53 protein-coding genes (1 of these 53 only partly in view) are annotated in these 55,404 nt (G+C 62.6%); 30 read left to right on the top strand and 23 right to left on the bottom strand.

Translation table 11 applies throughout. The features are described 5' to 3' along the window. Window positions 1–416, top strand: the 3' portion of a protein-coding gene (locus M3G19_RS06025; RefSeq protein WP_259901444.1) for a zf-HC2 domain-containing protein. It extends 181 nt beyond the left edge of the window; the window shows 416 of its 597 coding nt (coding positions 182–597); its start codon lies beyond the left edge, outside the window; the stop codon is at window positions 414–416. Here the strand turns inward: M3G19_RS06025 and M3G19_RS06020 are convergent, their stop codons facing one another. Next, window positions 417–1,964, bottom strand: coding sequence for a dolichyl-phosphate-mannose--protein mannosyltransferase (locus M3G19_RS06020; RefSeq protein ID WP_396121753.1), 1,548 nt, complete (start codon window positions 1,962–1,964; stop codon window positions 417–419). A gap of 40 nt (window positions 1,965–2,004) precedes the next feature. Here M3G19_RS06020 and rsmI point away from each other — a divergent pair, with 40 nt between their 5' ends. The 3 genes from rsmI to metG all read left to right on the top strand — a co-directional run bounded on the left by rsmI (window position 2,005) and on the right by metG (window position 6,578). Next, window positions 2,005–2,847 carry a 16S rRNA (cytidine(1402)-2'-O)-methyltransferase gene (rsmI, locus tag M3G19_RS06015; protein WP_259901443.1) on the top strand — a complete coding sequence of 281 codons (843 nt, stop codon included), beginning with the start codon at window positions 2,005–2,007 and terminating at the stop codon, window positions 2,845–2,847. A 62-nt stretch (window positions 2,848–2,909) separates the two neighbouring features. After that, window positions 2,910–4,706, top strand: a complete 1,797-nt coding sequence (locus tag M3G19_RS06010; protein WP_396121752.1) for a BCCT family transporter — start codon at window positions 2,910–2,912, stop codon at window positions 4,704–4,706. Window positions 4,707–4,724: 18 nt separating this feature from the next. After that, complete coding sequence (gene metG / locus M3G19_RS06005) at window positions 4,725–6,578, top strand: methionine--tRNA ligase (protein WP_259901440.1); 1,854 nt, start codon at window positions 4,725–4,727, stop codon at window positions 6,576–6,578. Between the two features lie 6 nt (window positions 6,579–6,584). Here the strand turns inward: metG and M3G19_RS06000 are convergent, their stop codons facing one another. Then, a complete protein-coding gene (locus M3G19_RS06000; protein ID WP_259901425.1) occupies window positions 6,585–7,943 on the bottom strand; it encodes an HNH endonuclease signature motif containing protein in 1,359 nt (452 codons plus the stop codon). Window positions 7,944–8,176: 233 nt separating this feature from the next. Beyond that, complete coding sequence (locus M3G19_RS05995) at window positions 8,177–8,569, bottom strand: DUF3806 domain-containing protein (RefSeq protein WP_259901424.1); 393 nt, start codon at window positions 8,567–8,569, stop codon at window positions 8,177–8,179. A gap of 24 nt (window positions 8,570–8,593) precedes the next feature. On the opposite strand from M3G19_RS05995, the gene M3G19_RS05990 reads away from it, so the two are divergent. The 11 genes from M3G19_RS05990 (at window position 8,594) to M3G19_RS05945 (ending at window position 19,534) form a co-directional block, all read left to right on the top strand. Then, window positions 8,594–9,430 carry a TatD family hydrolase gene (locus M3G19_RS05990; RefSeq protein ID WP_259901422.1) on the top strand — a complete coding sequence of 279 codons (837 nt, stop codon included), beginning with the start codon at window positions 8,594–8,596 and terminating at the stop codon, window positions 9,428–9,430. 178 nt (window positions 9,431–9,608) lie between these two features. Further along, window positions 9,609–10,727 carry a resuscitation-promoting factor gene (locus M3G19_RS05985; protein WP_259901421.1) on the top strand — a complete coding sequence of 373 codons (1,119 nt, stop codon included), beginning with the start codon at window positions 9,609–9,611 and terminating at the stop codon, window positions 10,725–10,727. An 11-nt stretch (window positions 10,728–10,738) separates the two neighbouring features. Next, window positions 10,739–11,596 (top strand): 16S rRNA (adenine(1518)-N(6)/adenine(1519)-N(6))-dimethyltransferase RsmA, encoded by an 858-nt coding sequence (rsmA, locus tag M3G19_RS05980; RefSeq protein ID WP_259901419.1) that lies wholly within the window; start codon window positions 10,739–10,741, stop codon window positions 11,594–11,596. Beyond that, a complete protein-coding gene (locus M3G19_RS05975; RefSeq protein ID WP_259901416.1) occupies window positions 11,593–12,582 on the top strand; it encodes a 4-(cytidine 5'-diphospho)-2-C-methyl-D-erythritol kinase in 990 nt (329 codons plus the stop codon). The genes rsmA and M3G19_RS05975 overlap by 4 nt, the downstream gene beginning before the upstream one ends. A gap of 36 nt (window positions 12,583–12,618) precedes the next feature. Next, entirely contained in the window at window positions 12,619–12,849 is a 231-nt protein-coding gene (locus tag M3G19_RS05970; protein WP_259901415.1) for a ribbon-helix-helix protein, CopG family, read from the top strand. 11 nt (window positions 12,850–12,860) lie between these two features. After that, window positions 12,861–13,199 (top strand): type II toxin-antitoxin system PemK/MazF family toxin, encoded by a 339-nt coding sequence (locus M3G19_RS11940; RefSeq protein WP_367117258.1) that lies wholly within the window; start codon window positions 12,861–12,863, stop codon window positions 13,197–13,199. 12 nt (window positions 13,200–13,211) lie between these two features. Beyond that, on the top strand, window positions 13,212–15,011 hold the full coding sequence (locus M3G19_RS05965) for an ABC-F family ATP-binding cassette domain-containing protein (protein WP_259901409.1): 1,800 nt from the start codon (window positions 13,212–13,214) through the stop codon (window positions 15,009–15,011). Between the two features lie 76 nt (window positions 15,012–15,087). Further along, window positions 15,088–17,115 carry a neutral/alkaline ceramidase gene (locus M3G19_RS05960; RefSeq protein ID WP_259901404.1) on the top strand — a complete coding sequence of 676 codons (2,028 nt, stop codon included), beginning with the start codon at window positions 15,088–15,090 and terminating at the stop codon, window positions 17,113–17,115. A 17-nt stretch (window positions 17,116–17,132) separates the two neighbouring features. Next, the gene (locus M3G19_RS05955; RefSeq protein WP_259901403.1) at window positions 17,133–17,453 is read left to right on the top strand and encodes a putative quinol monooxygenase; all 321 of its coding nucleotides are present in this window, start codon (window positions 17,133–17,135) and stop codon (window positions 17,451–17,453) included. An 81-nt stretch (window positions 17,454–17,534) separates the two neighbouring features. Next, window positions 17,535–18,764, top strand: a complete 1,230-nt coding sequence (locus tag M3G19_RS05950) for an NRAMP family divalent metal transporter (protein WP_259901401.1) — start codon at window positions 17,535–17,537, stop codon at window positions 18,762–18,764. Next, window positions 18,755–19,534, top strand: a complete 780-nt coding sequence (locus tag M3G19_RS05945; protein ID WP_259901393.1) for a putative hydro-lyase — start codon at window positions 18,755–18,757, stop codon at window positions 19,532–19,534. The genes M3G19_RS05950 and M3G19_RS05945 overlap by 10 nt, the downstream gene beginning before the upstream one ends. A gap of 21 nt (window positions 19,535–19,555) precedes the next feature. Here M3G19_RS05945 and M3G19_RS05940 read toward each other — a convergent pair whose 3' ends face one another. From M3G19_RS05940 to M3G19_RS05930, 3 genes are read right to left on the bottom strand one after another with little or no spacing between them, the layout of a single operon-like run. Continuing rightward, entirely contained in the window at window positions 19,556–21,298 is a 1,743-nt protein-coding gene (locus M3G19_RS05940; RefSeq protein ID WP_259901391.1) for a biotin carboxylase N-terminal domain-containing protein, read from the bottom strand. A 4-nt stretch (window positions 21,299–21,302) separates the two neighbouring features. Then, window positions 21,303–22,844 carry an urea amidolyase family protein gene (locus M3G19_RS05935; RefSeq protein ID WP_259901389.1) on the bottom strand — a complete coding sequence of 514 codons (1,542 nt, stop codon included), beginning with the start codon at window positions 22,842–22,844 and terminating at the stop codon, window positions 21,303–21,305. Next, window positions 22,841–23,602, bottom strand: coding sequence for a LamB/YcsF family protein (locus tag M3G19_RS05930; protein WP_259901598.1), 762 nt, complete (start codon window positions 23,600–23,602; stop codon window positions 22,841–22,843). The genes M3G19_RS05935 and M3G19_RS05930 overlap by 4 nt, the downstream gene beginning before the upstream one ends. 178 nt (window positions 23,603–23,780) lie before the next feature. Between M3G19_RS05930 and ppk2 the strand changes: the two genes are divergently transcribed. Then, entirely contained in the window at window positions 23,781–24,635 is an 855-nt protein-coding gene (ppk2, locus tag M3G19_RS05925) for a polyphosphate kinase 2 (protein ID WP_259901388.1), read from the top strand. A 134-nt stretch (window positions 24,636–24,769) separates the two neighbouring features. On the opposite strand, the gene M3G19_RS05920 is transcribed toward ppk2, so the two are convergent. The 3 genes from M3G19_RS05920 to M3G19_RS05910 form a co-directional block, all read right to left on the bottom strand. Further along, window positions 24,770–26,407 carry a histidine phosphatase family protein gene (locus M3G19_RS05920; RefSeq protein ID WP_259901383.1) on the bottom strand — a complete coding sequence of 546 codons (1,638 nt, stop codon included), beginning with the start codon at window positions 26,405–26,407 and terminating at the stop codon, window positions 24,770–24,772. Between the two features lie 265 nt (window positions 26,408–26,672). Then, window positions 26,673–27,233 (bottom strand): DNA-3-methyladenine glycosylase, encoded by a 561-nt coding sequence (locus M3G19_RS05915; protein ID WP_259901381.1) that lies wholly within the window; start codon window positions 27,231–27,233, stop codon window positions 26,673–26,675. After that, window positions 27,230–28,036: an HAD family hydrolase gene (locus tag M3G19_RS05910; protein ID WP_259901380.1), complete on the bottom strand. Its 807-nt coding sequence runs from the start codon at window positions 28,034–28,036 to the stop codon at window positions 27,230–27,232. The genes M3G19_RS05915 and M3G19_RS05910 overlap by 4 nt, the downstream gene beginning before the upstream one ends. 34 nt (window positions 28,037–28,070) lie before the next feature. Between M3G19_RS05910 and M3G19_RS05905 the strand changes: the two genes are divergently transcribed. From M3G19_RS05905 to manA, 3 genes are all read left to right on the top strand, one after another. Then, on the top strand, window positions 28,071–29,078 hold the full coding sequence (locus tag M3G19_RS05905; protein WP_259901378.1) for a 3-hydroxyisobutyryl-CoA hydrolase: 1,008 nt from the start codon (window positions 28,071–28,073) through the stop codon (window positions 29,076–29,078). A gap of 83 nt (window positions 29,079–29,161) precedes the next feature. Beyond that, the gene (locus M3G19_RS05900; protein ID WP_259901596.1) at window positions 29,162–30,601 is read left to right on the top strand and encodes a glyceraldehyde-3-phosphate dehydrogenase; all 1,440 of its coding nucleotides are present in this window, start codon (window positions 29,162–29,164) and stop codon (window positions 30,599–30,601) included. Between the two features lie 16 nt (window positions 30,602–30,617). Next, window positions 30,618–31,739 (top strand): mannose-6-phosphate isomerase, class I, encoded by a 1,122-nt coding sequence (gene manA / locus M3G19_RS05895; protein WP_259901376.1) that lies wholly within the window; start codon window positions 30,618–30,620, stop codon window positions 31,737–31,739. On the opposite strand, the gene M3G19_RS05890 is transcribed toward manA, so the two are convergent. Further along, window positions 31,697–32,845: a glycosyltransferase family 1 protein gene (locus tag M3G19_RS05890; RefSeq protein WP_259901375.1), complete on the bottom strand. Its 1,149-nt coding sequence runs from the start codon at window positions 32,843–32,845 to the stop codon at window positions 31,697–31,699. The two genes, manA and M3G19_RS05890, sit on opposite strands and share 43 nt — an antisense overlap. Window positions 32,846–32,847: 2 nt before the next feature. After that, window positions 32,848–34,038, bottom strand: a complete 1,191-nt coding sequence (locus M3G19_RS05885) for an NAD-dependent epimerase/dehydratase family protein (protein WP_259901373.1) — start codon at window positions 34,036–34,038, stop codon at window positions 32,848–32,850. A gap of 108 nt (window positions 34,039–34,146) precedes the next feature. On the opposite strand from M3G19_RS05885, the gene M3G19_RS05880 reads away from it, so the two are divergent. Then, entirely contained in the window at window positions 34,147–35,808 is a 1,662-nt protein-coding gene (locus M3G19_RS05880) for an FAD-binding dehydrogenase (RefSeq protein WP_259901360.1), read from the top strand. Here M3G19_RS05880 and M3G19_RS05875 read toward each other — a convergent pair whose 3' ends face one another. Continuing rightward, a complete protein-coding gene (locus tag M3G19_RS05875) occupies window positions 35,809–37,032 on the bottom strand; it encodes a D-serine ammonia-lyase (RefSeq protein WP_259901359.1) in 1,224 nt (407 codons plus the stop codon). Between the two features lie 73 nt (window positions 37,033–37,105). Between M3G19_RS05875 and M3G19_RS05870 the strand changes: the two genes are divergently transcribed. After that, window positions 37,106–38,305 (top strand): MFS transporter, encoded by a 1,200-nt coding sequence (locus M3G19_RS05870; protein WP_259901586.1) that lies wholly within the window; start codon window positions 37,106–37,108, stop codon window positions 38,303–38,305. Here M3G19_RS05870 and M3G19_RS05865 read toward each other — a convergent pair. After that, window positions 38,302–38,763 (bottom strand): hypothetical protein, encoded by a 462-nt coding sequence (locus tag M3G19_RS05865; protein ID WP_259901351.1) that lies wholly within the window; start codon window positions 38,761–38,763, stop codon window positions 38,302–38,304. The genes M3G19_RS05870 and M3G19_RS05865 overlap by 4 nt on opposite strands. Before the next feature lie 49 nt (window positions 38,764–38,812). Here M3G19_RS05865 and M3G19_RS05860 point away from each other — a divergent pair, with 49 nt between their 5' ends. From M3G19_RS05860 to M3G19_RS05845, 4 genes are all read left to right on the top strand, one after another. Continuing rightward, the gene (locus M3G19_RS05860; protein ID WP_259901350.1) at window positions 38,813–39,985 is read left to right on the top strand and encodes a YihY/virulence factor BrkB family protein; all 1,173 of its coding nucleotides are present in this window, start codon (window positions 38,813–38,815) and stop codon (window positions 39,983–39,985) included. Between the two features lie 11 nt (window positions 39,986–39,996). Continuing rightward, window positions 39,997–40,863 carry a patatin family protein gene (locus M3G19_RS05855; protein ID WP_259901348.1) on the top strand — a complete coding sequence of 289 codons (867 nt, stop codon included), beginning with the start codon at window positions 39,997–39,999 and terminating at the stop codon, window positions 40,861–40,863. Window positions 40,864–40,890: 27 nt separating this feature from the next. Continuing rightward, entirely contained in the window at window positions 40,891–41,757 is an 867-nt protein-coding gene (locus M3G19_RS05850; RefSeq protein WP_259901338.1) for a patatin family protein, read from the top strand. A 221-nt stretch (window positions 41,758–41,978) separates the two neighbouring features. Next, complete coding sequence (locus tag M3G19_RS05845; RefSeq protein ID WP_259901336.1) at window positions 41,979–42,521, top strand: LppP/LprE family lipoprotein; 543 nt, start codon at window positions 41,979–41,981, stop codon at window positions 42,519–42,521. Between the two features lie 64 nt (window positions 42,522–42,585). On the opposite strand, the gene M3G19_RS05840 is transcribed toward M3G19_RS05845, so the two are convergent. After that, entirely contained in the window at window positions 42,586–44,229 is a 1,644-nt protein-coding gene (locus tag M3G19_RS05840; protein ID WP_259901327.1) for a peptide chain release factor 3, read from the bottom strand. Window positions 44,230–44,288: 59 nt separating this feature from the next. Then, window positions 44,289–45,173, bottom strand: a complete 885-nt coding sequence (locus tag M3G19_RS05835) for an NAD(P)/FAD-dependent oxidoreductase (protein WP_259901325.1) — start codon at window positions 45,171–45,173, stop codon at window positions 44,289–44,291. A gap of 130 nt (window positions 45,174–45,303) precedes the next feature. Between M3G19_RS05835 and M3G19_RS05830 the strand changes: the two genes are divergently transcribed. Then, window positions 45,304–45,849 (top strand): NADPH-dependent FMN reductase, encoded by a 546-nt coding sequence (locus M3G19_RS05830; protein WP_259901323.1) that lies wholly within the window; start codon window positions 45,304–45,306, stop codon window positions 45,847–45,849. Here M3G19_RS05830 and M3G19_RS05825 read toward each other — a convergent pair. Both M3G19_RS05825 and M3G19_RS05820 read right to left on the bottom strand, forming a co-directional pair. Further along, a complete protein-coding gene (locus tag M3G19_RS05825) occupies window positions 45,846–46,208 on the bottom strand; it encodes a DUF2200 domain-containing protein (RefSeq protein WP_259901321.1) in 363 nt (120 codons plus the stop codon). The two genes, M3G19_RS05830 and M3G19_RS05825, sit on opposite strands and share 4 nt — an antisense overlap. 9 nt (window positions 46,209–46,217) lie before the next feature. Beyond that, entirely contained in the window at window positions 46,218–46,880 is a 663-nt protein-coding gene (locus M3G19_RS05820) for a hypothetical protein (RefSeq protein ID WP_259901320.1), read from the bottom strand. Between the two features lie 84 nt (window positions 46,881–46,964). Here M3G19_RS05820 and M3G19_RS05815 point away from each other — a divergent pair, with 84 nt between their 5' ends. Together M3G19_RS05815 and M3G19_RS05810 are read left to right on the top strand one after the other, a co-directional pair. After that, complete coding sequence (locus M3G19_RS05815) at window positions 46,965–47,702, top strand: hypothetical protein (protein ID WP_259901319.1); 738 nt, start codon at window positions 46,965–46,967, stop codon at window positions 47,700–47,702. Further along, window positions 47,699–48,475 (top strand): hypothetical protein, encoded by a 777-nt coding sequence (locus M3G19_RS05810; RefSeq protein WP_259901318.1) that lies wholly within the window; start codon window positions 47,699–47,701, stop codon window positions 48,473–48,475. Before M3G19_RS05815 ends, M3G19_RS05810 begins: the two co-directional genes overlap by 4 nt. Here M3G19_RS05810 and pth (M3G19_RS05805) read toward each other — a convergent pair. Further along, window positions 48,472–49,086 (bottom strand): aminoacyl-tRNA hydrolase, encoded by a 615-nt coding sequence (pth, locus tag M3G19_RS05805; RefSeq protein ID WP_259901317.1) that lies wholly within the window; start codon window positions 49,084–49,086, stop codon window positions 48,472–48,474. The genes M3G19_RS05810 and pth (M3G19_RS05805) overlap by 4 nt on opposite strands. Window positions 49,087–49,126: 40 nt before the next feature. Here pth (M3G19_RS05805) and M3G19_RS05800 point away from each other — a divergent pair, with 40 nt between their 5' ends. Beyond that, window positions 49,127–50,077 (top strand): nitronate monooxygenase family protein, encoded by a 951-nt coding sequence (locus tag M3G19_RS05800; RefSeq protein WP_259901316.1) that lies wholly within the window; start codon window positions 49,127–49,129, stop codon window positions 50,075–50,077. Here the strand turns inward: M3G19_RS05800 and M3G19_RS05795 are convergent. Genes M3G19_RS05795 through M3G19_RS05785 form a run of 3 tightly spaced genes read right to left on the bottom strand, consistent with a single transcriptional unit; the run spans window position 50,074 to window position 51,923 of the window. Further along, window positions 50,074–50,736, bottom strand: a complete 663-nt coding sequence (locus tag M3G19_RS05795; protein WP_259901315.1) for a hypothetical protein — start codon at window positions 50,734–50,736, stop codon at window positions 50,074–50,076. The two genes, M3G19_RS05800 and M3G19_RS05795, sit on opposite strands and share 4 nt — an antisense overlap. 8 nt (window positions 50,737–50,744) lie before the next feature. Then, window positions 50,745–51,308 carry an aminoacyl-tRNA hydrolase gene (gene pth, locus M3G19_RS05790; protein WP_259901314.1) on the bottom strand — a complete coding sequence of 188 codons (564 nt, stop codon included), beginning with the start codon at window positions 51,306–51,308 and terminating at the stop codon, window positions 50,745–50,747. A 39-nt stretch (window positions 51,309–51,347) separates the two neighbouring features. After that, window positions 51,348–51,923, bottom strand: coding sequence for a TetR/AcrR family transcriptional regulator (locus M3G19_RS05785; protein ID WP_259901313.1), 576 nt, complete (start codon window positions 51,921–51,923; stop codon window positions 51,348–51,350). A gap of 84 nt (window positions 51,924–52,007) precedes the next feature. Here M3G19_RS05785 and M3G19_RS05780 point away from each other — a divergent pair, with 84 nt between their 5' ends. Then, window positions 52,008–52,982 (top strand): ABC transporter permease, encoded by a 975-nt coding sequence (locus M3G19_RS05780; RefSeq protein WP_259901312.1) that lies wholly within the window; start codon window positions 52,008–52,010, stop codon window positions 52,980–52,982. A 75-nt stretch (window positions 52,983–53,057) separates the two neighbouring features. On the opposite strand, the gene M3G19_RS05775 is transcribed toward M3G19_RS05780, so the two are convergent. Then, window positions 53,058–53,711 carry a 50S ribosomal protein L25/general stress protein Ctc gene (locus M3G19_RS05775; protein WP_259901311.1) on the bottom strand — a complete coding sequence of 218 codons (654 nt, stop codon included), beginning with the start codon at window positions 53,709–53,711 and terminating at the stop codon, window positions 53,058–53,060. Window positions 53,712–53,924: 213 nt separating this feature from the next. Continuing rightward, window positions 53,925–55,304, bottom strand: coding sequence for an MFS transporter (locus M3G19_RS05770; RefSeq protein ID WP_259901310.1), 1,380 nt, complete (start codon window positions 55,302–55,304; stop codon window positions 53,925–53,927). Window positions 55,305–55,404 lie beyond the last annotated feature (100 nt).

The following is a 55,404-nucleotide window of genomic DNA, read 5'->3' as shown; positions in this document are numbered from 1 at the left end:
AAGATCTCACGGAACTCATTTACGCCGGCGTCGAACCTGAATTCCGCCGCGTTTCCGCGCGCCGCATCATGCTTCTGACGGTGTGCCGCGTCGTCCTTGCTCTGCTGGCGTTGGTCTACGTCGTGTGGGCGGGGCGCATCCTCGGCACCGATCTCGAGGGCGCGGCTGTGCGCGTCGGCATCGCCGTAGCATTGCTCTTCGTTTCCTGGAAGCCGTCTCAAATCCCCGGCGTCCTTCTCATCGTCGGAGCGATGTTCGGCTTCAGCCTCAGTTTCGCGGTGCTGGAAGCAATCACTGGGGGAGCCGCACCATGGGCGCAATTGCTGACATTGCTGTTCACCAGCGTGGTGCTGGTGGCCATGTGGGTCGTGGACTACGGCAATCCACTCAAGGTGCTCAACGCGAAGCCGGTGTAATTATTTCCAGCTCGGCAGCCACATGAGCTGCTCGTAGATGCCGTTCGGAATCCGGTACCCGTACAGGATCGGGGAGAAATACAAGAACATTCCGATCACGGTGGCGAGATACACAACGACCGCGAGCCGGCCCGACGTGATGGGGCCGATGTGCTTGCTCATCCAGTTGAGTTGTTTCCCACGCTTAGACAGCTCGCCCAGCGCGAGTGCGATGAGCACGATCGTGAACGGCACGAGGGGAGCGGCGTAGAAGAAGTACATCTGGCGATCGAATGCGGCCAGCCACGGAAGGAAACCGGCGCCGAACGCGACGAGGGGAATAATGACCCGACGGTCTTTTCGCGTGATCCATGCCCACGCCGCCCAGAGCAGAATCGGCACGGTCAGCCACCAGATGGCAGGCGTGCCGAACAGGTAGATCATGCGCCGGGAATCGTCGCTGCTGGTGGAGGAGTAGTACAGGATCGGGCGGGAGGCCACCAGCCACGACCACGGCTTGGAATCCCATGGGTGGGAGTGCCCTGAAGAGGAAGTCAGCTCAGAGTGAAACTTCAGCACCGAGAAGTGGTAATAGAACCACCCGGCAGCCGCCTCAGGCAGCTTGGTCAGCCAGGACCAGTCGGAGTCGGCGATCGTGCCGTCGGAAAGCGCGTGGCGGTAGACCGCTGTTTCGGACGCGAACCACGCGCGCCAGGACCACACGTAGAGCACCGCCGGAATCAGCACGATCGACGCGAGGGCGGAAGGAACATCTTTCAGCAGAGTTTCCCGCACCGGGTTCTTCACTCCGTAGCGGTGGCGCAACCACAGATCGTAAAACGACGACAGCAGGCCGAAAAATGCGATGTAGTACAGGCCCGACCACTTCACCGACAGTGCCAACCCGAGGAGCACGCCCGTGGCGAAACGCCACCAACGGAAGCCCAAGCGGGGATTCACGATGCCTTCCTCGTACGCGTCGTGGAAGCGCTGGTGGACCTGCCGCATGTCGCCGGCCAGCGTCCAGGCAGCCATGACGACGAAGAGCAGGATGAACACGTCGAGCATGCCGAAACGGCCGATGACCAGCAACACTCCGTCGCAAAGCGCGATGGTGCCCGCAAAAGCGGCGATGAGCCACGATTGAGACAAGCGTCGCGCGAGAAGCATCGTGAACACGACGACGGCGGAAGAAAACAGCGCGGCCACGAAGCGCCACCCGAGCGGGGTGTAGCCGAAGACCATCTCGCCCAGCGCTTCCAGCCGCTTCGCCAGCGGCGGGTGAACGACAAGGCCGTAGCCCGGATTCGACTCGATGCCGCCGAGCACCGGGTTGAACCACGACCGTGCGATGTCCCACGCCTGCGGTACGTAGTGCTTCTCGTCGAAGACCGGAGTGCCGTTCGAACGTGCCGATGTCAGGCCCACGAAGCGGGTGAAAACCGCGAGGATCCCGATGACGACGGTTGAGACAGTGTCGCGCTGCGTCCACGGCACCGTCACGGGCGCTGTCGGCTTTGGTTTTGAAAAGCCAGTTTTCACAGTCTCGGCTGTCGCTGTCGAACTCACGGGAATGATCTTAGCCGGTGGCTGTGTAAAGCTTTAAGGCATGGAAACGGTATCTCTTCCTCCGCGCGGAATTATTCTCGCGGCGACCCCGCTCGGAAATATCGGGGACGCGTCGCCTCGTCTCGTGCATGCGCTCGAACACGCGGATGTCATCGCTGCGGAAGACACAAGGCGCACACGCAACCTCGCGAATTCCCTGGGGGTGGAGATCCGCGGCAGGATCGTCTCCAATTTCGACCACAACGAGGACAAGAGGGTCGCCGAGCTTATCGACGTCGCCCGCAACTCTTCCGTTCTCGTCGTCACCGATGCGGGGATGCCACTGGTGTCCGATCCGGGGCACTCACTTGTCGCTGCGGCCCACGACGCGCAGATCCCCGTGACCTGTTTGCCGGGCCCGTCTGCAGTGACTACCGCACTCGCGTTGTCTGGTCTCGGTGTCGGCCGTTTCATTTTTGACGGGTTCGCTCCCAGAAAGCCCGGCGCTAGAAAAGCGTGGCTCGAGTCCCTGAAGAATGAAGGACGCGCCGTGTGCTTTTTCGAGTCGCCGCACCGGATTGCAACGACGCTCGCGGAAGCCGCCGAGATTCTCGGTGACCGTCAGGCCGCTGTGTGTCGCGAACTGACCAAGACCTACGAGGAGGTCAAACGGGGTACTCTCGCTGAGCTCGCGGTCTGGGTCGAGGAAGGCGTGCGCGGCGAAATCACCGTCGTGATCGACGGAGGACACGAAACGCCGGAGCCCGAGGATGTCCTCGATCTCGTGCAACAGCGGGTCGACGACGGGATGCGGCCGAAAGACGCCGTCAAGGAAGTCGCGAAAGCTGCGGGCCTCAAGGCGGGCGAGCTTTACGACGCCTTCATTGCTGCTCGCAGCTCCTAGCCAGTAAATGTGTACCTTGTGCACATTTCTATTACCGTCTTTGGGGTGAGAAAGGAGCCCCATTGAGTAGTGAAGAGAAGCTGACAGACCCGCATGATCCCAATGTCGACCCGCATGCGGACGACCCGATTGTGACCCATAACCGTCCCGCTACCGCCGAGTTGCAGGACCTCCTGGACGCGCGGAACCAAGGCGAGCAGCAGAAGATTTCCGATCCCGAGGACGCCATCGAGCGCGCGTCCGAAGACGAAAACCTGAAGGTCGACTGGGCGATCGTCGGCCCGCTCGCCGCGATTGTCATCGCAGTAGTCGTCTGGGGGCTCGCCGCGAAGGACAGCTTCAGCGCTTTCTCTTCCGCCTCGTTTAGCTGGGTCATCGAGAACCTCGGTTGGGCGTACGTTTTCTTCGGCAGCGTCTTCGTGGTGTTCGTTCTCGTGATCGCGCTGTCCAAGTTCGGCAAGATCCGGCTGGGAGCCACCGGCGAGCAGCCGGAGTTCAGCACCAGGTCGTGGATCGCCATGATGTTCGCCGCTGGCATGGGCATCGGCCTGATGTTCTTTGGTGCGTCTGAGCCGCTCAACTTCTACCGTGACGGCATTCCAGGCATGGATAGCGCGGATTCCGTCGGCACTTCGATGGCGCAGACGATGTTCCACTGGACCCTCCACCCGTGGTCCGTCTACGCGATCATCGGTCTCGCCATCGCCTATTCCACGTTCCGTCTGGGACGTAAGCAGCTGCTCTCCAGCGCGTTCATCCCGTTGATCGGCGAGAAGCGGGCCGCTGGCTGGCTGGGCAAGCTCATCGACGGCCTCGCCATCTTCGCCACCATCTTCGGCACCGCGTGTTCCCTGGGGCTCGGCGCCCTGCAGATCTCCACCGGCCTGGAGGCGTCCGGCGTCGTCGATTCGCCGTCGACGATGCTCACCGTCGGAATCGTGAGTGTCCTGACGCTCGCTTTCCTGCTGTCCGCAATGTCCGGTGTGGGTAAAGGCATCCAGTGGGTGTCCAATTTCAACCTCATCGTCGCGGCAGTGCTCGCCATCTTTGTCTTCGTGTTCGGCCCGACCCTGACGCAGCTCAACCTGCTGCCCACCGCGGTCGCTTCGTACTTGGACCAGTTCTTCCTCATGGCCTCCCGCACTGCCGAGTCCGCGGACACTGAAGCAGGGGAGTGGCTGGGCAGCTGGACCATCTTCTACTGGGCATGGTGGATCTCCTGGTCCCCGTTCGTGGGCAGCTTCCTGGCCCGTATCTCCCGCGGCCGCACAATCCGTGAGTTCTGCCTCGGCGTGACCCTCGTCCCGGCTGGCCTGTCGACCATGTGGTTCTGTATCTTTGGCGGCACCGCCATCCACATGGAGCAGAACGGCGAATCCATCTACGGCGAAGGCACCTCTGAGGAGCAGCTGTTCAACCTGCTGCACAACCTGCCGGGCGGCTTCCTCATGGGCATTGTGGCTCTGATCCTCTTGAGCACCTTCTTCATCACTTCCGCCGACTCCGCGTCGACTGTGATGGGCTCGCTGTCTCAGAACGGCAAGACCGACGCGAAGCCGATGCTGACCGGCATGTGGGGGCTCGCTACCGCTGCCGTCGGCCTGACCCTGCTCATCGCAGGTGGCGACGAAGCTCTGAGCTCCCTCCAAAACGTCACCATCGCGGCGGCCACCCCGTTCTTGGCGATCCTCATCCTGCTGATGTTCGCCATTGTGAAGGACGTCAGCAACGACATCATTTACCTGGACATGAAGGAGCAGCAGCGCTTCGCCCACCAGCTGGCGATCGAGCGCCGTATGCACCGCGACGCACTCGCTAAATCCCGCAAACGCCAGCGCATGTTCGGCACCAAGCAGTAGTCACTTATGCTGGGGCGTATGACTGTCTCCCCGAACAACGCCACCTCCGAAAATGTCCTCGTGTGTGTGGCGTGGCCCTACGCGAACGGGCCGCGCCACATCGGCCATGTCGCCGGTTTCGGCGTCCCGTCCGATGTGTTCGCGCGCTACCAGCGCATGGTGGGAAACAATGTGCTCATGGTGTCCGGCACCGATGAACACGGCACGCCCCTTTTGGTCCAGGCGGATAAAGAAGGTGTGACGGTCAAGGAACTCGCTGACCGGTACAACCGTCAGATTGTCGAGGACCTTGCTGGTCTCGGTTTGTCGTACGACTTGTTCACCCGCACCACTACCCGCAATCACTATGCGGTGGTGCAGGAATTGTTCAAGGGGCTGTACGACAACGGCTACATGATCAAGGAGACCACCCAGGGCGCTATCTCCCCGTCCACGGGTCGCACCCTTCCGGACCGCTACATTGAGGGCACTTGCCCGCTGTGCGGCGCTGACGATGCCCGTGGCGACCAGTGCGATAACTGCGGTAACCAGCTCGACCCGGTTGACCTGATCAATCCGGTGTCCAAGATCAATGGGGAGACTCCGGAGTTCATCGAGACCGAGCACTTCATGCTCGACCTGCCCTCGCTTCACGACGCCCTCAAGGCATGGCTCGAGGCCCGCCAAGATTGGCGCCCCAACGTTCTCAAGTTCTCCCTGAACCTGCTGGAGGATATGCGCCCGCGTTCTATGACCCGCGATATCGACTGGGGCATTCCCGTCCCCGTCGAGGGCTGGGAGAACGACCCGGGCAAGAAGCTTTATGTCTGGTTCGATGCCGTGATCGGCTACCTCTCCGCCTCCATCGAGTGGGCGGCCCGCACCGGAAATCCGGACGCGTGGAAGCAATTCTGGCAGGATCCTGCCACCAGCGGCTTCTACTTCATGGGCAAGGACAACATCACCTTCCACTCCCAGATTTGGCCGGGCGAGCTCCTCGGTTACGCCGGCAAGGGTGCGAAGGGCGGCCAGGTTCACGAGCTCGGCGAGCTCAACCTCCCCACAGAGGTCGTTTCCTCCGAGTTCCTCACCATGTCCGGCTCGAAGTTCTCCTCGTCGAAAGGCGTGGTCATCTACGTCAAGGACTTCCTCGCTGAATTCGGCCCTGATCCGCTCCGTTATTTCATCGCTGTCGCCGGCCCCGAAAACAATGACACGGACTTCACCTGGGACGAATTCGTCCGCCGCGTGAACAACGAGCTCGCGAACGGCTGGGGCAACTTGGTCAACCGCACCGTGTCCATGGCACACAAGAACTTCGGGGAGGTGCCGGAGCCGGGCGAGCTTATCGACGCCGACCGCGCCATCCTCGATCTCGCCTCCCAGACCTTCGACTCCGCCGGCCACGAGCTCGGACTTGCCCACTTCAAGGCTGCAATCACCAAGGTCATGCATGTTGTCGGTGAGGCAAATGCCTACATCGCCGATCAGGAACCCTGGAAGCTCGCGAAAGACGAGTCCCAGCGTGAGCGTCTGGCAACCGTATTGTGGACCGCCCTTCAGGTGGTCTCGGACTGCAATGCTTTGTTGACCCCGTTCATCCCGCACACCGCGCAGAAGGTTCACGAGACTCTCGGCCGCGACGGTATCTGGGCCGCATCCCCACGCGTCGAAGAAGTTACCGACGACGAGGATCTCGAACTCATCGGCGTTGGTTTGCCCGAGAAGGGACAGACCTACCCGGTCATCACCGGTGACTACGCCTCTCAGCAGGCGGTGTGGTCTCGCGTCGATGTCGTGCCGGGCACGAAGCTGGAGAAGCCGAAGCCGCTGATCACCAAGCTCGATCCGGAACTCGGTGAGACCGGCCCGGAGTGGGCACCTGTTCAGTAGTTTCCACTAGTTCGCCTCCGGGTAGAAGGGGAACTCGAGGCGGTACTCCCGCTCCAGTTCAATGAGTGCCGCCACGCACGCTTCGTAGTCGCGGTCGATGTCGTACGCGTCCAGGATCGCGTGCCCCTTGGCGAAGAACTGTTCGCGGTCCCGCTTGATGCGCTGGATATCATCGAGCGTGCACTTCCAGCGCGGTGCCGTCGGCGTGGTGTGCCGCGCGAAGAGTCCCTCGGGGTCGACCACCGCGTACGTTCCGTCCGCGAAGAGCCACACGATGTCGCCGGTGACCGGATCGGGAACGTAGAACGCCCGGCGATCGGTTTTCACGTTGTGATGGTGCTGGCAGAGCGAGAAGAGATTCGCTGCGGTGGTCTGTCCTCCTTCCTCATAAGGAACGCGGTGGTCGAGCTGGCACTTCCACGCTGGATGTTCGCAACCGGGGTAGACGCAGGTCCCATCGCGACCCTGCGCGTATGCGCGGACCGAGTCGGGCGGAACATATCCGGCGATCGTGTGGTCTTTAGCGCTCCGGAGGTCGACGATGGTCGAGCCCATGGCATGAGCCATCTCGGTTCCAGCTGCCGTCGTGTGGCCGAAGCCGGGGACGTAGGCGGATGCCGATTCGTCGATAGTTCCATCCTCGCCCAGCGGCGCGTACGCGAAGATCGTGACGTCCGCCGGCGGAGTGATCTCCCCGGTGATGAGCTTCACCAGGGCCTCGACGGGCGTGATATCGTGCTCCTTCGATGCCTCGAGGATGAACTCCTTGATCGCCGCCATCGTGACATGGTCGGCAGTGAGCGTCATGCCGGAGGTGCCGTGGGTGCCGCCGACATGGAAGTCGAGGTCGCACTGGCCTGGAGCCTCGCTCTCGCGGGACTTCCGCTTGCGCTTGTCGTGCGCGACGGACGAGTCGATGTCACCGATCAATTTGTTGAGGCGGCTCGTGACCTTATGGGCGCTCGGCAGTTCCTCGTTCGGCTTCGTCGGCGTGAAGAGATCCACGAGCATCTTGTCGATGATGTCGTAGTTCTCCTGGTCGACGACGCTGCCCAACATGCTCACAGCGCGGTCGATCGCCTTGAGCCGCGAGATGTCGAGGCGTGCCGTGTCCTCCTGCAGCTGCCGGAGACGCGGTAGCGAAGCAAGCGTCATGTACGAATAGACTCCCGACTTCACTTCGTTCAGCGGAAGTCCGGTGGTGGAGCGCAACCGTGCCATTTCGGTGTCGTGGTCGGCGGAGCCGTAAAACTCCTCGCCGTCCTCCGCATAGTGGCGGAAGACCGCATGGTGTGCCCTGCGCAGTGCCATACCGTTCACGGCATCCGGGTCGTCCGGATTCTCAGTGGCGAAGAACGGTTTCATCTTGGTCCCTCCCTTCCAAGCTCGCGATCCTGCGGTTTCAGCAGTGTCATGTTTTCCCCCTAAATGCGACTGCTTTTTCTGTTGTGCGAACAGTCTTTCACATAGGGTGAACCATACCTCAAGAAAAGCGTTCGGTAATCGAACAAATATACGAAAACGTGGGTAAAGTCCCAGGTCGCCAGAGAACGTCCTCGAACGGCGAGGGGTTCAGAGTCGGGAGGGGTCAGCGCCCCTTAGTTCCCCAAGAACTGCTTGATAAAAGCAGTCAACTTCCCCGGTTCCTCGTCTTCGAAGCGGGTGTCCACGACCACCAGTGGGGCGGTGTACATGTCGTGGTCGGGGGAGGTGACGACGAGGTCGGTGCCGTAGTCGTCGATAAGGAATTGCCATGCGAAGTTGTGCTCGCGGATGAACGCGTCGCCGAGCGCGGTGCCGTACATGCGCGCGATGTCGCCGCGGGAATATGCGCGGCGGAGGTCGGGGTCGAGGGCGAGGTAGTCGCCCAAGGTCTCTTCGAATGAGGCGACGATGTCATCGATCGACCCGTTGATGCCGGCAACGGCGGCTTCGGCGAGGTCGCGGTCGATCTGGGAGCGGGTGGCGGCATCGATGTCGTGGAACTCCATGGGCCCGAGGATAGGCTGGAACACATGTCGAAGAAGAAACCGCGCCCCACGCCCGTTCCGGCCGAGCGAATTCCTGGGCTTATCGACGCCCACACCCACCTCGCTTCCACTGGTGCCCGCACCAAAGACGATGTGGATGCGATGGTGGAACGCGCAGTCGATGCTGGTGTTGAGAAAATCTGCACTGTCGGCGACGGGCTCGACGAGGCTGAATTGGCGTTGCAAGCTGCTCATTTCAATGACCGCGTATTCGCGGCGTGCGCGATTCACCCGACGCGCGCGGGTGAACTCGATGATGCGGCGCGGAAGCGTTTGACGGAGATGGCTGCGGACGAAAGGTGCGTGGCGGTGGGGGAGACCGGCATTGACACGTACTGGATCAAGCATGATCCTGACCGGACTGCACCCCTGGACGTTCAGGAAGAGGCGTTTCGCTGGCATATCCAGTTGGCCGTTGATTCTGGCAAGGCGCTCATGATTCACAACCGTGAGGGCGACGAGGACATGATGCGGATTCTCGCCGACTCGCCGCGCCCGGATCACGTCATGTTGCACTGTTTTTCCTCGCCTGTCGACGTTGCCCGCGAGGCCATCGACCGCGGCTACGTCTTGTCCTTTGCTGGAAATGTGACGTTCAAGCGCAATGATGATCTCCGGGAAGCGGCGAAACTCGCCCCAGTCGGACAGCTGCTGATCGAAACTGACGCGCCGTACATGACGCCGGAGCCTTTCCGCGGGGCGCGCAACGAGCCTTCCTTGATTGGACATACTGCGAAGGTGGTTGCGGAAGCGCGCGGAATGGCGGTGGAGGATCTCGCGAAAGAGGTCAACGAGACGTTTGGGCGGATCTTCGGCGTGTGAAAAGGGGCAGGAGTGTGAGGTAGCGCACTTTGATGTTCGTGCAGTTCACCGGTGGCGCAGGTGCCTGCGGTGGCGGGTGTGATCGCTGTGGTTCCGGCTGTTGAGAATTTCTGGTTTAAGAGCGATCTTTACCGTATCGTTACATAGGTTCGCTTCCCCCAACTGAGGATTTCTTTCCATGTCGCGTCATCGTCGCATCAATAAGACCTCGACCACCCGCGCCGTCATCGCCTCCACGGCAGTGGGTGCCCTCGCCATCGGTGGAGCCACCACCGCAGTCGCCGCGCAGAAGTCGGTGACCGTGGACGTCAACGGCGAGCCCATCGAGCTGACCACTTTCGCCGGTAATGTCGGCGGAGCGCTCCAGGCCGCTGGCGTTGAGGTGGGCGAGAAAGACCTTGTCTACCCCGCACCGTCGGATGCCCTGAACAGCGGCGACACGGTGACCGTCCGCACCGCAAAGCCTGTCGCGGTCACCATTGACGGCGGCGAAGCCCAGGAGTTCACCACCACGGCGCTGACCGTGTCGGATTTCCTCAAAGAGCTGCCGGGTGCAGGTGGCTCTTCCCACGCTTTCGCTGAAGATGATGTGCTCACCGATAACATGACCATCGATCTGACCTCCCCGAAGATCGTGGCTATTCATGACGGAGGCAAGACCACCTACGCTGCCGCGGCCGCCAAGACGGTTTCCGAGCTGCTCAGCTCCCGCGGTGTGCTGGTCGACTCGAACGACCGCGTGAGCCCGGGCATGGATGCGCCTGTCACCGGGAATATGGACATCACCATTGACCGCGTCGACTACGACGAGCGCACCACCGTCGAGGAATTCGACGTCGAGCCGCACTACGTCGAAGACGAAAGCCTCGCCCCGGGTGAGGAGAAGGTCCGCGAGAAGGGTGAGAAGGGCAAGCGCGAAACGACCCGCCGCATCGTCACGGTGAACGGCGAGGTGGAATCCGATGAGATCGTCAAGCGGGAAGACACCCGTAAGGGGCGCGCGGCTGTGATCGCCCGCGCCAAGAAGGAATCCGCTCCCGCTGTCGCGGGCGGTTCGGTCTGGGATTCGCTCGCGCAGTGTGAGTCCGGCGGCGACTGGTCCATCAACACCGGCAACGGCTTCTACGGCGGTCTCCAGTTCACTGCGTCGACGTGGGCCGCGTACGGCGGCACTCAGTATGCGCCGACCGCGAACTTGGCCACCCGCGAGCAGCAGATCGCAGTCGCGTCGAAGGTCCAGCAGGGCCAGGGCTGGGGTGCATGGCCTGCCTGCACCGCGAGCCTGGGAATCCGCTAACCTCGGAGGGCATGACTAGCCCCGACATCCAGTTGCTCGGCCCGGTGGAGATCCGGGCGCTCGCCGACGAGCTCGGGGTGACCCCGACGAAGAAACTGGGGCAGAATTTCGTTCACGATCCGAACACGGTGCGGCGCATCGTGGCGGCGGCTGATATCAGCGCTGACGACACCGTTTTAGAGGTCGGTCCCGGTTTGGGGTCGTTGACGCTCGGCCTGCTCGAGGTCGGGTGCCGGGTGTCGGCTGTCGAGATCGATTCGCGGTTAGCGGAGAGGCTGCCGCAGACTGCCGCAGAATTCGCGCCGGAGGCAGCGGGCAGGCTGTCGGTGCTCAACCAAGACGCGCTCAAAGTTCAGTCCGACGAGATTGAAGCGCCGACTGCGCTGGTGGCGAATTTGCCGTACAACGTCGCGGTCCCGGTGCTGCTGCACCTGCTGGAGGAATTCCCGAGCATTCGCCGCGTGCTGGTGATGGTGCAGCTCGAAGTCGCGGACCGCTTGGCGGCGGACCCCGGCTCGAAAATCTACGGCGTGCCCAGCGTCAAAGCGTCGTTCTACGGCGACGTGCGTAAGGCGGGCAATATCGGCAAGAACGTCTTCTGGCCCGCGCCGAATATCGAATCAGGGCTCGTGCGTATCGACGTCCGCGATAAGGGGTGGACAATTTCGTTGCGCGAGCGCGTTTTTCCGCTTATCGACGCAGCGTTTGCCCAGCGACGCAAGACCCTCCGCGCCTGTTTAGGCGGGGTTTATGGGTCGTCCGCTGCAGCAGAGGAAGCGTTGCGCGCGGCCGGCATTGACCCGCAGCTGCGCGGCGAGAAGCTCGCGGTGGAGGATTTCGTGCGACTGGCACAGGTGGGTGAAAAATGAAATTCACGGCACGCGCGAACGGCAAAGTGAACTTGCACCTCGGGGTAGGGGAGGTCCGCAGCGATGGTTACCACGACCTGTCCACGGTGTTCATGGCTGTGGACCGGCCGGAGACGGTGACGCTGACGACGCTGGAGGGGGACGTCGATAAGCATCCCGATGCTTCTCCGCTGAGCTTCGTTTCGGAGATGCGCACTACCTACCACGTGCATGAACCTGATGAGGATCTGGACAATCCGAAGAACCTTGCCTGGAAAGCAGTGGATTCGATCTGCACTGGGTACATGGGGATTCTCGCGCAGGATATGACGCGGGAAGACATTAGACCGGATCTGCCGATGATGCGGTTGGAGGTCGATAAGACCGTGCCGGTGGCAGGGGGCATGGCGGGCGGATCCGCCGATGCTGCTGCAGCTGTGCAGGCGATCAGTGCTTTGATCGCGCACTACGATCGTCCACTGCCAGAAGAACTATTCAAGTACTTGGTTCCGGGGCTCGGGGCGGACGTCCCGTTCGCGGAGATGGGCGGCATCGCGCTGGGAACTGGACGCGGTGATTCCCTGGTGCCGATGATGGGGCGCGGCACATACTGGTTCGCCTTTTTGAATCCGAAGGTGGGGTTGTCCACGAAGGCAGTGTTCGAGAAGCTGGACGACCTGCGTTTCAATTACGCCTCCATGGTCCCGCACATGGACACGACTACGCTGTCGCGGGCACTCGTGTCAGGGGATCCGCAACTGGTGGGCGCGGCCATGCACAATGATCTCGAGGCCGCGGCGTTGGCATTGCGGCCGTCACTCCAGCAGCTCATCCACGACGCCGAAGATGCCGGCGCGATCCGGGCGATGGTGTCCGGTTCTGGCCCGACCATCGCGGCCTTGTGTGCGGATGAGGGAGGGGCGAGGGCGGTCGTCGATAAGCTCGGCTCTGATGCGGTCGAAGCTTTCGCTGCTCACGGGCCTGTTGGTGGTGCGCGGCTGCTGTAGGTATCCAAGGGGTATACGAATTGGTATACTTTGGGCATGGCTGAGCAGACAACGATTAAGGTGCCCGTTGATCTGCGTGATGAGATCAAGGTGATCGCGCAGCAGCGGGGGGAAAGTATGCCGAGCATTATCGAGGAAATGCTCGAGCTCTATCGGGAAGAGATTCGCATGCGCAGGCTGGAGAGCCAGGTTCGGGAGACTACCCCAGAACAGATGGAAAGTTACATAGCTGAAACCGCTGAGTGGGATATGGCGTACGGCTGGTGAGCGAAGAGCTGATGCCGGGGGACATCGTGTGGGCGGTGCTCGAGCCGACAAGGGGGAATGAACAGGCTGGACGGCGTCCATGCGTGGTCGTGTCTTCCCGTAATCATCTGAGGGTGGTTCCCACGTTGGTTTCGGTTGTTCCGGTGACATCTCGAAACCGTGGGTGGGACAGCCATATTCCGCTAGACCCCGCAGCGGTCTTGCCTAAAGAGAGTTGGGCAATGTCGGAGCAAATGAGGACACTCTCGCGTGATCGCGTCCAAGGAGAAATTGGCCGTGTGAGCGCTGCCTGTTTGCGTGAAATTCTTTGGTGGGTACGTGCGTTCGTTGCAGACCCAGCCCGTGTTTAGAATGGCTCCATCATGGCGAACCTGATCAACCTGGAAAATGTGTCCAAGACGTGGGGTTTGAAGACCCTGCTGGACGAGGTGTCGCTCGGTGTGCAGACCGGGGACCGCATCGGCGTGGTGGGGCTCAATGGCGGCGGCAAGACGACGCTGCTTGAGGTGCTCACGGGCATTGAGCCGCCGGATACTGGCCGTGTCTCGCACACCAACGGGTTGCGGATGGCGGTGGTCACGCAGCGGTTCACGCTCCCGGACGATGTGACGGTCGGGCAGGCCGTGGTGGAGCCGCTCGGGCTCGAGGTCTTCGAGTGGGCGTCGAATGCGAAGGTGCGCGAAGTGCTCGCGGGCACGGGCGTCGCGGATCTGGGGTTGGATACGCCGGTGGGAAATCTTTCCGGCGGTGAACGCCGCCGCGTGAATCTCGCAGCGGCTTTGGTGCAGGACCTGGACCTGATCGTGCTTGACGAGCCCACGAACCACCTGGACGTGGAAGGCGTGCAATGGCTCGCCGACCACTTGCTGAAGCGGAAAGTCGCCATCGTGGTCGTGACGCACGACCGTTGGTTCCTCGACACCGTGGCCACCCTGACCTGGGAGGTGCATGACGGGAAAGTCGACGTGTACGAAGGCGGCTACAACGATTGGACGTTCGCGCGCGCCGAGCGTGCGCGACAGGCGGACGCGATCGAGCAGCGGCGCCAGAACCTCGCGCGCAAGGAGCTCGCCTGGCTGCGGCGTGGCGCCCCCGCACGGACGTCGAAGCCGCGCTACCGCATTGAGGCGGCGGAAGCTTTGATCGCGAATGTTCCTGCTCCGCGCGACACGGTAGAGCTCATGGCGTTTTCGAAACAGCGCCAAGGCCGCGTCGTGGTGGAGCTCGAGGATGTGCGCATTGACGCGCCTGACGGACGCACTCTCGTTGACCATCTGACATGGCGGCTGGCACCCGGTGAGCGCATCGGTCTGGTCGGCGTGAACGGCTCTGGAAAGACGACGCTGCTGCGGGCGATCGCGGGAGACTACCCGCTGGCCGAGGGCCGCCGCGTTGAGGGCCAGACGACGAAGATCGGGTGGCTGCGCCAGGAACTCGACGATTTGGATCCGTCCCGCCGGGTGATCGACGCGGTAGAAGATGTGGCCACCTACATCACGCTGGGCAAAAAGGAGATGTCGGCGTCGCAACTGGCTGAGCGTCTCGGGTTTTCTCCGAAGCGGCAGCGGACACCTGTCGGGGACTTATCCGGCGGCGAGCGGCGCCGCTTGCAGCTGACGCGCGTGCTCATGAGCGAGCCGAATGTGCTGCTTCTCGACGAGCCGACGAACGACCTCGACATCGACACCCTCCAGGAGCTGGAGAACCTCCTCGACTCGTGGCCGGGCACCCTCGTGGTGATTTCGCACGACCGCTATCTGATCGAGCGCATTGCCGATGTCACCTACGCGTTGTTCGGTGACGGTGCTTTGACGAATCTTCCCGGCGGGATCGACCAGTACTTGGAGCGCCGCAAGAGCATGACGGAGGATTCTGGAGTGCTAGATCTCGGCGACACCGCGCCGAAGGAGAAACCCGCCGATGGGCTGAGCGGGCAGGAACGCCGCGAGCTGATGAAGAAGATGAAGTCGCTCGACCGGAAGATGGAGAAACTCCATGAGGAAGCGGCTGCTCTCGAATCGGAAATCGCGACGATGTCGGGGGAGGCTGACCCCGATTTCGAGGCGATCGGGGCGAAGACGGGGCAGGTCGCGGAACTGCGTGCACAGCGCGAGGAGCTGGAGATGGAGTGGCTTGAGCTGGGGGAGCGGCTGGAAGGGTAGCTACCCAGAATTAGATTTTTTAGAAAAATAGTTCAAAAACCAAAAATAAATCGGAGTTCTCTGTACTGTTTCCGCCATGGGGAACAAAGTGAGCTCAGTCACAGAGAAGCTTCGGTTTGGCAGGCGCACGTTTCTGGCCGGCGCCAGCTTGATGGCCGCCACCGCGGCGATGGGGGTGCCGCGGGCGAAAGGGCAGGAGGCTCTGCTCACAGTGGGCCGCGGCATGGCTGACATGACGGGCGAACCACTCGGTGCCGGCATGAATGGGTACGCGGTGATGAAGCAGTCCACCACCGGAATCCGTTTCCGCCAGTTCGCCAGGGCGTTCATCTTCGAGGACAACGAGGGCGTGAGCAGCGTTTTCGTCATCGCGGAGATGGGGCTGATGTTCCAGTCGATTCAGCTGGAGGTGCTCCGTCGACTGCGCGAGAAATTCGGCGGCAAGTACAACGAGTCGAATGTCTTCATCACCGCCACGCACACGCACGTTGGCCCCGGCGGCGCATCGGGGCACCTCATGGTGGACCTGACCACGCTCGGTTTTCGCCCCGTCACCTTTGAGGCGACGGTCGAAGGCATCGTCGAGGCAGTAGAACGCGCGCACGCGGACAAGCAGCCGTCGAATCTGCGTCTCGTGCGCGGCGAAGTCAAAGACGCGGGTGCGAATCGGTCTTTCGAGGCATTCAAGCGCAACCCGGCAGAAGAGATCCGCGAGTTTCCCAACGGAGTGAACCCGGAAAGCCTCACGCTGTTCATTAGCCGCGGCGGCCAGGACGTCGGCTTGATCAACTGGTACGGCTTGCACGCCACGAGCTTCGGGCACGAGCACACGCTTATCGACGGCGACCATAAAGGCTGGTCCTCTTGGCGCATGGAGAAAGAGCGCGGAGTTGTTCACCGGGATGTCGAAAATCCTCCCTTCGTCGCCGCATTCGCTGCAGCACCCCAGGGCGATATCACTCCGAATGCGGGATTGGAGCCGAAGACGGGGCCGGGCTACGAGGATGAGGCGAAGTCAGCGCAGATCCTCGGTGACCGCCAAATCGACGCTACCGAGGGAGAACTGGTGGACATCAGCGGGACAAGTATCCGCAACCGACACCAGTGGGTGGACATGCGGGAAGTGGAGATTCGTGGTGAGTTCACCCCCGACGGCACGGAACAGCGCACCGGTCCGGCGATTCTGGGTGCGGCATTCGCCGCGTCGAGTCAGGAAGACGGTGGTGGTCTGGAGGTTCCCATCTTCAACGAGGGGGAGCGCGGCGGAACACCATGGGTCAAGGAGCTCAACAACGTCACTGTGCCTGATGAATGGAACGAGATTCACGGCGCCAAAGAAATGCTGCTGCCACTGGGCTATGTCGACGGCATGATCCAGCAAGTGCTCTTGTTCTCGATCACGCAGATCGCGGGCTTGACGATCATCACTAACTCGATGGAGCCGACGTCGATGGCGGGCTACCGCATGAGGAAGCACGTGGCGGACATTCTCGACGTGCCGTTGGAGACCGTCGTGTGCCAGGGCTACACGAGTGGATATGCGCACTACGTGACCACGCCGGAGGAATACGACAACCAGGACTACGAAGGCGGGGCGACGATCTTCGGACGCCACGAGTTGTGCGCGATGGTGCAGGTCTACGACAAATTGGCGCGGTCGTTGAAGGAGGGCTCCCAGATCGAGTCCGGCGGGCCGGCGGGCGATTTGACCGGATGGATTCCAAAATCCCTTTCTGGTTTGCCGGGCATTGACCGGCCCGCCTGGGGCAAAGAATTCGGTGATGTGATCACCTCGACCGAACAGGTCAAAGCGGGCGATACCGCCTCGGTGACATTCTCCTTCGCCAACCCCAACTCGGATCTGCGCCGCGGGGTCGGCTACCACACCATCACGGATGCGGCGGGCGAGATCGTGGCGGATGATTTCCACTCGAGCACGATCATCGAATTCGTGAAGAATTCCGATGTGGTCAACGCCCGCATTTCGTGGGACACCGATGGGGTCGCGCCCGGCGTATACACGGTGAACGTCGAGGGCGTCTCGCGCGCGATCGGCGGAAGCCTGACCCCGTTCACCGGCAGCACGGAAGTGACCGTCGTTTAGCTCGTACACTGGGCCCCATGATTTTGATCAACGTTCGTTTCCGTCCCCTGCCCGAGAACACCGAGAACTTCCGCGAGCTCGTCAATGACTTCACCGAGGCGTCCCGCGCAGAGGAAGGCAACCTCTTCTTCGAGTGGTACCGCAACACCGACGATCCGCGCGAGTACATCCTGGTCGAGGGCTTCAAGGATGATGCCGCGGAGGCGCACGTCAATTCCGACCACTTCAAGGCGGCGCAGGAACTGTTCCCGCAGATCCTGGAGGAGACCCCGCAGATCATTAACACTCTGATCGAGGGCAAGACCGAGTGGGACGCGATGGCGGAATTCCAGGTCTAGTCCACATTCCCGAATGGGCTAGGCGGCCCTCTAAACTGTGCGCAGTATTTGAACCAGATCTGCTTAGAAAGGGGAGGGCCTATGTCTTCACAAGAAGGGTCCACTAAGGTAGAGAACGACTCCGCCGTTCCGAAGGGAATCGGCTCTCTTCTCGGCGCCGTGTTCCTCATGGCGACCAGCTCGATTGGCCCGGGCTTTCTCACCCAGACCAGTGTGTTCACCGTTCGGTTGGGCGCTGCCTTCGCGTTCGCGATTCTCATCTCCATTCTCGTGGATGTCGCGATCCAGCTGAACGTGTGGCGCGTGCTCGGTATCTCCGGGCTGCGCGCTAATGAGCTCGGCAATTCAGTGATCCCCGGGCTGGGATGGGTGATGTCGCTATTGGTCTTCGCCGGCGGCGTGATCTTCAATATCGGCAACATCGCCGGTGCAGGGCTGGGCATGAATGCCATGCTCGGCCTTGACCCGAAGATCGGCGGCGCGATCTCAGCGGTGATCGCCGTATTCATCTTCTTGTCTAAGCGCGCAGGCGTTGCGCTGGACCGCATTGTTGTGGGCCTCGGCGCGATCATGATCCTGCTCATGCTGTATGTCGCTATCGTCTCCCAGCCACCCGTCGGAGATGCGTTGAAGCAGACGGTCCTCCCCGAACAAGTGGACTCTGCAGTCATCGTCACGCTGATTGGCGGCTCGGTCGGTGGCTACATCACTTTCGCCGGTGTCCACCGCATCATTGATTCGGGCCAGACCGGTGTGGAGAATATCAAGAATATTTCGAATGCATCTGTGCTGGGCATCGTGGTGATCGGCATCATGCGTGTGCTTCTCTTCCTCGCGGTGCTCGGCGTGGTTGCTACCGGCGTGGCGCTTTCCAAGGACAATACGGCCGCCGATGCTTTCTACCAGGCCGCCGGAGAGTTCGGTCTTCGTGCCTTCGGTCTGGTGCTGTGGGCGGCGGGCCTGTCGTCGGTGATCGGTGCGTCCTACACTTCGCTGACATTCGTGACCACGCAGAAGACAGATGTGAAGCTGCGTAACTGGCTCACGGTGGCGTTCATCGTGGTGTGCACGATCCTCTTCCTCTTCCTCGGCGCTGCGCCGCAGAAACTGCTCATCTTCGCGGGTGCCTTCAACGGGCTTATCCTGCCAATTGGTTTCGCCGTGGTCATGTGGGCCGCGCTGTTCCGCAAGGATCTACTCAAGGGATACAACTACCCGGTGTGGATGAAGGTCATCGGAGTGATTGTGCTCGCAGGAACCTTCTACATGGGTGTCGATTCGCTCGCAGGGTTGTCGGAGATTTGGGCATAGAAAAAGATCCCGCCCGCGCTCGGGAGTTTTTCCGCACTCATGACGTCGGCACCACTGCGGGGTGGGCGCCGGGGTACGCGCAAGCGAACCTCATCGCTGTGGATGAGAAGTACGCGTTCGATTTCCTGCTCTTCGCCCAACGCAACCCGAAGCCATGCCCTGTCTTGGGGGTCCTCGAGGCGGGGCAGCTGGAGTCCGACCTCATGCCGGGCGGCGACATCCGTACCGATATCCCCGCGTACAAGATCTACAAGCACGGGGAGCTTGTCGACGAAGTGACCGACGCGACCGGCTACTGGACCGATTCCACGGTGGCTTTTCTCATCGGCTGCTCTTTCACATTCGAAGACGCTCTGCTAGCCGAAGAGGTTCCTGTTGCCCACATTGAGCAGGGGCGGAATGTGCCGATGTTCATGACGAATATCGAAACTGAACGCGCCGGTATTTTTGGTGGCCCGATGGTGGTCTCAATGCGCCCGATCCCGGCGAACAGGGTGGCAGATGCAGTTCGCATCACCTCTCGCTATCCGGCGGTGCACGGGGCACCGGTTCACGTCGGGGACCCGGCAGCGATCGGTATCGGTGACCTCGCAGCCCCCGATTTCGGCGACCCAGTGGAGATCCCGGCAGGAACGATTCCAGTGTTTTGGGCTTGTGGTGTCACACCTCAGTCCGCTGTGATGAGCTCAAAGCCGGAGCTGGCTATCTGCCATGCTCCGGGCAAGATGCTCATCACCGATATCCCGGATCGGTCCTATCAGATCCCTTAAGCAAATTGCTTAAACGATTGCTTAAACAATTGTCGCGATAGTTACCCCGGGCTTCACACGCGCGCCTTCGTCGGCGGAAACAGAGATGGTGCCGGCCGCGGGGGACTTCAGCGTCGACTCCATCTTCATGGCTTCGACAACGGCCAGCGGCTGGCCCTTTTCCACGGTGTCCCCGTCGCTGACCATCCACTTCACGATGGTGGAATCAAATTTCACCGTCACGGCGCCCTCTCCGCCAGTCTCGGAGGACTCAGGTTCGCTCGTTTGCGGGCCGCCGCCTCCAGAGAGCATGCGGCGGGGGATGCCGATTTCGTGCAAGCGGCCGTCGATCTCGATGACGACGGTCTCCCGTTCGTCGTACAGATGCTCAATATCGCTGGTTTCGTGGTTGGCACTCGGCGAGTAGTTTCCGTCGACCCAGTCGGTGTAGAGATCGAGGGAATCGCCGTTCAATTCCGGCGCGTCCACCATGTCGCGGTGGAACGGCAGCACGGTCCGCACGCCCTCAATAGTGAACTCCTTGAGAGCCTGGCGGGAACGCGCTAGCGCCGCATCGCGGGTCGGTGCGATGACGATCAGCTTGGCCATGAGCGAGTCGTAGTACGCCGGAATGTCGCTGCCGGTGCGCACACCGGAGTCGACACGGATGCCGGGGCCGGTGGGGACGTCGAAACGCGTGACCGTGCCCGGTGACGGAGCGAAACCATTGGTGACGTCCTCGGCGTTGATGCGGAATTCAAAGGCATGGGAGGTGATTTCCGGGTCGGTCCCGAAAGACAGTTCCTGGCCATCAGCGATGCGGAACTGCTCCGCAATGATGTCCACGCCCGTGACGACCTCCGTGACGGGGTGCTCGACCTGCACGCGGGTATTGACCTCGAGGAAGGAGACGGTGCCGTCTTCCGACACGATGTACTCGACGGTGCCGGCACCGATGTAATTGGCGGAGCGGCAGATCTCGCGTGCGCCGTTTTCGATGCTGCTGCGCTGCTCCTCAGTCAAGAAGGGGGCAGGGGCTTCTTCGATGAGTTTCTGGAAGCGACGTTGCGTCGAGCAGTCTCGGGTGCCCAGCACGGCGACGTTGCCGTGTGTGTCGGCGAGCACCTGGGCCTCGACGTGACGGGGGTGGGTGAGGAATTTCTCCACGTAGCATTCGGCGCGGCCGAAAGCTTCCTTGGCTTCGCGTCCGGCGGAGGCGAAAGCATCTTCGATGTCCGCTTCGTCGTGCACGACCTTGAGGCCGCGCCCGCCGCCGCCGTAGGCTGCCTTGATCGCGATCGGCATGCCGTGCTCCTCTGCGAATGCGCGGGCCTCTTCCCAGTTATCGATCGGGTCATCGGTGCCCGGGGCCAGCGGGGCACCGACCTCGACAGCGACGCGACGAGCCGCGATCTTGTCGCCGAGCAGGTCGATGGATTCCGGGGTGGGGCCGATCCACGTAAGTCCCGCGTCGACGACGGCGCGTGCGAAGTCTGAGTTCTCCGAGAGGAAGCCGTAGCCGGGGTGCACGCAGTCTGCGCCCACCTTGTGGGCGAGCGAGATGAGCGCGGGCACATTCATGTAGGTCTCGGAAGCGCTATTGCCGGGGAGGTGGTAGGCCTCGTCGGCGACCAAGGTGTGCAGCGCGCCGGTGTCAGCGTCGGAGTAGACCGCGATCGAGCGGATGCCCAAGTCGCGTGCGGAGCGGGCGATGCGAACCGCGATCTCGCCGCGGTTGGCGATCAGAACGGCTTTGAGGGACGTTTCTGGTGCGGGAGTGGACATGGGCTTATTCTCCTTCGCTGTAGAGTTCGAAGCGGATGGTGGAACCGGGGGATAGCTGTGCGGCGATGTCGACATCTTCGCTGATCACTGTGGCGATGACGGGGTAGCCGCCGGTCACGGCGTGGTCGCGGAGGAACACGACCGGCTGCCCACTCGGCGGCACCTGGACACTGCCAGCCACCATTCCTTCTGAGGGCAGCTCGCCACCGCGCTCACGCTGCAATGGCTCGTCAGTTTCCAAACGGACGCCTACTCGGTTGGATTCGCCGGTCACCGTGAAGGTGGTGTCGAGGAATCGTTCGACTTCGGCTTTGTTGAACCAGTCATCGCGTGGGCCGAGGACGCAGCGCACGGTGGCGACATCGTCGGTCACGCGCAGTGGGTTCGAAAGCAGATCGGTGGCGGTGCCGGGTTTTCTCATCGACGCCGAGACCGTGTCGCCGGCCTGGAGCGGAGCGGGCCCGAGTCCGGACAGCAGATCGGTGGCGGAGGAGTCGAGCTCCGTGTCGGCAATCAATCCACCGCGCACTGCGATGTAGGAGCGCATACCGGTTCGCGGCGGGTAGACCACGAGCTGCGCGCCTGCGGGAACGATGATTGGCGTCGCCAACGGGAACGGTTTCTGCCCCACGAAGACATCGCTGTCCGCGCCAGTGACGCACACGACGGCCTCGGCCAAGGCGGTCATGGACAGGCCGCCGATATTTTCGAGAAGTGTTGCGTTGCGCTTGTTGCCCACCACGTCGTTGGCGATGCGGGCGGAGGCCCTGTCGGACGAGCCAGACGTGGTCACGCCGAGGCTGCCGTTGCCTTGCCTTCCGAGGTCCTGGTAGAGGGTTTGCAGCCCGGCCTCGTCGACGGTGAACAAGGGCATCCGCGGGGGAGTGTCCAGCTTATAGTGGCTGGTCTCCTGTTCGTCGGTGAGCTTATCGACGCGAACGTAGCGCACTGTGTCACCCGGGCTGACCAGCGCTGGCGGTTCGGCAGTCGAATCCCACATCGGGGTCGTGGTCGTGCCGATCAGCTGCCACCCGCCGGGGGATGTGCGTGGATAGACAGCCGAGAAATCGCCTGCCAGCGCAACTGCGCCCGCCGGCACTTCGGTGCGGGGAGAGGAACGGCGGGGCACGTCGAGGGCGTCGGACTCGTTGGCCGGGACGCAATAGGTGAATCCGGGGGCGAAGCCGCCAAAACCGGCTTTCCACACGGTGGAGGTGTGCCACTCGATGAGCTCCTCGCGGGTCTTTCCCAGCAGCTGGGCGAGCTCGTCGAGGTCTTCGCCGTCGTAGCAGACCTCGATCTCAATCTCGCGTGACTCCTTGGCCGCAGCGGCTTCGGGTGTGAAGGTACGCAGGAACTCAGCGGCCTTCTTCGCCGCGGATGTCGAATCGAACGTGACCAGAACGGTCCGGGCACCAGCTACAACGTCAGTCTGGCGTTCAAGCGGGGAGGTGTTCAGGGCTCCGTAGAAGTCCATCACTTCTTCGAGGCTGTCAAGGTCAATCATGAGTGCGCGCGTGCCGACGCGCTTGATGTCTCTACTCACAGAAAGCTCCTGATCTCGATGCCTTCGCCCTTCAATTTAGCGACCACACTGCGGGTCAGTTCCACTGAACCCGGGGAATCGCCGTGGACGCAGACGGATTCGGCTTGAACGTCGACGACGCTGCCGTCGATAGCTGTCACGGCGCCTGTCGACGCGACTTGCAACACGCGGTCGGCAACGTGCTGTGCATCGGTCATCACCGCGTTCGGTTCGCGCCGCGACACCAAGGTTCCGTCGGGGTTATACCCACGGTCGGCGAAAGCTTCGCGGATGACGCGCAAACCGGCCTTTTCAGCGATGTCCACGGCAATGCCGCCGGGCAGCAGCATGACGGGCAGATCACCAAAAGCCTTGATGCCGTCGATGACGGCCTGAGCATGCTTTTCGTTGTGGACGATGGTGTTGTAGAGCGCACCGTGGGGTTTGACGTAGCGCACCTTAAGTCCCTGCGCCCGCGCGAGGGCGTCTAGAGCGCCGATCTGGTAGAGCGTTTCGTCGGCAAGCTCGCCCGGGTCGTAGTCGATGAAGCGGCGACCGAAACCAGCGGGGTCTTTATAGGCGATGTGCGCGCCGACGACGACGTTGTGCTGCTTCGCGTCCGCGAGAGTGCCGCTAATGGAGTGCGGGTCTCCCGCGTGGAACCCCGTGGCCACGTTCGCGCTGGAGACCATTCCCAGCATGGCCGCATCGTCGGCAACTGGGTTGCCCGCAGTGGTTTCGCCTAAATCGGCGTTGAGGTCGATGTGCTCGCTCACAATGAACCAACTTTCAAAGTTATGGAAGTTATGGGAAATTCTCATAACAGTCTAGTGACCCATCCCTCCGCGGATTCAGGGAGAGACCCCGGACACGATATACGCTCCCATTGTGGGCCGAACCACATGGGCTCGATGACCGAATTCAAGGTGTGGGATCAGGCGTATTACCGTTGTAGCTATGACATCCGAGAGCACGAAAAAACCGCCGAAGCTGTCCAAGAAGGCGTACGAGACCGAGCTACTCCGCCTCCAGGCTGAACTGGTGAAGATGCAGCAGTGGGTCGTGGCCACTGGTGCACGCATCGTTGTGGTCATGGAAGGCCGTGACGCGGCGGGCAAGGGGTCCGCCATCAAGCGCATCACCCAGTACCTGAACCCGCGTGTGTGCCGGATTGAGGCGCTGCCGAAGCCGACGGAACGGGAGCAGACGCAGTGGTACTTCCAGCGCTACGTCGAAAAGCTTCCTGCTGCTGGCGAGATCGTGATCTTCGACCGCTCCTGGTACAACCGCGCCGGCGTGGAGCGTGTCATGGGCTTTTGCACGACGGAGGAGTACCGCCGCTTCCTGCACCAGGCACCGATTTTTGAGCGTCTGCTGGTGGAGGACGGCATTCTGCTGCGCAAGTACTGGTTCTCCGTGTCGGATGAGGAACAGCACGCGCGCTTTGAATCCCGCCGTAACGATCCGTTGCGTCAGTGGAAGCTGTCGCCGATGGATCTGGAGTCCATCACGAAGTGGGAGGACTACTCCCGCGCGAAGGACGAGATGTTCATTCACACCGACATCCCGACTGCGCCGTGGTACACGGTGGAATCGGAAGACAAGAAGCGCTCGCGCATTAATGTGATCTCGCATCTTCTGTCCACGATCCCGTACGAGCACATCGAGCCCGACCTGCCGGACGTGCCAGAGCGTCCGGAGTCCGACGATTATGAGCGTCCGCCGCGCGCGGAATTCCGCTACGTGCCCGACGTGGCCGCTAACTTGGAAAAGGACAAGCAGAAAAACACAAAGAAACGCAAGAAGAAGTAGCTATTCCGGGTAGCCGCGGGGGATCCAGAAACGTGGAGCTCCCCCGCGGCTTAGCGGATTAGGGCACGGTCCTTAGCTTGTCGACGTCGTCTTGCGAGGTGTTTCCCACGGTGACGGTGACTTTGGCCTGCCCGTTAGAACGGCAGGGGCGGCAGTGCCGGCACGTCGATAAGGCCTGCCTGCACCGCGCCGAAGCCGAGGACGGCGCTGACAAAAGCGAGTACTGCGAGGATGAGGGCGACGGTGCCACCAGTCGAAGAACCGGCGGAGCTGGTTGAACTTTCCGAGCCAGATTGGGGCGCGCTGTCGGGGCGGGCTTTGGTGTGGTCGGAAGTGGAACCGAGCGGCAGGCAGTCCGCCAACTCGTCGATGGTGTAGAAAGCCGAGTCATCTGCCACGGGCATGCATCCCGCGTGGAACGGGGTTTCCGCCTCGTTGTAAAGCATGCGAACGAGGGTGACACCCGCGTCATTCTGAAACGCGTCCCACTGGATGTTCGCGCCCATCGGCGTTACCTTGTCGCCGCGCCAAGTGGAATTGTCGTAAGTCATGACCTCGTCGGCGGGCACACCTTTCTCGGAACCAGGCAGCTTAAGCAAGGCGGCGAGCGGAGCGATGGTCTCGGCGTGGCCGAACCGGTACTCGGCTGCGATGTTGCCACCGGCGGCGCGATCCTGGACCCCCTTGATCATATGATTGAGGAGGGGTTCGTAGATGTCGTAGGACACCGATTGTCCCTCGATACCCGGGCCGCTTTCGTAGAATTTCTCTACGTCGAGTAAGTAAGCGAGCTGTCGACCGTCCTCATCATCCATGAACTGGTCGAAGATCCAGCCTTCGGCCGGTTTAGCGGGCTCGTTCTCCATCGCGGGGGCGATGATGTACAGGTTGTAGAACTGAAGTGCCGCGTCGGCGGTGCCTTTAACTTTCTTACCGCTGGCGCCAACAAACTTCAGCGTCCCGTTGTCGAGGTCGTCGATGAACTTCTGGTCGAAGATCTTGGTGAGCAGGTGAGTCGCCGCCTGCTGGGATGCCTCGGAATTCTTGGCTTTGTTCACCTTTTCGTCGAGGGTGTCGCTCTCGGTCCACTCGGAGTACGCCGCGTAACGCGGAGAATTCTCGTCGGAGTGGGCGTGCAGCAGGTCGAATCGGTCCTCGACGTTGACGGTGTTGTTTGTCTTGCCGTCGGCTAGATTGTCAGACAGCTCTGGAACAGCCGAAAGCAACCCCTGTCCGAAAAGCTCTCCGGATTCCTTCGCGCGGTCCGCGCCGGAGGACATGAACTTCACTTGGTCGGTATCGCTCTGAGACACCGATTCCAAGAATGTCAGGTTGCGGGCCGCATTGCGGGTACCGATACCGCGCAATTCGTTGCGGCCGAACGTGGTCAGGTTGCCGTAGCCGCCTTCCCCCGGACCGGTGAGCTGTTCATTCGCGCGCGACATCGCCTCCACCTGAGGGATTAACTTCTCGCCGAGCGGGGTCAGCTCGCCACGCTCTTTAGCGGAGGTGAGCATCTGGCCGGCGAGGTCGTCGTATTTGAAGCCGGACAAGCCGCGGGAACCGTGACGGCCCACGGAGGCGGTGTAAATCTGGTGGAAACCAGCGGGAGGTTGGCTGTAGGAGGAGATGGGGGCGGCGGGGGAATATGGCTGTTTGGTGGAATAGTAGGTCGCTGCCTCGGCGGCACCAGCAGGAACGAGTGTCGCTGCAGTGGCTGCGACAGTGGCGAGGGCGATGGCGCGACGGGTCAGTGCTGGGGAGTGTGGCACGGGGAACTCCTTAGTGGAAATGGGGAAACAACAGGAATTACAGCTTAAAAGCCCCTGGTGAAAAGCTGGTTACGCCGATGTGAACATCCGCCACTGTTTGTGTTTGTGAGACGGTAGGAAAGAGATAGCCTTGGGTGTGCACCAACTTCGGCGATCTCAGCACCTCTCAAGAGTTGTTCAGGAAAAATCTCGGGAAGGCTCCCCAGATTATCGACGCTCGGATCGAGGACACGACCGAGTGGGAGGAAACGGGAAGAAGAAACAGCTACTTCGGGTATCCACGCGGCGTGCTGACCGTTTTGTTGCGGGGGATCCAGAAACGGAACGGCGCGTCCGCGTTCTTGCTGATTCCGATGCGCGGGCCAGCAACCCAATCGGGTTCCTCGGTGCGCATGGTGAGCTGGACGGGTGCGCCGTTGTCATCCAAGGACAGCCCGAGGGCGCGCCCGAGATTTCCAGGTCCGCGGGCGAGGTTTTCATAAGGAATCGGGGCGCGGTCTTTCGCTTGACGACGGCTGCGGGCGAGCTGCTCTCCCTCGATGATTTCCCCGCCGCGCATGAGGCAGCCTTGGCCGGTGCCCTCCGGGGCGCAGACGATATTGCCGTTCAGATGGATGCCGTAGGAGAGGTAGACATAAAGCCTGCCTGGCGGGCCGAACATGGCGGCGTTGCGGGCCGTTTTCCCGCGGTAGGTGTGCGCGGCGGCGTCGTCGGAACCGAGATAGGCCTCGACTTCGGTGAGCCGGATGGTCACGCCGTTGTGGGTGATCGTGCAGCCGAGAAGTTGCGGGGCGACGATATTCGCTGGTGCGGAGAAATCGATCACTGTGCGAGCCACTCCTTGATCTGCGTGATGGCGCCGTGGTCGGCATTGGACGGTGCGATGATATCGGCAATGGCTTTGAGCTTGTCGTGGCCGTTCGCCATGGCGACGGCGGTGCCGGCGGTGATGAGCATGTCGTAGTCGTTCAAGTAGTCGCCGATCGCCGCGGTCTGATTGATGTCGATGCCGAGCGAGTCGGCGAGGGATTGCAGCGCGTTGCCCTTATTGGTGTTAGGCGACATGACATCGACCCATTGGGCGCCGGAGACGGCGACGGTGTGATCACTCGCTGCGGTTTCGGTGAGGGGGAGGCCGTCTTTTTCCGCATCTGTCTCGACGAAGAGCGACACCTTGATGGCGGGGCCGGCAAAATCTGCTACTGCGTCGATCAGCGAGGGGACTGGGCGCCGGGAGTGGTAGTACTTCGAGATCTCTTGGCAGGCGTGTTCCGGGGTGTCCTGCGCGACAAAAGCGAATTCTGGCGTGCACACCACGGGATGGACGGGGGACTCTGAAGCGGCGACTGCGCGCAGGAGCGCGTCGACTGTCGCTTTGTCCATCGGCTTGGTGGCGATGATGTCGCCTCGATGCCACACCACGCCGCCGTTTTCGGCGATGAAGGTGTCGATCCCTCGGCCAGCGAACATATCCTGCAGTGTGGCGAGCTGGCGCCCGGATGCGGGAGCGATGACCATGTTCTTGGCTTTCGCTTCCTCAAGGACGGGCCAAAACTCTTCCGGAATGTCGCCGTGCGGATCCACGAGGGTTCCGTCCATGTCTAAGGCGACGATGCGGGGAAAAGTCATAGCAGTCCTTTGCTCGCTGTGGAACACTGGCTTCATGGCAGAAAGCACCACTGGACCAGCACATTCAGTACACATTGCCGTCCGGCAGTCTACCGGAGTGATCACTCTGGACAGGCCCAAGGCATTGAACTCCATCAACCCGGAGATTCTCTTTCCCGTCATCGAGGCACTCGAAGAATGGAGGGATGACGAGGGGGTGGAACGCGTCGTCGTGAAGTCCTCTGGGAAGCATTTCTGTGCGGGCGGCGACGTGCGCTACGCACGCGAGGCCGCGCTGGGCGGAAGGACGCAGGAAGCTGACGAGTTCTTCTCCCGCGAGTACGCGATGAACCTGATGATCGCGGAGTACCCCAAGCCGTATATTTCGCTGATCTCCGGTGTTGTCATGGGCGGCGGGCTCGGTCTGGCGGCGCACGGCAGCCACGTCGTGGTCACTGACAATGTCATGGCGTCGATGCCGGAGATGAATATCGGGTTCTTCACTGATGTTGGCATGAGCCACCGGCTGCAGAATCTGCCGAAACGCCCGTCGCTCGACCTCGGCATGTTTCTCGCGCTGACCGGCTACCGGATGAACGCGGACGACATGATCGCAACGGGCCTGGCGACGCATCGCGTGGACTCGCTCGACGGGCTTACGGAACGGATCATTGAAGAGGGGCCGGGGGTACTCGATGAGGTAGCCAGCCAACCGGGGGTCTCGGAGCTAGAAAAGCTTTACCCGCTTATCGACGGAGCGTTTTCCGCGCCTTGGTCCCAGATCAAAAAGAACATCGCGGCCGATCCAGAACTGGCGGCGGTTGCGGAGCCGCTGTTACAGCAAGCGTCCCCGTCGTCGCTGGTAGCAACGGCTGAGCTGATGCTGGCGAATTCCACGAACGACCTGGCGGCAAGTTTGGACAACGAGCGCCGCTACGCCGAAATGCTCGTGCGCGAGCCGGATTTCCATGAGGGCGTGCGCGCTGTTCTCGTCGACAAAACGAACGATGCCGCGTTTGAGCCTGAGCCAGGGCCGGAAAAATACCGCGACGTACTAGAATAGAGGCCGTTTGAGCAACGCGACATGTGAAAGGACGCAGCGTGAACGCTGAAAGCCCGGTCAACCCGAACCCGCACGACAACCCGATGGACGATTGGAACCACAAGCTCCACCTCGCCCAGGAGATGCTGCCGCTGATCAGCCAGCTCCACCGCGAGAACAACGTGGTCACCTCCATCTACGGCCGCCTGCTGGTGGGCATGACGGACATCGAGATCATCAAGGCGCACCGCTACGCTCGCCGCGTCGTGGCACGCGAGCTCCCGCTGGACGACACGCTGCCGATCCTGCGCGAGCTGACCACGATGAACCTGGGCACTGCCTCCATCGACCTTGGCCGGTTGGCCAAGAACTTCTCCCGCACCGAGGGCACCGAGCTGCGCTCCTTCCTGGAAGAAGAGCTGGCAGAGGTCATCGGCGCTGACAGCCACCGCGTCCCGCGCGATGTGGTCCTGTACGGCTTCGGCCGCATCGGCCGCCTGCTCGCCCGCATTCTCATCGCTCGTGAAGCTCAGTACGGCGGTGTGCGCCTGCGTGCAGTCGTGGTCCGCAAGAAGGGCGACGACGACGTGATCAAGCGTGCGTCCCTGCTTCGCCGCGATTCCGTCCACGGTGCCTTCAACGGCACCATCACCGTGGACAAGGAGAACGAGGTCATCTGGGCGAATGGCACCCCGATCCAGATGATCTACTCGGACGATCCGTCGGCCATCGACTACACCGCGTACGGCATCAACGACGCGATCGTCGTGGACAACACCGGCCGTTGGCGCGACCGCGCCGGCCTGTCCAAGCACCTCGAGTCCAAGGGCGTGGCACGCGCGCTGCTGACCGCGCCGGGCAAGGGCGATGTGAAGAACATCGTCTACGGCATCAACCACGCCACCATCGACGATTCCGAGCAGGACCGCGTCCTGTCCGCCGCGTCCTGCACCACCAACGCGATCACCCCGGTGCTCAAGGTCGTCGGCGACCGCTGGGGCGTCAAGCACGGCCACGTGGAAACGGTCCACTCCTACACCAACGACCAGAACCTGGCCGACAACTTCCACAAGGGCCCGCGCCGCGGCCGCGCCGCCGGCCTGAACATGGTCCTCACCGAGACCGGCGCCGCCAAGGCAGTGTCCAAGGCCCTGCCGGAATTCGAGGGCAAGCTCACCGGTAACGCCATCCGCGTTCCCACCCCGGACGTGTCCATGGCCGTCCTCAACCTCGACCTGGACAGCGAGGTCGACCGCGAGGACGTCAACAACTACCTGCGCCGTGTGTCGACGGACTCGAGCCTGCGCCAGCAGATCGACTACATCCAGTCGCCGGACGTCGTGTCCACCGACTTCGTGGGCACCACCCACGCAGGCATCGTGGATGGTCTGGCCACCATCGCATCCGGCAACCACCTGGTTCTCTACGTCTGGTACGACAACGAGTTCGGCTACTCCAACCAGGTGATCCGCATCGTCGAGGAGATCGCCGGCGTCCGCCCGAAGATTCTCCCGACGCGCAAGGAACCGCAGGAGATCCGCTAAAGAGGGGAATTCCATAGTGCTCAAACTCACGGGCAAGGTACAGGACTACGCCTGGGGCGACACCACCAGCATCGCCACCTTGCAAGGTCGCACGCCGTCAGGCGGACCGGAGGCGGAGGTGTGGTTCGGGGCGCACCCGTCCGCGCCATCAGCCACGGATGAAGGACCTCTCGACGAGGTCATCGCGGCTGATCCCGTGAGTGCACTGGGCACGGAGGGAACACTGCCGTTCCTGGTGAAGTTGCTTGCGGCGGCGCGCCCGCTGTCGATCCAGGCGCATCCGTCGATCGAGCAAGCCCAGGAAGGGTTCGCCCGCGAGGATGACCTGGGCATTCCGCGGGACGCCGCGCACCGGAATTACAAAGACGCGAACCACAAACCCGAGGTCCTGATCGCGCTGACGCCGTTCCGCGCGATGGCAGGTTTCCAGCCGCTCGAAGACACGGTCGCGCTGCTCGACGAGCTCGCGGTGCCGCAGCTGGAAGACGCAAGGGCAGAGCTTAACGACGAAAGCGTGGACGTCGATAAGCGCCTGCGCTCCGTACTCTCCGGCTGGCTGGCGATGGATGACCCTGCGCCCGTGGTGGAGGCCGTGCTGGAGCGCGCCGCGCAGCTCGATTCCGATGTGGCGCGGAACCTCGTGTTTATCGGTGAAGCGTTTCCCGGCGATGTGGGCGTGTTAGCGGCGCTGCTGCTCAACCACGTGGAGTTGGCTCCCGGCGAGGCGCTGTTCCTTCCCGCCGGCAATATGCACGCCTACCTGTCCGGATTCGGTGTCGAGGTGATGGCCAATTCGGACAATGTGCTGCGCGGGGGCCTGACCTCGAAGCACATCGATGTCGCTGAGCTGGAAAGCATCGTGAACTTCGAGCCGATCGACGATCCTGTGCTTGTTCCCGAGGTAGAGGGAAATCGTTCAGTATTCCCGGTCCCGGTGAGCGATTTCGCCGTGACCCGCTACGACGGGGAAGGCTCTGTTTCTGTGGCGGGACCCGCGATCGTTCTTCCTGTGGCGGGCGAAATTGAGCTCGGTGAACTGGTGCTGTCTGCTGGTGAGGCAGCGTTCATCGCAGCAAAAGACGGAGATGTGTCCGTTCAGTGTGAGTCTGCGGACTTCTTCGTGGTGCAGACTTCGTAGTATTCAACGAGCTTTTCCGTCGCGGCGCGCCATGACCACCGCTCGGCTTCTGTCCGGGCGGCGGCGGACATGGCGGTGCGACGCGGGGCGTCGATAAGCAGGCCCGCGAATGCGTCCGCCCATTGTTCTGGCGATGCGTCTTTGTCGACGAGCATGCCAGTCTGCCCATCCTCAATGACGAACGGGATGCCCCCGGCGCGGGCGCCAACGACGGGCACGCCCGACGCGAAGGATTCGAGGGCGACGAGACCGAGCGTTTCCGTCAGAGAGGGGAAGGCGAAGACATCGGCCGAGGCGAAGGCTTGGGCGAGGGGCGTGCCCGACATGTAGCCGGTGAACACGGTGTACGCGGGATCGAAATCCTTCTTCATCTGCTCCAACTGTGGACCCGCGCCGACCATGGCGAGGCGGGCGCCGGGAACCTTCTCGCGGAGAAGCGGCATGATGTCGTTGAGAATGGCGAGGTTCTTCTCTGCGCTCATCCTGCCGACGTAAATGAGGAGAGGGGCATCCGGGTTGCCGTCGGTGAGCGTGTCCCGCATTTCAGCGGAGAAGTTATCCGGGTGGTAGCCGACGGTGTCAACCGCCTTCGGCCACACAGCAAGGTCCCGCAGACCGTAGCTTTTCGCAGTGTCCAACATCGGGTCCGAGGTGACCAGGTTCATCTCCGCACAATTATGGAAAGCGCGGATGAGTGCAGTGGCGGGCTTTTTCACCAGCCCGATCTTCAGCGATTCGGTATAGGCGGGCACATCGGTGTGGAATGACGCGAGCAGCGGCTTCTTTTGGAGTTTTGCCAGTACAGCGCCGTAGCCGGCGAAGAAGACGGGATTGACGGCGTGAATGACGTCGGGATTGAAGTCCTTGAGCTTCTTCGCCACTGCCGGGGCCGGCAGGCCCACCTTGATCTCCGGGTAAATGTAATGGAAGGAGAAGCTCGGGACGCGCACCACTGGGAAACCGGCGTAGGTCTCCGGAGTGTCGCCGGTGGCGAAGATCATCACCTCGTGGCCGATCTCCGCCAGCTGGTCGACGGTGCGGATCACACGAGTGACCACACCGTCGATCTTGGGGAGGAATACCTCCGTGAAAATGGCGATCCGCATGCTTATGCGTTCTCCGGAACGCCCTCTGACTGGTTGCGGGTCCACAGGGAGCGCGCTGGAATCTTGCTGCGGTCGGCGCGGTCGGCGTACTTCTTCGCCACGTCCTCGACCTCTTGGAGCAGGCCCTCGGCGAGCTTGGTCGGCTCAAGGCCCAGGCTCAAGAACGTGTCGTTGGAGACGTGCAACTCGTTTTCTGCGGATTCCTTACGCGGGTTCGGAACCAGCGCGTATTCCGTGCCGGAGATCTTTGCCACCAGTTCAGCCAGGTCGCGCACGCGGTGCGTCTCGGTCATTTGGTTGAAGATCTTGACGCGGTCGCCCTTTGCCGGCGGGTTCTCCAGCGCGATCTGGACGCACTTGACCATGTCGCGGATGTGGATGAACGCGCGGGTCTGGCCGCCGGTGCCGTGGACGGTGAGCGGGTAGCCGATCGCCGCCTGCATGAGGAAGCGGTTGAGCACCGTGCCGTAGTCGCCGTCGTAGTCGAAGCGGTTGATCAGACGCTCGTCGCGCTCCGTCTGCGGGGTGTGCGTGCCCCAGATGATGCCCTGGTGCAGGTCGGTGATGCGCAGCTCGTCGTTCTTGGCGTAGTAGGCGAAGAGGTTCTGGTCCAGGACCTTGGTCAGGTGGTACACCGAGCCCGGGTTAGTGGGGTAGAGGATCTGCTGGTCGACGAGCTCTTCGCCGGTGTCGACCTTGATGTCCAGGTAGCCCTCCGGGATCTTCATGCCGGCGGTGCCGTAGCCGTAAACGCCCATGGTGCCCAGGTGGACGATGTGGATGTCCAGGCCGGACTCGACGACCGCGACGAGCAGGTTGTGGGTGGCGTTGACGTTGTTGTCCACCGTGTAGCGCTTCGTCACCGGATTCTTCATGGAATACGGTGCGGCGCGCTGCTCCGCGAAGTGAATGATCGCGTCGGGTTGCTCGGTGGAGATGAAGTCCTTCAGGCCCTCGTAGTCCTGGGCGACATCGATATTGCGGAAGGCGATCTCCTTGCCGGAGACCTCTTTCCAGGCGGCGATGCGCTCGTCGATAGATGCGATGGGGGTGAGTGATTCGGCGCCGAGCTCTTCATCAATGCGTCGGCGTGAAAGGTTATCGACGATGGTGACATCGTGACCGATGTCTGAAAGGTGCAAGGAAGCTGGCCAGCCGCAGAATCCGTCGCCGCCGAGAACCGCAATTTTCATGTATCTACCTTTCTGATTGCCTCCCAGTCACGTTACCCGGGATCAGGGTTTTCCGCCGGGTGAGTGAAAAACGGACACGGCGTGAAAAGAATTATGTATGTTTCGTGTATGAAACAAAAATCGGGAGACATTGTCATTGTGGGTGCCGGGCTGGCAGGCTTGGTCGCCGCGCACGAGGCGGTCAAAGCTGGTCGCCGCGTCGTGTTCGTGGAGCAGGAGAGCAGGGCGAACCTCGGCGGGCAGGCATTCTGGTCGCTCGGCGGACTGTTCATGGTGGGCACACCGGAACAGAAACTCATGGGGGCGAAGGACTTCGAGGATCTCGCATGGACGGACTGGGAGAATTCCGCCGATTACGACGACGAGGATCATGACCATTGGCCGCGCGAGTGGGGCCGTGAATACGTCCGGTTCGCGTCCAACGAGATGCACGGTTATTTGAAAGAGCTGGGTCTGCGCGTGCTGCCCACCGTCGGATGGGCCGAGCGTGGCTCGGGCGATGCGTCAGGCCACGGCAATACCGTGCCGCGTTTCCACCTGACCTGGGGCACGGGCCCGGAGGTCGTGCGTGTCTTCCGCGAGCCGGTTGAGCGTGCCGAACAGGCCGGCAAAGTGGAATTCAAATTCCGTCACCGCGTCGACGACATCATTGTCGAAGACGGGCGCGCCGTGGGAGTGCGGGGCGTGAAGCTAGCAGCTGATTCTCGTGACCGCGGCATCGCCTCCAATAACGACGAGGTGGAGCCGTTCGAGGTACGCGGCGCGGCCGTGGTCATCTCCACCGGCGGCATCGGCGGCAACCTGGACAAGGTGCGGGAGATGTGGCCGGAGGACCGGTGGGGGCCGTGCCCGAAGGACATGGTCACCGGCGTGCCGGAGCATGTTGACGGCCGCGGCATCGATATCGCGGCCGCCGCCGGCGCGAACCTGGTCAACACCGACCGCATGTGGCACTACCCAGAGGGCATGATCAACTGGGACCCGATCTGGCCGGGCCACGGTATCCGCATCATTCCGGGTCCGAGCTCCATGTGGCTGGACGCGACCGGCAAGCGCTTGCCGACCAATCTGTTCCCGGGCTCGGACAATATCGCTGCGCTCGCGCACGTCGGTAGGACGGGTTACGGCTATTCATGGTTCATTCTCAATCAGCACATCGCCGACAAGGAGTTCATTTTCTCCGGCTCGGAGCAGAACCCGGATCTGACGGACAAGTCGCTCAAGAAGCTGGCCGGCAAGGTCGGTCCCGGAACGCACCCGGCGGTGCGGGCATTCATGGACAACGGCGTCGACTGGGTCACCGCAGACACGATCGAGGACCTCGTGCGCAAGATGAATGAGCTCGGCGATGACGGTGTCGAGGTCGATGGCGAACTGGTGCGCAAGCAACTGGTTGAGCGAGATGCCCAGCTAACGAACAATTTCTCCAAGGACGCGCAGGTCAATTACATCCGCACCGCGCGGAATTTCCTCGGCGACAAGATTGTCCGCTGCGCGGAGCCGCACCGCTTGCTGGACCCGAAGAAGGGCCCGCTCATTGCGGTCAAGCTGCATATTTTGACGCGCAAGACGCTCGGCGGAATCGAGACGGACTTGGGCGGCCGAGCATTGCTTGCCGACGGCAGCGTCTTCCCCGGCCTCTACGCCTGCGGCGAGGCAGCCGGTTTCGGCGGCGGCGGAATGCACGGAAAAAACGCTTTGGAAGGAACCTTCCTTGGCGGCTGCATCCACTCGGGCAAGCGAGTGGGCGAGCACGCTGCGCGTGAGTGATCAGCGCTGCCAGTGAAGTGACGCAGTGGCCGCCTGCCCGCGCAGGCGGTCTTTGTCTTGGTCAGGAATGAGCGAGCCGCCGGTGAGCCACACCAGGTGGGTTGCGGTGTCGGGGGTGTCGGGAAGGCGCCACGGAATGGTGAGTCCGGCGGTCGCCGATGGTTCGGCGATGATGCTCGCGCTCCGCTCCAACCAGTTCACCGCGGCGAGGAACGTGGTGTCGTTGAGCGTGTGGAAACCGCTGACCAGATGCGCCGCGTGCTCGAGAGCGAGTGGTGAGGGCCGTTGCACCGCCAGCCCGTCGGCGATGGTGCGCCCGGACAGGCCGTAGTCGGCGCAGGTGACATCCGGGTTCCCGGTGAATGCGCCGAGCGTCATGCACGGGCTAGCCGTCGGTTCGACGAAATGACAGGAGACAGCCTCGCCGAAAGCCATCTTCAGGCCGAAGGTCACTCCGCCCGGGCCGCCGCCGACGCCGCAGGGGAGGTAGACGAACAGCGGGTTCTCGGGGGTGAACGTCTGGCCGGCGGCGGCGAACTGCTCCTTGAGTCGCTGGCCAGCGACGGCGTATCCGGTGAAGAGGCCGAGGGAATTCTCGTCGTCGATGAAGAAAGCGTCGGCCGAACTCTCCCGTGCCGCGGCCACGGTCTCGGTGAAGAGTCCGCGGTGCTCCACCACAGTCGCCCCACGGGAACGGAGCAGGTCTTTCTTCCACTGCTTCGCGTCCGCCGACATGTGGACCTCTGTGTCGAATCCGAGCAAGGGGCCGACGGTGCCGATGGACAGCGCCAAGTTGCCGGTCGAGGCGACGGAGAGCCTGTCGTGCCGCTGCTCCTCCGCGAGGCGGAAGACTTCGTGGACGCCGCCGCGGGCCTTGATGGAGCCGCTGATCGGCAGCGAGTCGTCGCGCTTGACCCAGAGCCGGCCAGGTAGATCGCGCTCCATGAGGCGCGACATGAAGTCCTGGGTCTCAGGAACAGGGGCGAGCTCCGACTCGATGGTGCCGTCGCCGGTCTCCGGGAAATGGTCAGCCACCCAGGGGGCGAAGCGGTCGAAGCGGGCGGATGCCTCGTGGACAGCCTCAACCACGTCCGGCGCGAGGGAAGACGAGTCGGGGGTGGGGGTCCAGGAGATCTCGTGCTGGGTGGACAAGCCGTCGATAAGCGAGAGCGGCGTACGCTTCGGCGGGGTGGGTTGAGCTGGGCGGTCCCAAGGCATGGTCATGGGGATCCATTGTACGAATAGCGAAGGTGTATAGTTACGTGGGTCACATTTCCATGCAGGAGGGAGACAGATGATGAACGCACAGAAGTCTCGACCGCAGCTGGTCTTCGCCAGTGTTGTGGCCTTTCTCATCACGGCGGGGTGGTCGGCGAACCACTTCGCCTCCGTCCTGGTGGTCCTACGAGAAAAACAGGACATGTCGACGCTGCTGGTCAACAGTGCCTATGGGATCTACGCCGTCGGACTCTTTCCGTGCCTGATCGCCGGCGGGCTGGTCGCGGACCGTTTCGGCTCGAGACCCGCGGTGATGGTCGGCGCGGTGGTAGCGGCGCTGGGAAATGTCGCGCTGATGTTCTGGCAGGAGGTTCCGGCTGTTCTGCTCGGCGCGAGGTTCGTCATCGGTCTCGGCGTCGGGCTCGTGGTCAGCGCGGGCACCGCGTGGGCGGGGCGTTTGCGGGGAGCGGCTGGCACGACGCTCGCAGGCATTTTTCTGACCTCCGGCTTCATGCTCGGGCCGATCGCGTCGGGCATTATTGCGCACCTCGTTAGCGCGCACAACGCGATCTACATCCCGTACATCGCGTCGATCCTGCTGTCGTTCGCGGCGGTGGCATTCTCCGCAGTGGTGGGAGACGCGCCGAACACCCGCGAAGTGGTGGTGGAGAAGAAGGAGGACGAACAGGGGGTTCGCGCACCCGCGCACGAGCGGTCGGCGAAGAAAGCGCTGGCCACAGCATTCCCGATGGGGCTGTGGGTGTTCGCGTCGATGACCAGCGCCATCGTTGTGCTGTCCGGGCGTGTGGGGCAGCACTTCGAATCCAGCGCATTCCTACCCGGTGTGGCGGCTGTGGTGGCGTTCGGATCGGGCTTTGCCATCCAGGCGCTCGGCCGGCGCTTCGCGTTCGGGCCGTCCTCCGGCGTTGTCGGGGCGGTGTGCTCTGCTGTCGGAATGTCGGTGGCGGCGGTCGGCGGGGCGGCTCCGTCGGTGGCGATGTTCGTGGTCGCGTCGATGTTCCTGGGGCTGGCCTACGGGCTGTGCCTGCGGGAGGGGCTGCTCGACGTGGAGACGTTCAGCCCGCCGGAAAAGCGCGGTGCCGTCATCGGCATCTACTACGTGGCCACCTACATCGGTTTCGGGTACCCGCCGCTGATCGAGTGGCTCGCTGGTTACGTCGGCCCCTCGTTGCCGTACTGGGTGCTGGCGGCGCTGGCCCTGTGCTCGGCGGTCATCCGCACCGTCCAGATCCGCTCGGGGTACCTGCGGCGCGGCTAAGGCTCGACGATGAAGGCTACGTTCGTCGTGGCCAGTTCGTGCTCCCCGGGGCCGGCGGGCAGGGCGCGCAGTTCGGCCTCGGAGTCCCGGGAAATCGGAATGAGCCAGCCCTGGTTCGGGTCGAGGGCGGGCGGGCCGGATGCGCCCGGCTGAAAAGTCACGGAGCGGGAGTCGGGGGAGGTCAGGCGCAAGGGGGCGTCGATATGTGTAATGCTCCTGAACGCGTCCGCGTCGACGGTGACGACCACCATGATGTCGTCCGAGTCCGGGCTGAGATTCGCGGTGTGGACCGACAGGGTGCGCGCGCGGACGACGGCGGTGCGGGTGCGCTTCTTCGCGAAGACGAGCGCCGCGACGATGAGCGGGACCGCGATCAGCATGAAAATGATCACGAGGATGAGGATCGGTTCCCAGATGCTCGTTTGAAAACCGAGCTCGTTATTTTGTGCCCATGACATGGCCCAACCCTACAACGGTGCGGCTCGGACTCCCGATAATGTGAGACGCATGAGCCAGAAAACTCCGGGTGAGGACACAGAAACCGTGGTGCACGCGGCGGAATTCGTGCAGCACTACGGTCTCGGGGAGATCGAGGTTCTCGGGCCCCGTCAGGCGCGGCCCGAACCGCTGCGCCGCGGCAACTGGCTGTCCTGGAAAGCGTGGAAACTCGTGCTCGCGCGCACCGTGTTCGACTTCGGCCCGCTGGCGATCACCGACCGTGGGGCGACGATGACGTATTTCAGCGTTACAGCTTTCGCGCCGATGCTCCTGGCGTTTTACTCCCTGGTGACCCTGCTGTTTCCCACCGACGAGGCGGCGCTGCACGAGATGCTCGGCGGACTTATCGACGAGGCCGTGCCTGAGACCCTCCGCCCCCAGGCCTTCGAGCTCGTGCTCACCGTGGTGGGCAGCCCCGCGCAGAGCACCGTCGCGCTGGTGCTGTCGATCGTGGTGTCCCTGCTGGCGGCGTCCGCGTATGTGCGGGCGTTTTCGCGCTCCACGAATGTCATTTACGGCCGGTCGGAAGGGCGCAACCTGGTGGTGACGTGGGTGACCATGTGGGCCATCACGCTGCTGCTCGTGCTCGGACTCATTGTCGTGGTGGCGGCGCTCGTGCTGCGCGAGTCTATCGTTGACGCGGTGTTCGGCCCCATTGCGGAACCCCTCGGGCTCACCGGTGCAGTGAATTACGTGAAGCACATTTTGTTGCCCGTGTGGGAATGGGCGCGGTATCCCGCTGTTGTCGTGGCGGCGGTCGTGCTCGTGTCGTGCCTGTTCTATTTCGCGCCGAATGTGCGGCCCGGGCGGTACCGGCCGCTCACTGTCGGGGCCATCTTCGCCATGCTTGTCATCGGTGCCGAGTGGAGTCTCTTCGGTTGGTACCTGTCCACCTTCGGGCTGCGCAGTGCATACGGTGCGTTCGGGACGGTGCTGGCCGTGCTCGTCGCGGTGTGGTGGATGAATATCCTGCTACTGCTCGGCGTGAAGATCGACGCGGAGATCCTCCGGGCGAAGGAACTGCAGGCAGGCTACGACTCCGAAGAGATGATCCAGGCGGCCCCGCGCGCCCAAGATGCGGTGCTGTGGCAGCGCAAGATCAGCCTGTGGCTCCGCCAATTAGCGGAAGAAGTCAAAGAAGATTCGCGGACAAAACACAAAATAGAGGGTGAAGTTCCTTAAACTTGTGAACCATGATTGACGCACGCGATACCGCTCTGGTGATTGAGGGCGGCGGAACACGCAATTCGTACACGGCGCCCGCGATCATAAAGCTGATCGAGGAAGAGGTGCAGTTCGGCTGGGTCGGCGGTGTCTCGGCCGGCGCGATCCACGCCATCAACCTTCTATCCGGGGACGCGCAGCGCACCGAGGAAGCATTCACGACGTTCATGGGCCACCCGAAGATCGGCGGTCTGCGTTCGCTCGCGCTCGGCCGTGGGCTGATGAATGCGGAATTCATGTTCCAGGATCGCGGCGGGGAACTGCCGTTCAACCTCGACGCGTTCGTGGCCAACGAGACCCCGATCCACATCGAGGCCGTCCGCGCCGACACCGGCGAATCCGTCGCGTGGAACAACGCCGACCTGCAGGACGAAGACACGATCAACCTGGTCATGCGCGCATCGTCCACCATGCCGATGCTCATGCCGATGGCGAAGATCGACGGCGTGCCGTACGTCGACGGCGCGCTCGGCGATGACGGCGGACTGCTGGTGGGCGCAGCTGAACGCGCAGGGTTTAGCAAACTACTCGTGCTGGCCACCAAGCCCCGCGACTATGTGCGCGAGCCGGTGAACCGCCCGGCCATGATGCGCCGCATGTTCCCGAAGTACCCCGAGGTCGCCCGCCGCACCATCGACCGCCCAGACGCGTACAACAAGGCCAAGGCGCGTATCGACGAGCTCGCCGCCGACGGACAGGCCTACGTCTTCTACCCGGAGCAGATGATGGTGGAAAACGCGGAGTTCAAGGTGCCGAAGCTGCAGAAGAATTTCGCGGCCGGCAAAGAGCAGTTCGACCGCGAATGGGGTGCGGTCAAGGAGTTCCTGGAGAACTAAACACCGGTTCGTCCTAGAATCGTCCGCATGATTGATGCCACCGACACAGCTCTCGTCGTTGAAGGTGGCGGCATGCGCAACTCCTACACCGCGCCGGCAATCGTCCGATTGATTCAGGAGGACGTGCGTTTCGGGTGGGTCGGGGGAGTCTCGGCGGGCGCGGCGCACGCCTTCAACTACGCGTCGCGCGATGCTCACCGTGCGCGGGAATCGTTCACGAATTTCGTCGCGCACGAGAAATTCGGCGGCTGGGTCTCGCTGGCGCGCGGCAACGGTTATTTCAACGCCGAGTTCATCTACGAAGGGTCGAACGACATCATGCCGTTCGATTGGGAGACTTTCACCGCTAACCACGAAACGGAGATTCACATTGAGGCCGTGCGCGCGGATACCGGCCACACGGTCACATGGAACCGCAAGGACCTCGTCTCGGCCGAGCTTGTCGGGCAAGTCACCCGCGCATCGTCCACACTGCCGAAAGTCATGCCCATGGGCACGATCGACGGCATCCCGTACGTCGACGGTGCGCTCGGGGTGTCGGGAGGATTGCTTATCGACGCCGCCCTCGCCGCCGGCTTCTCCAAATTCCTTGTCCTGGCCACGAAGGAACGGAGCTATGTCCGCCCCGACAACACCCGGCCGATCGCGACGCGCCGCCTGTTTCCGAAGCACCCGGCGGTCGCTGAAGCACTGATCGCCCGCCCGCCTCGCTACAACGCATCGAAGGACAAGATTCTCGAGTTGGAAAAGCAGGGCCGCGCCAAGGTGTTCTTCCCCGAATCCATGAGCGTGGATGCCTCGGAGCGCAACGTGGTCAAGCTCAGCGCCAATTACCTGATGGGCAAAGCCCAGGTAGAGCGCGAATGGGATGAGTGGGTCGACTTCCTGGCGTGACATGGCTGTGACGCGATGCTTATGGAATTTTGAAGAACAGGCTGTTGAGGCGGAAACCCCAGCGTGTGTCTTCAGGCAAAACACAAAGTCTGTTACCAGCGACGTTAAGGGGCTTGTGCTCGGAGTTGACGGGCGTAGCGTGAGTTCCACCGCGGTAATCCCGACCAAGAATTCACGAGAATCCAACGACAGTCGACAACGACAGAAAGCGTGTGGAAATCATGAAGACCCAGCGACGAGCAAACACGACCGCAAAGGCATTTGCAGGTGCCGCGCTAGTCGGCGCGGCGCTGTTGACCCCGGGTACCGCAATGGCGCAGGAAGCTCCCGCCGACCATTGCGCACCGAACCCGAGCGCTCCTGAAATTGCGGAGGCCAACAAGCAGCTCAACGAGGAACACCAGACCGAACGCGGCGGGTGGACCTACGCGGGCGGTTCCACCTTCAGCCCGTGCGCTGACCTGAGCTACGCCCTCACCAAGCAGGGCGGCCAGGGCAATGGCGCCGAGACCAATGTGCTGCTGCTGTTCCACAAGGGCCAGTACATCGGCATCGATTCTAACCACCCGCAGACCATCGAGCACATCACCCCGCACGAAGACGGCACGTTCACCGTCGTCTACCGCGACACCGAAGCCCAGATGGCTGCCGGCGCACCGAATGCGGACGCCGATAAGTTCACCACCGAGGTGACCTTCTTCTGGGACGGCGACAAGGTCGGCCACCACGGCAAGATCCCGAACGAGTCGATCCCGGCGTTCTAAAAACTCTCATACCGCGGGGCAAAACCGCCAGTGCATCGTTCACTGGCGGTTTTCGCGTGCGACTTTAGTCCGCGACGAGCGGCTCCATGGTCAGCTCCGGGTGCTCCTTCTCGATGAAGGCCAGCTTCCACTTGTCGCCGAACAGGGCGATGAGTTCGCCGTCGGTGCGGGTGAAGATTTCCACGCCGCGCTGGCGGCTCAACTCCGGTACTGACTCTTCGTCAGTACGGCGGGCAACGGAGTAGGGAATCGGCTCGGTGACGGTCTCGACGTTGTACTCGTTTTCCATGCGGGCCTGCATGACCTCGAACTGCATGGGGCCGACGGCGGCCATGACGGGGGCGGCGTCGCCGCGGGCGTCGTTACGCAGAATCTGTACGACGCCTTCCGCATCCAGCTGTTCAAGTGCCTTGCGGAATTGCTTGTATTTGCCCAAAGACTTCGCGCGCAGCGTGCGGAAGTGCTCGGGCGCGAACTGCGGCATCGGCGGGAACTGGACCTTCTTGCCGGCGTAGATCGTGTCACCTGGGGCGAGTGCGCCGGCGTTGACCAGGCCGATGATATCGCCAGGGAACGCTGTTTCGACCGTGTCGCGGTTGCGGCCGAAGACGGTGAGGGCGTATTTCGTCGAGAAGCTGCGGCCTGACTGGGCGTGGGTGACCTGCATACCGCGGTCGAATTCGCCGGAGACCACGCGCATGAATGCGAGGGTGTCGCGGTGGTTTTTGTCCATGCCCGCCTGGACCTTGAACACCACGCCCGAGAATTCGTCGCCGACTTCGCGCTCGGGGGCGACGGCCTGGCCGCCGCCGGTTTCGGCCTGAGCGATCGCCTTCGGGTCGGATGCTCGGCCTTCCGGTGCAGGGGCGATGGCGCACAGCGTGTCCAGGATCTGGTGCACGCCGAAGTTCAGCATCGCGGAGGCGAAGATGAGCGGGGACGTCACGCACTGCTCGAAGAGCTCCTGGTTGTGCACAGCGCCGTCGGCGGCGAGCAGTTCAGCTTCCTCGACGGCGGTCTCCCACGCATCTTCCTCGCGCTCAAGTGCCTGGTCCGGGGAGTATTCCTCCTCCGGGGCGATGGTGGAGCCGCCGGCGGTGCGGATGAAGTGGATGTACTTATCGGCCTCGCCGTCAGCGTTGACGTGCGCGAGACCGCGGAAGTCGCCCGCTTCGCCCACCGGCCAGTAGAGGGGAGTGGGCTGGAGATCGATCTCGGTGACGATCTCGTCGACAAGCTCGAGCGGCTCGCGTCCCACGCGGTCCCACTTGTTGATCACGGTGACGATCGGCAGCCCGCGCGCCTTGCACACTCGGAAGAGCTTGAGGGTCTGCGGCTCGAGGCCTTTCGCGGCGTCGATGAGCATGACCGCCGCGTCGACGGCTGAGAGCACGCGGTAGGTGTCCTCGGAGAAATCCGCGTGGCCCGGGGTGTCCACGAGGTTGATCACGTACGGCTCGCCGTCCTGGCCCTCCGGCAAATACTCGAACTGGAGAGCCGACGACGCAATCGAGATGCCGCGGTCCTTCTCCATCTCCATCCAGTCCGACACCGTGGACTTGCGGTTGCCCTTGCCGTGCACCGCGCCCGCCTCCGAAATGATGTGCGCGTGAAGCGCCAGTGCCTCCGTCAACGTCGACTTACCGGCGTCCGGGTGGGCGATGACGGCGAATGTGCGGCGGCGTGCGGCCTCGGAAACGGTGCTCATGACCTGTAGAGGGTAGTCGCTAGGGCAAGGTCAGGGCTAACCAGCGCTTCATGGCTCTTTCAAGGCAGCTGTTCGGCGAATAGAGTCTGGTCGATCGCGATTCCGACGGCCGCCCCTGCACCTGCCGCCTGCGAAACTTGGTCGGGAGAGCTGACCACATTGCCTGCTGCCCATAACCCCGGCTGCGATGTCCGGCCGCGTTCTGTGCGGACCCATCCGTCGACGACATCGCATCCAGCTTCGCGGAGCAGCTCGTCGTTCGGCTCGAAGCGTGGGCCGGTGAAACACGATTCGAACACGAATTGGTGGTTCGTCGTGCGAATCACGACTTGGTCACCCTCCGCCGGACCGACTTCCAAGACGGGTTCGTCGACGATTTCGATGTTCAGCAAGGAGAAGAGGGCGCGCTCCTCGGCGGGAAGTTCGAGGCTGTTGGGGAAGAACGTCACCGCATCAGCCCACTTGGTGAGGAGCTTAGTGATGTTGAAGGTGAAGCCTGGGTTCTCTCCTCCGATCACGGCGAGGTCAGTTCCGTTCACTTCGTACCCGTGGCAGTAGGGGCAGTGGAAGACCCGCGTTCCCCACAGCGCGGGCAAGCCGTACACGTCGGGCAATACGTCGGTGATTCCTGTGGCGACGAGGACGTGCGGGGATTCGATGGTGTTGCCGCTGCCGAGAGTCACGGACCACTCGTCGTTCAGTCGTGTCAGATTCTCTGCGCGGTCTCGTACGATCGTGCCGCCGAACGACTCGAATTCAGCGTGGCCCTTTTCGAGTAGCTCCGCCGGCTTGACCCCGTCCATTCCCAAGATGCCGTGGGCGTGTTCGCTGAAGCGGTTGCGAGGCTGCCCTTCGTCGACCAGGCAGACTGACCTGTTAGCCCTCGCCAAGTTGATTGCCGCCGCCGTTCCGGCGAAACCTCCGCCGATGATTGTGACGTCCATAATCCCACTCCCTGGAATTCTTTCGACAGTTCTTCGCGTTGAAGACATTAGTTGCTCGCGGAGAGCTTGATGGCCCTCATTAAGGTGGGGCCGAGATTGGGTGACTTGTACACAACCGAGAGGAGACGCAATGAAGATCGGCGTGATCGTCGGATCCATCCGTAAAAGCCGCACCGCAGAGAAAGTGGCCGGCTGGATGAAAGAGAATATCGGCGAGCGGGAGGGCGCCGAGTACGAGTTCATCGACCTCGCGGATTACGATCTTCCGCTTTACGACGGCGCTGGGATGCCCATGCTCATGAATAAGCAGTACGACAACGATGAAGTGACCCGCTGGTCGCAGGCGATCGATGCCTGTGACGCGTTCATCTTCATCACGCCCGAGTACAACCACTCTGTCCCAGCCGCGCTGAAGAACGCGGTGGACACCCTCGGCCCGGAGTGGGTGGGCAAGCCCATCGCCTTCGTCGGCTACGGAGGTGTTGGCGCGATCCGCGCGATCGAGCACTGGCGCCAGATCGCCGCGAATTTCCACATGCACGACATCCGCGAGCAGCTCGGCTTCATTCAGGCGATGGAGATGCGCGACGGCTTCAACCCGATGCCGAACCGCGCCAAGGAGCTCGCCGCCATGTGCGACCGGTTGGAAGAGCTGACCGGCAAGCTGCGCGGTTAAGAACTACGGATGATCTTGCCGACGGCTTTGCCGCGTGCCAGCTCGTCGACGATCTTGTCCATCATGCGGATCTTTTTCATGAGCGGGTCCTCGACTTCTTCGACCCGCACCCCGCACACACTGCCCGTAATGAGTTCCGCGCCGGGGTCGAGCGTGAGGTGCTCGAAGAAATCGCGCAGCGTGACATTTGATTCAGCCTGCGCATGGAGTTCATCGGCGGTGAGCCCTGCAAACCAGGTGAGGACCTCGTCGAGCTCGGCCACGGTCCGGTCCTTGCGCTCGACCTTGGCCACGTAGTTGCTGTAAATATCGCCGAACGGGTAGTTGAACACCCGCTCGAGCTTTGCCTGTTCGTCCATGGCTACAGGCTAACGGGAAATCGTGCTGGAAAACTCAACCTGGCCGTTGCTGTTGACCGCGACGAAATCACCCGGGGCAATGCGTGGGGGCGAGGGGAGCCTGACAGCGGAGAAGCGTGGCGCGTCTTTCGGCGACGGCACCGGCTGCAGCCGAAGCATCCACGGGCCGTAGCCCTGGATGGCCAGGACCTGATGCATGCCTTGCCTGTCGCCCGAACGAAGCCGGGCCACCTGGCGGATGAACGGGTACAGTCCGGGTCGCTTATATAGGGGCATCAAGAGCAGATAGGCGACGGCCACCATCACGACGAGGGTTGCGGTAAGGATCAATCCCCACATGAGAGAGCCTGTGCTGAACCACGCGAGGGGAGCAGTCGCAGCGATAACGGCGGTATTGACAAGCCAGGGTCTCGGCCAGCCCCGGTTGAAGGCGAAGTAGATGAGCATCACCAGAAACGGCTGTACGAACCACGCTATTGAGCGTGCGAGGAGGACGGGGTCGCCTTTGACGGAGAATCCTCTGGTGTGAAGCTCAACGCCACTGAGCAGGAGGAACGACAAACAGGACATTGCGTACCACGGCAGGAAGGACCATTCCAGAAAAGTCGCCGCTGTCTTGTAGCGCTTCCAGCCTTTGCCGACATCGGTGATGAGTTCGTGGTCGGGCAACATGTGGTCTCCTCCCCAGCATGCGGGCGATGGAAAACAGTTTAGGGTGGGAAGGGATTGTCCACCGGCTGAATGGAGCGCACGAGAATGGACGTGCAGGTATTGGCGCAGTCGGACACCGACATGCCGTTGAGTACAGTGCTTGTCCTGTTCGCCTTCTCAGTCCTGGTGCTTGTGCTGTTCATCGGCGTGATGCTTTTCCGGGAAAGCCACAAAAAGAAGAAGGCTGGCAGGGCTTTCGCGGACACGCACGGGCAGCGCGCGGGGGCACTGGTCGGAGAGATCGACAGGCTGATCCGCGGGATCCGCTCGCCGCTCATGCCGCCGACTGCGCAGGCGGAGTGGGAATTAGCGAAGCAGGAATTCGCGCGTGATCCGCAGTCGGCTACGGTGATCGAGAAGATCTACGCCACCTACGAGAATGCCCGCTACGTGGCGGGGATCGAGGGAGGGGATGTCAGGTGCCGTCGTCAAGCGGTCAACGAGCTGATGACTGAGGCCCGCACGGTCAACGCCCACCCTGTGTTCCGTGACATAGCGGCATTGCGCGGGCGGGAGGCTGAGTCCACCTTCATCGAAGAATTTGTCCGCGTGGTGCATTCCGTCGGACAGTTTTCGAAACGGTGCTTCGGCGACGTGCCGGTGACGGTCACGAGCCGGGAATTCCGCCCCGCCGCCGGCATGGGCGGGTACGTGCCGGCCGGTGCTGTGTGGAATCGAACCGCGAAATACGAGGCCAAGAGGTTGGCCGACCCAGACGATCTGCTCAGGCCGTGCACGGAAGCGCAGATCTACCGTCGGTGGCGTGAGGGAGTGGCGCGATGATCGAAGCGATTTCAGAATGGGCTCCTGTCGTCGCTATCGGCGTGCTGATCATCGCCGGCATTATCGCGTTGATCCGGTACCTGAACCCGAATATCAGCCAGACCGCGCGCGGGGGCATGGAGGTGTACGTAGAACCCATCATTCCGCGCGACGACGCCTTGTACCGCCGCGCCGTCGAGTCCATTCCCGCGACCGACCGGCTGATCCACCACCTGCGCTCGCCGCTGGCGGCAGGCATGGTTGAGCAATGGAATCAGGCGAAGCAGGCGCTCGCGCCGTTGCCGGAAGGAAACAGCAGCGCCAAAGCGACTGGCCCGATGCGGGCGGCGCGGCGGATCGACGGAATGTCGCGGCGCGTCGCGGTGCTCGCCGCGGCGGAAAACGGCGACGAGGACGCGCGCTTGACCATCGTCGACGATCTGCTGGAGGATCTTGCCTTCGCGTACGATTCCTGCTCACTCGACGACGAGAAACGGGTCCCGGTACGCGACGGCATCGCCGCGGTGACGCGCCGGGCGCGGGGGCTGAAAGGCGATCTCGTGTCGCCCCAGTTCTTCCAGGTTTTCCTGGGGATCTGCGCCGAATACGCGGCGGTCATGCGGGATGCGCGCCCGGTATTCAAATACATCAAGAAGGACGTCGACTACTCGCCGCCGGATTTCGGCAGCGAGCTGTGGGTCTTCGGCGCAGGCATCGACGGCCTCGTGCCGTGGCTGCACGCCCACGCGGTCAACGACCACATTGAGTTCCGCAATCGCAGCAGTAGCAGCTAGCGCGCGTGGATCTGGTTCTGCGCGCGCTGCAGACCTTCCGCCACGACAAGGCGCGCGGCCTCCGCGGCGGTGGCGATCTGCTCGTCTAGCCCTTCGCCGTCGACGGGACTGAGCACCCATTCGGGGACCGGCATGCCCTTCGGAGGACGGCCGATGCCGATGCGCACGCGGATATAGTCGCGGGTGCCCAGCTGCTCAGTAAGGGACTTCAGGCCGTTGTGGCCGTTCTCGTTCCCGCCCTGCTTGATGCGGACTTTCCCAGCGGGCAAGTCGAGCTCGTCGTGGAGGACGATGATGCGCTCAGACGGAATCCCGAGCTTCGCCGCCACCGGGGCAACACCTTCGCCACTGAGGTTCATGTAGGTGGTCGACCGCAGCGCGAGGGCAGTCGTATCCGGCACCATCACTCCCTGGGCTTTGAAGGAGGGGAGGTGGCGCAGGGCCTGAGCGTCGATAAGCATGTCCTGCGCCATGTAGCCCACGTTGTGGCGGGTGGCGGCGTATTTCGCGCCGGGGTTGCCCAAGCCGACGATGAGCCACTCTGCAGCGAGCGAGTCGAGGTCGAATGCATTCTGGCGGGGTGCGAAAAGAGCGCGGATTTTGTCGAACACGCAGCCCAGTCTAAGTCAGCACTTCGCTAGAGTGGCCATCATGTCACCAGAACTTCCCGCCCGTCTGCCCCGCGTCGTCGCCGCCCCCATGGCGGGAGGCCCGAGCACTCCCGCGCTCATGAATGCCGTCGGTTTCGGCTTCCTCGCCTGGGGGACGTGCAGCCTCGAGCACGCGCGCGAAGAGCTTTCGCTTATCGACGAACCCTTCGGCATCAACCTCTTCTACCCCCAACGGGACACCCCGCGCCGGGAGGACCTGGAGGCGATCGCGTCTGAGCTCGGCGCGGAGATTCCCGAGCCGGATTACACCTTCGGCTTCCACGAGAAGCTCGACCTCGCGCTTGCCGACGGGCGCGCGACGATCATTTCCTGCACCTTCGGTTGCTTCACTCCGGAAGAATTCAAGCGCATCCACGATGCGGGCATCCAGGCGTGGGTGACCGTGACGAACGAGGTCGACGCGATCAAGGCCGCCGAACTCGGCGCTGACGGCGTCATCGTGCAGGGCCCGAAGGCGGGCGGACACCGCTCCACGTGGACGATCACCGAAGAGCCCGACGAGCGCGACCTGGAGCAACTGCTCAGCGGCATTTTCCGCCACGTCAACATTCCGATCATCGCCGCCGGCGGCGCACGCACCGCTGAAGACGTCGAGCGCCTCATCGAGTGGGGCGCGAATTCCGTCGCCTGCGGCAGCGCGTTCCTGCTTGCCGACGAAGCCGGCACCAGCGAGGTGAACCGCGCTACCTTGCACGCTGGCGGGACGTCTGTATCTACCCGCGCGTTCTCCGGCCGCTACGCCCGCGGTGTGGAGACGAGGTTTACCCGCGAGCACCCCGATCTTCCCCCGCTGTACCCGCAGCTGAATGCCATGCAGAAACCCCTGCGCAAGGATCCCGACCACGGCTACTGCCTCGTCGGCGAGGACTTCGCGGGGAAGTTGGAGGAAGGGCCAGCCGCGGAGATCGAGGCGAAACTGCTGGGGCGCTAGTCCAGGAATTGTGGCGGGTGCTGCGAACCGCGGACGACGATGGCCGTGGGCGGGGTGGCGATATCCGACCCGTAGTACATCTGGTTCAGATCGCCGATGACGCGCACCTTCCTGCCGACGTCGACCATCCACTCGAATTGTGAGCCGATGGTCTCGCCGGGGGAGAGCATTGCCAGCTGGGCGTATTTCGGTGTCTTAGTGATCGGAGCGCCACCCATCGGAGCCTCGATCGGCTTCGGATTGTCGAGCTCGATCACGTAGTAGTCGTAGTCGAACTGATCGGCGTAATGCTGGATACTGTCGCGGGCCTCCGGCGGAACCATGTCCGTGAGCTTGAGCTTCTTGATTGTTCCTTCTAAGGCCACTTCGTTGGGGCCGACTTCCGGCGCCGGAGGATCTTCGGGCGATTCCTCCGGTGTCGCGGGCGCGGAGCTTGTGGGGCTTTGGGATTCTTCCGACGGTTCTGGCTGCTCCGACGGTTCTGATTGTTCTGGCTTTTCGGTCTGTTCCGGCTTCTCCGACTGTTCAGTTTCGCTCGATGGGGCCGGGCTTTGAGCGGCCAGTTCCGGCTCGGCAAGAGGGGCCTGGCTCGAGCATCCAGTAAGACTCATGAGTGCAAGAGCAGCGGCTGTCGCGGTGGCGGTGATTCGGTGTCGCATCGGTCTTCCTATGTGAGGGCGGTGATGAGCTCGTCGGCGGCGTCGGCAAGCGTGATGGGTAGCTCTGCTTGCTCTTGTTTTCCGAATGGCTTGAGCACGTAATCGGCCGGTGCCTGGCGGCCCGGCGGGCGACCGATGCCGACGGCGAGACGGTTGTAATTCGGGGTGCCCAACGACTTTGTCACGGACTTCAGGCCGTTGTGGCCGTGGTCCCCGCCGCCGAGGCGGAGCTTGACCGTGCCGAAGTCGAGGTCGAGCTCGTCGTAAATGACGTAAATGTGCTCTGGCTTGATCCCGTAATAACTGGCGAGCGCCTTGACCGGGCCGCCGGAGACATTCATGAAGCTGCGGGTGCGGGCCAGAATCGTACGGCTGCCGGCGAGGCGGCCTGCGGTGAGCTCGGCGACCTCCGTGTTCGTCTTCTTGTGCACGCTCAGTTGCGCCGGCATGGGAGTGGCACGGTCGAGCAGCTCGTCGATGACCATCACGCCAGCATTGTGGCGGGTCTGGGCATAGATCGTGCCGGGATTTCCCAAGCCGACGATGAGAACCGGTGAAGAATCAGAAGTCACAAGGCTTAGTCTACTTTCGGATCTGAACCATGTTTCGCCCTAAGTTGCGCGGGCGCGCAATCCGTCGAGGAAAATATCGATGAGTTCCTGCTGAACCTGGGACGCTTTGGCGTGGATGATCTTCGAATTCGGCAGCGGGCGGGAAGCGATGACGAGCGCGATGTGAAATTCGAGCGGCTCGAGATCAGCCGGATACAGGCCCGCTTCCTTCGCGCGGGTGATCAGGGGGTCGTAGGCGGTGCGGATTTTTTCTGCGCGATTTTCAACGATGTGTTGGATGCCTGAAATCTGCTCGAATTCTGAAAACAGCGTTTGCCCCAGCAGTGCCAGTTTCAACTCGGCAATGGCGTGAATCGCGCCACTCCACGCTTCCTCCGGCGTTTGATCGAAAAGGGGGAGGTGTTTGCTGACAACCATCTCGATGTCGTGAACGGCGTCGGCGCCGATGGCGTCGAGAAGTGTCAGGCGATCGGGGAAGTGCCTGCTCACTGTCGCGATTCCTACCCCGGCCTCTTTAGCGATCGCGCGCATTGAGACGTTCCCGCCTTGTTCGACAAACAGGGCTCGGGCGGCGGTGACGATCGCTTCACGGTTATCGGCAGCATCCTGTCTCATGCTTGCACCATACCAAACGGAACACTATGCTCCGTTTTGTAAGTGGAACATGGTGTTCCGATTTTCTCGGAGAGGAGTCTGACAATGACCACAGCAGTGAAAGATGAGAAAGAGCGCTCGCTCGCGGCTAAGGCAACGGGGGTGATTCTTGGCATCCCCGTCATCATCGGGTTGATGCTGTTCGCGTTCCTCGCGCCCACGTTCGCATCCGGTCCCGCAGGTGTGCCGGTAGCAGTGAGTGCGCCAGAACCGATGGTGCAGCAGCTGACGCAGGGAATCGAGCAAAACGCAGGTGACGAAGCGCCCGAGATCACCGTGATGGACAGCCCAGACGACGTGCGCAACGCAGTGCTCGAGCGCGAGGCTGTCGGCGGTCTCGCGATCACTCCGGACGGCGCCACAGCATTCACGGCTTCAGGTAACGGCGCGCCGTACGTGCAGCTTATCGACGGCATCGCCGGCTCCCTCGAAGCCCAAGGCATGAATGTCGAGCGCGCCGACCTGGCGCCGACGTCCCCGGACGATCCGCAGGCTACGGGTCTTGCCCTGCTGGGGCTTCCGCTCGCAGTCGGCGGCATCATCTCCGCGGTCGTGGCCACGTTCCTCTTCCGCGGCACCCGGTGGACGAAGATCGGAGTCCTTACCGGAATCGCGGTGCTGGGTGGTCTCGTTGCCACCTGGATGCTGCACTCGGCCTACGGAACCTTGACCGGCAGCTTCGGTATGGAGTGGCTCGCCATCTCCGCAGGCATTCTGGCTACCTCGATGCTCACAGCAGGTCTCGGGGCGCTCATTGGGACTCCCGGTGTGGGGATCGGCGCTGTCTTGACGATCTTCCTGGCGAACCCGCTGTCCGGCTTGTCCACCGGACCGTGGTTGCTTCCCGCGGGGTGGTCCACCCTGGGTCAATGGATGCCGATCGGTGCGACCGGCCACCTCGTGCGCTCCCTGTCGTTCTTCGACGGTAATGGCGCGGGCTCAACGTGGTGGGTTCTGGCGCTGTGGATCGTCACGGGACTGGTGCTGCTTTTCCTGGCCCGTCCAGAGCGGCAACGCTAAAGGTATGAAAAGAGAAACGGCCGGCAACCCCGTGGTGGGGTCGCCGGCCGTTAGGCGTTGGCGTCGATGAGCGCTTTACTCCTCGGACTCGTCCTCAGCCGGAGCCTCGTCCTCGGACTCGGCGCCAGCCTCAGCGCCGCCCTCCTCGGCCTCCTCAGCAGCAGCCTCGACCTCTTCGTCAACCTGCTGGAAGGTGACGTTGATGGCCAGGTACTCCGGATCGGTGACGAGCTCGGCACCCTCCGGCAGCGGCAGGTCGCCGGCGAAGATCTGGTCGCCGATCTCCTTGCCCTCGATGGACACGGTGATCTCGTCCGGAATGTTCAGAGCGTCGACCTCGATCTCGACAACGTCGATCTCCTGCAGGACCACAGCGTCCGGGGCAGCCTCGCCCTCGTAGACAACCGGGACCTCGACGGTGACCTTCTCGCCGCGCTTGACGCCGAAGAGGTCGATGTGGTCGATGTTCAGGGTCAGGACGTTCTGGTCGACGTGCTTGACCATCGCGAGGTTCTTGTCGCCGTCAACCTCGAGCTCGAGAATGGCGTTGGTGCCGTCGTTGCGCACGAGAGCGGTGATCTCCAGGATGTCCACGTGGAAGTGGATGTTGTCCTCGCCGTTGCTGTACAGCACGCCCGGGACGCGGCCAGCGGCACGCAGACGACGAGCGGAGCCCTTGCCGAACTCGTCGCGCTTCTCAGCCTGGATAGTCGGGAACTTATTCGCCATGATGCTTTCTCCTTCTAGTGGTGCTTAGGTTCGATGAGCCACAGAAAAAGCCTGCGGCCACGTGTGCTCGTCGAGTGACCGCAGGCTTTTTGGAGAAAAGTCTGTGATGATTCATCGCGTCGATAACGGCCCTGCTTGCGCGAATCCGTGCAAGTGGGGTCCCTCGCCGAGACAGGTCACGAGATTAGCAGACCGGGCGGGGCCGGACCAAACCTACCGTTGCCAAATGAAATGGCCGGTGCGCTGCACGTGTTCGTTGCCCGGGTCGAGCGGAATGTCCGCGCGCTCCCGGATACTGAGAGAGACGGCAAGGCCGATGATGCTCGCGCCGACCAGGTAGGCGGTGATGCCCCACGACGATCCGGTGGCCTCGTAGATCCAGGATGCGAGGAACGGGGCGAAAGCGCCGCCGAGAATCGCGCCGATGGCGTAGGTGATCGACGTGCCCGATGCGCGGACCGAGGCGGGGAAGAGCTCCGCGTACAGCGCGGCGATCTGCCCGTAGGTGAAGCCGAGCGCGAGGGCGAGGAAGATCAAGGCAGCATAGATTTTGCCCATGTCAGCCGAATTCACCAGCGGGAAGAGGACGGAGGCGGCGACGATCTGGATGACAAAGCCGCCGACGAGGGTGGTCTTGCGGCCGAGTTGGTCGGAAAGCCAGCCGGTGAAAAACGTGGAGACCATCCACACCGCACCGGCGACGGTGACGGCGAAAAGTATCGGGCCACGCTCAAGGGCCATTCCGTCCGGGTCAGTGGTGTAGTTCTGGATGTACCCGCCGGTGGTCATATATCCCAGAACGCTATTCGCGGCGAAGAGTAGAGCGCCAGCGATGACAACGGGGGTGTAGTTCCGGAACAGGGTTCCGATTGGATTGGATGTCTGGCTGGAGGAGATCTCCGCCATTTCCTCGTACACTGGGGATTCGTCCACGCCCTTGCGCACCCACCAGCCGAGCAGCACCAGCAGGGCTGAGAAAAGGAACGGCACGCGCCAACCCCATTCGAGGAAGGCATCGCCGGGAGCGATCTGGTTCATCATGTACAGCGCGCCGGAGGAGAGCAAAAGACCAGCCGGGGCGCCGATCTGCGGGCCTGCGCCGAAGAGTCCGCGCTTGCCCTCCGGCGCGTGCTCGACTGCCAGCAGCACCGCCGAGCCCCACTCGCCGCCGGCGGAGATGCCCTGCACCAAGCGGAGTAGGACGAGCAGGATAGGGGAGAGCACGCCGATTGCTTCGTAGGTGGGAAGCAGGCCGATCAAGGTGGTGGCCCCACCCATCGCAAGCAGTGTCACCATGAGCACTGCGCGGCGGCCGAGCTTGTCGGCGAAATGCCCCGCTAAGAATGCCCCTAGTGGCCGGAAGAGGAAAGACAGGCCGACCGTGAGGAAAGCGACCAAAGTGCCGCCGGCCGGACCCAGCGGGGCGAACATCGCATGCTTGAACACCAAGCCGGCGGTGGCGGCGTAGAGGAAGAAGTCGTACCACTCGATGGCAGTGCCCACCGTCGTGGCCGCCACCACGCGGCGGCGCTCGGAGGTGAGGGAGGGGTCGTCGATAAGCGGTGCGGTGTCAACTTTCGGCGGTGAAACCATGCTTGCGAAGTTTATGCGAAGGGGAACGTAGGCCGCGCGAAAATGACAAATACCTATTCCAGGATGCCTATTCACAAGGTCGCCCGAAATGGGCGCCGTG

Source organism: Corynebacterium sp. p3-SID1194, from assembly GCF_025144155.1.
Classification (GTDB): domain Bacteria; phylum Actinomycetota; class Actinomycetes; order Mycobacteriales; family Mycobacteriaceae; genus Corynebacterium.
The sequence above is the reverse complement of the archived record's forward strand: the minus strand, read 5'-3'. Positions and strand labels throughout refer to the sequence as shown.

Coding starts and splice junctions, on each gene's coding strand:
- ppk2 (WP_259901388.1), top strand. CDS start 23,781: ATGACATCCGAGAGCACGAAAAAACCGCCGAAGCTGTCCAAGAAGGCG.
- M3G19_RS05900 (WP_259901596.1), top strand. CDS start 29,162: ATGGACGATTGGAACCACAAGCTCCACCTCGCCCAGGAGATGCTGCCG.
- M3G19_RS11940 (WP_367117258.1), top strand. CDS start 12,861: ATGCCGGGGGACATCGTGTGGGCGGTGCTCGAGCCGACAAGGGGGAAT.
- M3G19_RS05975 (WP_259901416.1), top strand. CDS start 11,593: ATGAAATTCACGGCACGCGCGAACGGCAAAGTGAACTTGCACCTCGGG.
- M3G19_RS05780 (WP_259901312.1), top strand. CDS start 52,008: ATGACCACAGCAGTGAAAGATGAGAAAGAGCGCTCGCTCGCGGCTAAG.
- metG (WP_259901440.1), top strand. CDS start 4,725: ATGACTGTCTCCCCGAACAACGCCACCTCCGAAAATGTCCTCGTGTGT.
- M3G19_RS05840 (WP_259901327.1), bottom strand. CDS start 44,229: ATGAGCACCGTTTCCGAGGCCGCACGCCGCCGCACATTCGCCGTCATC.
- M3G19_RS05940 (WP_259901391.1), bottom strand. CDS start 21,298: ATGTCCACTCCCGCACCAGAAACGTCCCTCAAAGCCGTTCTGATCGCC.
- M3G19_RS05785 (WP_259901313.1), bottom strand. CDS start 51,923: ATGAGACAGGATGCTGCCGATAACCGTGAAGCGATCGTCACCGCCGCC.
- M3G19_RS05960 (WP_259901404.1), top strand. CDS start 15,088: ATGGGGAACAAAGTGAGCTCAGTCACAGAGAAGCTTCGGTTTGGCAGG.
- M3G19_RS05880 (WP_259901360.1), top strand. CDS start 34,147: ATGAAACAAAAATCGGGAGACATTGTCATTGTGGGTGCCGGGCTGGCA.
- M3G19_RS05835 (WP_259901325.1), bottom strand. CDS start 45,173: ATGGACGTCACAATCATCGGCGGAGGTTTCGCCGGAACGGCGGCGGCA.
- rsmI (WP_259901443.1), top strand. CDS start 2,005: ATGGAAACGGTATCTCTTCCTCCGCGCGGAATTATTCTCGCGGCGACC.
- M3G19_RS05770 (WP_259901310.1), bottom strand. CDS start 55,304: ATGGTTTCACCGCCGAAAGTTGACACCGCACCGCTTATCGACGACCCC.
- M3G19_RS05985 (WP_259901421.1), top strand. CDS start 9,609: ATGTCGCGTCATCGTCGCATCAATAAGACCTCGACCACCCGCGCCGTC.
- M3G19_RS05850 (WP_259901338.1), top strand. CDS start 40,891: ATGATTGATGCCACCGACACAGCTCTCGTCGTTGAAGGTGGCGGCATG.
- M3G19_RS05825 (WP_259901321.1), bottom strand. CDS start 46,208: ATGGACGAACAGGCAAAGCTCGAGCGGGTGTTCAACTACCCGTTCGGC.
- M3G19_RS05955 (WP_259901403.1), top strand. CDS start 17,133: ATGATTTTGATCAACGTTCGTTTCCGTCCCCTGCCCGAGAACACCGAG.
- M3G19_RS05855 (WP_259901348.1), top strand. CDS start 39,997: ATGATTGACGCACGCGATACCGCTCTGGTGATTGAGGGCGGCGGAACA.
- M3G19_RS05815 (WP_259901319.1), top strand. CDS start 46,965: ATGGACGTGCAGGTATTGGCGCAGTCGGACACCGACATGCCGTTGAGT.
- M3G19_RS05795 (WP_259901315.1), bottom strand. CDS start 50,736: ATGCGACACCGAATCACCGCCACCGCGACAGCCGCTGCTCTTGCACTC.
- M3G19_RS05995 (WP_259901424.1), bottom strand. CDS start 8,569: ATGGAGTTCCACGACATCGATGCCGCCACCCGCTCCCAGATCGACCGC.
- M3G19_RS05970 (WP_259901415.1), top strand. CDS start 12,619: ATGGCTGAGCAGACAACGATTAAGGTGCCCGTTGATCTGCGTGATGAG.
- M3G19_RS06000 (WP_259901425.1), bottom strand. CDS start 7,943: ATGAAACCGTTCTTCGCCACTGAGAATCCGGACGACCCGGATGCCGTG.
- rsmA (WP_259901419.1), top strand. CDS start 10,739: ATGACTAGCCCCGACATCCAGTTGCTCGGCCCGGTGGAGATCCGGGCG.
- M3G19_RS05905 (WP_259901378.1), top strand. CDS start 28,071: ATGGCAGAAAGCACCACTGGACCAGCACATTCAGTACACATTGCCGTC.
- M3G19_RS05885 (WP_259901373.1), bottom strand. CDS start 34,038: ATGAAAATTGCGGTTCTCGGCGGCGACGGATTCTGCGGCTGGCCAGCT.
- M3G19_RS05860 (WP_259901350.1), top strand. CDS start 38,813: ATGAGCCAGAAAACTCCGGGTGAGGACACAGAAACCGTGGTGCACGCG.
- M3G19_RS05910 (WP_259901380.1), bottom strand. CDS start 28,036: ATGACTTTTCCCCGCATCGTCGCCTTAGACATGGACGGAACCCTCGTG.
- M3G19_RS05845 (WP_259901336.1), top strand. CDS start 41,979: ATGAAGACCCAGCGACGAGCAAACACGACCGCAAAGGCATTTGCAGGT.
- M3G19_RS05820 (WP_259901320.1), bottom strand. CDS start 46,880: ATGTTGCCCGACCACGAACTCATCACCGATGTCGGCAAAGGCTGGAAG.
- M3G19_RS05875 (WP_259901359.1), bottom strand. CDS start 37,032: ATGACCATGCCTTGGGACCGCCCAGCTCAACCCACCCCGCCGAAGCGT.
- M3G19_RS05990 (WP_259901422.1), top strand. CDS start 8,594: ATGTCGAAGAAGAAACCGCGCCCCACGCCCGTTCCGGCCGAGCGAATT.
- M3G19_RS05890 (WP_259901375.1), bottom strand. CDS start 32,845: ATGCGGATCGCCATTTTCACGGAGGTATTCCTCCCCAAGATCGACGGT.
- M3G19_RS05950 (WP_259901401.1), top strand. CDS start 17,535: ATGTCTTCACAAGAAGGGTCCACTAAGGTAGAGAACGACTCCGCCGTT.
- M3G19_RS05800 (WP_259901316.1), top strand. CDS start 49,127: ATGTCACCAGAACTTCCCGCCCGTCTGCCCCGCGTCGTCGCCGCCCCC.
- M3G19_RS05865 (WP_259901351.1), bottom strand. CDS start 38,763: ATGTCATGGGCACAAAATAACGAGCTCGGTTTTCAAACGAGCATCTGG.
- M3G19_RS05830 (WP_259901323.1), top strand. CDS start 45,304: ATGAAGATCGGCGTGATCGTCGGATCCATCCGTAAAAGCCGCACCGCA.
- M3G19_RS05810 (WP_259901318.1), top strand. CDS start 47,699: ATGATCGAAGCGATTTCAGAATGGGCTCCTGTCGTCGCTATCGGCGTG.
- M3G19_RS05775 (WP_259901311.1), bottom strand. CDS start 53,711: ATGGCGAATAAGTTCCCGACTATCCAGGCTGAGAAGCGCGACGAGTTC.
- M3G19_RS05965 (WP_259901409.1), top strand. CDS start 13,212: ATGGCGAACCTGATCAACCTGGAAAATGTGTCCAAGACGTGGGGTTTG.
- M3G19_RS05870 (WP_259901586.1), top strand. CDS start 37,106: ATGAACGCACAGAAGTCTCGACCGCAGCTGGTCTTCGCCAGTGTTGTG.